This is a genomic window from Methylotenera sp., assembly GCF_029945705.1.
Classification (GTDB): Bacteria; Pseudomonadota; Gammaproteobacteria; order Burkholderiales; family Methylophilaceae; genus Methylotenera.
The window spans coordinates 57,672-115,342 of sequence record NZ_JAQSDC010000040.1 but is presented as its reverse complement, the minus strand read 5'-3'; the positions used below and the strand labels follow the sequence as shown (position 1 = coordinate 115,342).

At 42.5% G+C, this 57,671-nt stretch carries 54 protein-coding genes and 1 other RNA gene (1 of these 55 only partly in view); 30 read left to right on the top strand and 25 right to left on the bottom strand.

Translation table 11 applies throughout. The features are described 5' to 3' along the window. Positions 1-139: 139 nt before the first annotated feature. A complete protein-coding gene (locus PSU78_RS08870; protein ID WP_300387153.1) occupies positions 140-1,402 on the bottom strand; it encodes an OmpP1/FadL family transporter in 1,263 nt (420 codons plus the stop codon). A gap of 235 nt (positions 1,403-1,637) precedes the next feature. Between PSU78_RS08870 and PSU78_RS08865 the strand changes: the two genes are divergently transcribed. Further along, positions 1,638-2,537, top strand: coding sequence for a crotonase/enoyl-CoA hydratase family protein (locus tag PSU78_RS08865; protein WP_300387151.1), 900 nt, complete (start codon positions 1,638-1,640; stop codon positions 2,535-2,537). On the opposite strand, the gene PSU78_RS08860 is transcribed toward PSU78_RS08865, so the two are convergent. From PSU78_RS08860 to pip, 6 genes are all read right to left on the bottom strand, one after another. Further along, positions 2,538-4,742: an ATP-binding protein gene (locus PSU78_RS08860; protein ID WP_300387149.1), complete on the bottom strand. Its 2,205-nt coding sequence runs from the start codon at positions 4,740-4,742 to the stop codon at positions 2,538-2,540. A gap of 4 nt (positions 4,743-4,746) precedes the next feature. Then, positions 4,747-5,193 carry a response regulator gene (locus PSU78_RS08855; RefSeq protein WP_300387147.1) on the bottom strand — a complete coding sequence of 149 codons (447 nt, stop codon included), beginning with the start codon at positions 5,191-5,193 and terminating at the stop codon, positions 4,747-4,749. 12 nt (positions 5,194-5,205) lie between these two features. Further along, positions 5,206-6,282, bottom strand: coding sequence for an HD domain-containing phosphohydrolase (locus PSU78_RS08850; protein WP_300387145.1), 1,077 nt, complete (start codon positions 6,280-6,282; stop codon positions 5,206-5,208). Positions 6,283-6,577: 295 nt separating this feature from the next. Beyond that, positions 6,578-8,110, bottom strand: a complete 1,533-nt coding sequence (locus PSU78_RS08845; protein ID WP_300387143.1) for a tetratricopeptide repeat protein — start codon at positions 8,108-8,110, stop codon at positions 6,578-6,580. Between the two features lie 54 nt (positions 8,111-8,164). After that, complete coding sequence (locus PSU78_RS08840; RefSeq protein WP_300387164.1) at positions 8,165-9,472, bottom strand: YhjD/YihY/BrkB family envelope integrity protein; 1,308 nt, start codon at positions 9,470-9,472, stop codon at positions 8,165-8,167. 19 nt (positions 9,473-9,491) lie between these two features. After that, positions 9,492-10,454 (bottom strand): prolyl aminopeptidase, encoded by a 963-nt coding sequence (gene pip, locus PSU78_RS08835; protein WP_300387141.1) that lies wholly within the window; start codon positions 10,452-10,454, stop codon positions 9,492-9,494. 287 nt (positions 10,455-10,741) lie between these two features. Here pip and PSU78_RS08830 point away from each other — a divergent pair, with 287 nt between their 5' ends. The 6 genes from PSU78_RS08830 to PSU78_RS08805 all read left to right on the top strand — a co-directional run bounded on the left by PSU78_RS08830 (position 10,742) and on the right by PSU78_RS08805 (position 17,534). Next, positions 10,742-12,619: a PQQ-binding-like beta-propeller repeat protein gene (locus PSU78_RS08830; protein ID WP_300387139.1), complete on the top strand. Its 1,878-nt coding sequence runs from the start codon at positions 10,742-10,744 to the stop codon at positions 12,617-12,619. 294 nt (positions 12,620-12,913) lie between these two features. Continuing rightward, the gene (locus PSU78_RS08825) at positions 12,914-13,837 is read left to right on the top strand and encodes a quinoprotein dehydrogenase-associated putative ABC transporter substrate-binding protein (protein ID WP_300387137.1); all 924 of its coding nucleotides are present in this window, start codon (positions 12,914-12,916) and stop codon (positions 13,835-13,837) included. Positions 13,838-13,971: 134 nt separating this feature from the next. After that, positions 13,972-14,532, top strand: a complete 561-nt coding sequence (locus PSU78_RS08820) for a c-type cytochrome (protein WP_300387135.1) — start codon at positions 13,972-13,974, stop codon at positions 14,530-14,532. Between the two features lie 253 nt (positions 14,533-14,785). Then, entirely contained in the window at positions 14,786-15,352 is a 567-nt protein-coding gene (locus PSU78_RS08815) for a c-type cytochrome (protein ID WP_300387133.1), read from the top strand. 219 nt (positions 15,353-15,571) lie between these two features. Then, entirely contained in the window at positions 15,572-16,108 is a 537-nt protein-coding gene (locus PSU78_RS08810; RefSeq protein ID WP_300387131.1) for a c-type cytochrome, read from the top strand. A gap of 91 nt (positions 16,109-16,199) precedes the next feature. Continuing rightward, positions 16,200-17,534 carry an NAD(P)/FAD-dependent oxidoreductase gene (locus PSU78_RS08805; protein ID WP_300387129.1) on the top strand — a complete coding sequence of 445 codons (1,335 nt, stop codon included), beginning with the start codon at positions 16,200-16,202 and terminating at the stop codon, positions 17,532-17,534. Between the two features lie 73 nt (positions 17,535-17,607). Here PSU78_RS08805 and lplT read toward each other — a convergent pair whose 3' ends face one another. The 8 genes from lplT to moaA all read right to left on the bottom strand — a co-directional run bounded on the left by lplT (position 17,608) and on the right by moaA (position 26,351). Beyond that, the gene (lplT, locus tag PSU78_RS08800) at positions 17,608-18,780 is read right to left on the bottom strand and encodes a lysophospholipid transporter LplT (protein WP_300387127.1); all 1,173 of its coding nucleotides are present in this window, start codon (positions 18,778-18,780) and stop codon (positions 17,608-17,610) included. Between the two features lie 119 nt (positions 18,781-18,899). After that, positions 18,900-20,297, bottom strand: coding sequence for a PhoH family protein (locus PSU78_RS08795; protein WP_300387125.1), 1,398 nt, complete (start codon positions 20,295-20,297; stop codon positions 18,900-18,902). 61 nt (positions 20,298-20,358) lie between these two features. After that, positions 20,359-20,814, bottom strand: a complete 456-nt coding sequence (locus tag PSU78_RS08790; RefSeq protein WP_300387163.1) for a peroxiredoxin — start codon at positions 20,812-20,814, stop codon at positions 20,359-20,361. Positions 20,815-20,966: 152 nt separating this feature from the next. Next, positions 20,967-22,430, bottom strand: coding sequence for an ATP-binding protein (locus PSU78_RS08785; protein ID WP_300387123.1), 1,464 nt, complete (start codon positions 22,428-22,430; stop codon positions 20,967-20,969). A 32-nt stretch (positions 22,431-22,462) separates the two neighbouring features. Then, entirely contained in the window at positions 22,463-23,245 is a 783-nt protein-coding gene (locus tag PSU78_RS08780; RefSeq protein WP_300387121.1) for an energy transducer TonB, read from the bottom strand. A 101-nt stretch (positions 23,246-23,346) separates the two neighbouring features. Next, positions 23,347-24,642 (bottom strand): gephyrin-like molybdotransferase Glp, encoded by a 1,296-nt coding sequence (gene glp, locus PSU78_RS08775; RefSeq protein WP_300387119.1) that lies wholly within the window; start codon positions 24,640-24,642, stop codon positions 23,347-23,349. A gap of 23 nt (positions 24,643-24,665) precedes the next feature. After that, a complete protein-coding gene (gene mobA, locus PSU78_RS08770; RefSeq protein WP_300387117.1) occupies positions 24,666-25,265 on the bottom strand; it encodes a molybdenum cofactor guanylyltransferase MobA in 600 nt (199 codons plus the stop codon). Positions 25,266-25,301: 36 nt separating this feature from the next. Further along, positions 25,302-26,351 (bottom strand): GTP 3',8-cyclase MoaA, encoded by a 1,050-nt coding sequence (gene moaA, locus PSU78_RS08765; protein ID WP_300387115.1) that lies wholly within the window; start codon positions 26,349-26,351, stop codon positions 25,302-25,304. A gap of 85 nt (positions 26,352-26,436) precedes the next feature. Here moaA and PSU78_RS08760 point away from each other — a divergent pair, with 85 nt between their 5' ends. The 5 genes from PSU78_RS08760 to PSU78_RS08740 are packed head-to-tail and all read left to right on the top strand — an operon-like array spanning position 26,437 to position 32,442. After that, entirely contained in the window at positions 26,437-26,916 is a 480-nt protein-coding gene (locus PSU78_RS08760) for a formate dehydrogenase subunit gamma (protein ID WP_300387113.1), read from the top strand. Then, positions 26,917-28,473, top strand: a complete 1,557-nt coding sequence (locus PSU78_RS08755; RefSeq protein ID WP_300387111.1) for an NADH-quinone oxidoreductase subunit NuoF — start codon at positions 26,917-26,919, stop codon at positions 28,471-28,473. A 14-nt stretch (positions 28,474-28,487) separates the two neighbouring features. Beyond that, positions 28,488-31,394: a formate dehydrogenase subunit alpha gene (gene fdhF, locus PSU78_RS08750; protein ID WP_300387109.1), complete on the top strand. Its 2,907-nt coding sequence runs from the start codon at positions 28,488-28,490 to the stop codon at positions 31,392-31,394. Then, on the top strand, positions 31,384-32,205 hold the full coding sequence (gene fdhD / locus PSU78_RS08745; RefSeq protein ID WP_300387108.1) for a formate dehydrogenase accessory sulfurtransferase FdhD: 822 nt from the start codon (positions 31,384-31,386) through the stop codon (positions 32,203-32,205). The genes fdhF and fdhD overlap by 11 nt, the downstream gene beginning before the upstream one ends. An 18-nt stretch (positions 32,206-32,223) precedes the next feature. Beyond that, the gene (locus PSU78_RS08740) at positions 32,224-32,442 is read left to right on the top strand and encodes a formate dehydrogenase subunit delta (RefSeq protein WP_300387106.1); all 219 of its coding nucleotides are present in this window, start codon (positions 32,224-32,226) and stop codon (positions 32,440-32,442) included. 24 nt (positions 32,443-32,466) lie between these two features. On the opposite strand, the gene PSU78_RS08735 is transcribed toward PSU78_RS08740, so the two are convergent. The 5 genes from PSU78_RS08735 to PSU78_RS08715 form a co-directional block, all read right to left on the bottom strand. Continuing rightward, a complete protein-coding gene (locus PSU78_RS08735) occupies positions 32,467-34,083 on the bottom strand; it encodes an ArnT family glycosyltransferase (protein WP_367186336.1) in 1,617 nt (538 codons plus the stop codon). A gap of 219 nt (positions 34,084-34,302) precedes the next feature. Then, a complete protein-coding gene (locus PSU78_RS08730; protein WP_300387102.1) occupies positions 34,303-34,545 on the bottom strand; it encodes a type B 50S ribosomal protein L31 in 243 nt (80 codons plus the stop codon). A 191-nt stretch (positions 34,546-34,736) separates the two neighbouring features. Continuing rightward, on the bottom strand, positions 34,737-35,996 hold the full coding sequence (rho, locus tag PSU78_RS08725; protein WP_013149112.1) for a transcription termination factor Rho: 1,260 nt from the start codon (positions 35,994-35,996) through the stop codon (positions 34,737-34,739). Between the two features lie 138 nt (positions 35,997-36,134). Beyond that, the gene (gene trxA, locus PSU78_RS08720; RefSeq protein WP_013149111.1) at positions 36,135-36,461 is read right to left on the bottom strand and encodes a thioredoxin TrxA; all 327 of its coding nucleotides are present in this window, start codon (positions 36,459-36,461) and stop codon (positions 36,135-36,137) included. A gap of 163 nt (positions 36,462-36,624) precedes the next feature. Next, a complete protein-coding gene (locus PSU78_RS08715; RefSeq protein WP_300387098.1) occupies positions 36,625-38,199 on the bottom strand; it encodes a hypothetical protein in 1,575 nt (524 codons plus the stop codon). A gap of 167 nt (positions 38,200-38,366) precedes the next feature. Here PSU78_RS08715 and PSU78_RS08710 point away from each other — a divergent pair, with 167 nt between their 5' ends. Then, on the top strand, positions 38,367-38,846 hold the full coding sequence (locus PSU78_RS08710) for a TlpA disulfide reductase family protein (protein ID WP_300387096.1): 480 nt from the start codon (positions 38,367-38,369) through the stop codon (positions 38,844-38,846). 21 nt (positions 38,847-38,867) lie between these two features. On the opposite strand, the gene PSU78_RS08705 is transcribed toward PSU78_RS08710, so the two are convergent. The 3 genes from PSU78_RS08705 to PSU78_RS08695 all read right to left on the bottom strand — a co-directional run bounded on the left by PSU78_RS08705 (position 38,868) and on the right by PSU78_RS08695 (position 40,403). Continuing rightward, entirely contained in the window at positions 38,868-39,185 is a 318-nt protein-coding gene (locus PSU78_RS08705; RefSeq protein ID WP_300387094.1) for a DUF3579 domain-containing protein, read from the bottom strand. A 131-nt stretch (positions 39,186-39,316) separates the two neighbouring features. Next, positions 39,317-39,904, bottom strand: a complete 588-nt coding sequence (locus PSU78_RS08700; RefSeq protein ID WP_300387092.1) for a BON domain-containing protein — start codon at positions 39,902-39,904, stop codon at positions 39,317-39,319. A gap of 145 nt (positions 39,905-40,049) precedes the next feature. Further along, positions 40,050-40,403, bottom strand: a complete 354-nt coding sequence (locus PSU78_RS08695) for a YraN family protein (protein WP_300387090.1) — start codon at positions 40,401-40,403, stop codon at positions 40,050-40,052. Between the two features lie 81 nt (positions 40,404-40,484). Between PSU78_RS08695 and rsmI the strand changes: the two genes are divergently transcribed. The 3 genes from rsmI to PSU78_RS08680 all read left to right on the top strand — a co-directional run bounded on the left by rsmI (position 40,485) and on the right by PSU78_RS08680 (position 42,990). Beyond that, positions 40,485-41,342, top strand: a complete 858-nt coding sequence (gene rsmI, locus PSU78_RS08690) for a 16S rRNA (cytidine(1402)-2'-O)-methyltransferase (RefSeq protein ID WP_300387088.1) — start codon at positions 40,485-40,487, stop codon at positions 41,340-41,342. 27 nt (positions 41,343-41,369) lie between these two features. Further along, positions 41,370-42,428, top strand: a complete 1,059-nt coding sequence (pyrC, locus tag PSU78_RS08685) for a dihydroorotase (RefSeq protein ID WP_300387086.1) — start codon at positions 41,370-41,372, stop codon at positions 42,426-42,428. Positions 42,429-42,561: 133 nt separating this feature from the next. Continuing rightward, the gene (locus PSU78_RS08680) at positions 42,562-42,990 is read left to right on the top strand and encodes a lysozyme inhibitor LprI family protein (protein ID WP_300387084.1); all 429 of its coding nucleotides are present in this window, start codon (positions 42,562-42,564) and stop codon (positions 42,988-42,990) included. 33 nt (positions 42,991-43,023) lie between these two features. Here PSU78_RS08680 and PSU78_RS08675 read toward each other — a convergent pair whose 3' ends face one another. Beyond that, positions 43,024-43,197 (bottom strand): hypothetical protein, encoded by a 174-nt coding sequence (locus PSU78_RS08675; RefSeq protein ID WP_300387082.1) that lies wholly within the window; start codon positions 43,195-43,197, stop codon positions 43,024-43,026. Here PSU78_RS08675 and PSU78_RS08670 point away from each other — a divergent pair. Beyond that, complete coding sequence (locus PSU78_RS08670; protein ID WP_300387081.1) at positions 43,196-43,348, top strand: hypothetical protein; 153 nt, start codon at positions 43,196-43,198, stop codon at positions 43,346-43,348. The two genes, PSU78_RS08675 and PSU78_RS08670, sit on opposite strands and share 2 nt — an antisense overlap. A 97-nt stretch (positions 43,349-43,445) precedes the next feature. On the opposite strand, the gene ung is transcribed toward PSU78_RS08670, so the two are convergent. Continuing rightward, positions 43,446-44,141, bottom strand: a complete 696-nt coding sequence (ung, locus tag PSU78_RS08665) for a uracil-DNA glycosylase (RefSeq protein ID WP_300387079.1) — start codon at positions 44,139-44,141, stop codon at positions 43,446-43,448. An 89-nt stretch (positions 44,142-44,230) separates the two neighbouring features. Here ung and rnpB point away from each other — a divergent pair. The 13 genes from rnpB to murB all read left to right on the top strand — a co-directional run. Next, an RNA gene (rnpB, locus tag PSU78_RS08660) (RNase P RNA component class A) lies at positions 44,231-44,585 on the top strand. A gap of 369 nt (positions 44,586-44,954) precedes the next feature. After that, positions 44,955-45,401, top strand: a complete 447-nt coding sequence (gene mraZ, locus PSU78_RS08655; RefSeq protein WP_300387077.1) for a division/cell wall cluster transcriptional repressor MraZ — start codon at positions 44,955-44,957, stop codon at positions 45,399-45,401. A 110-nt stretch (positions 45,402-45,511) separates the two neighbouring features. Next, positions 45,512-46,462 (top strand): 16S rRNA (cytosine(1402)-N(4))-methyltransferase RsmH, encoded by a 951-nt coding sequence (gene rsmH / locus PSU78_RS08650; RefSeq protein ID WP_300387161.1) that lies wholly within the window; start codon positions 45,512-45,514, stop codon positions 46,460-46,462. Next, complete coding sequence (gene ftsL, locus PSU78_RS08645; RefSeq protein ID WP_300387075.1) at positions 46,459-46,815, top strand: cell division protein FtsL; 357 nt, start codon at positions 46,459-46,461, stop codon at positions 46,813-46,815. The genes rsmH and ftsL overlap by 4 nt, the downstream gene beginning before the upstream one ends. Next, positions 46,815-48,575 (top strand): penicillin-binding protein 2, encoded by a 1,761-nt coding sequence (locus tag PSU78_RS08640; RefSeq protein ID WP_300387073.1) that lies wholly within the window; start codon positions 46,815-46,817, stop codon positions 48,573-48,575. Before ftsL ends, PSU78_RS08640 begins: the two co-directional genes overlap by 1 nt. Further along, positions 48,572-50,062: a UDP-N-acetylmuramoyl-L-alanyl-D-glutamate--2,6-diaminopimelate ligase gene (locus PSU78_RS08635; protein ID WP_300387071.1), complete on the top strand. Its 1,491-nt coding sequence runs from the start codon at positions 48,572-48,574 to the stop codon at positions 50,060-50,062. Before PSU78_RS08640 ends, PSU78_RS08635 begins: the two co-directional genes overlap by 4 nt. Continuing rightward, complete coding sequence (gene murF / locus PSU78_RS08630; RefSeq protein ID WP_300387069.1) at positions 50,059-51,435, top strand: UDP-N-acetylmuramoyl-tripeptide--D-alanyl-D-alanine ligase; 1,377 nt, start codon at positions 50,059-50,061, stop codon at positions 51,433-51,435. Before PSU78_RS08635 ends, murF begins: the two co-directional genes overlap by 4 nt. Then, on the top strand, positions 51,436-52,539 hold the full coding sequence (gene mraY / locus PSU78_RS08625) for a phospho-N-acetylmuramoyl-pentapeptide-transferase (protein ID WP_300387067.1): 1,104 nt from the start codon (positions 51,436-51,438) through the stop codon (positions 52,537-52,539). A 26-nt stretch (positions 52,540-52,565) separates the two neighbouring features. Then, positions 52,566-53,948, top strand: coding sequence for a UDP-N-acetylmuramoyl-L-alanine--D-glutamate ligase (gene murD, locus PSU78_RS08620; RefSeq protein ID WP_300387065.1), 1,383 nt, complete (start codon positions 52,566-52,568; stop codon positions 53,946-53,948). After that, on the top strand, positions 53,945-55,108 hold the full coding sequence (ftsW, locus tag PSU78_RS08615; RefSeq protein WP_300387063.1) for a putative lipid II flippase FtsW: 1,164 nt from the start codon (positions 53,945-53,947) through the stop codon (positions 55,106-55,108). The genes murD and ftsW overlap by 4 nt, the downstream gene beginning before the upstream one ends. After that, entirely contained in the window at positions 55,105-56,172 is a 1,068-nt protein-coding gene (murG, locus tag PSU78_RS08610; RefSeq protein ID WP_300387061.1) for an undecaprenyldiphospho-muramoylpentapeptide beta-N-acetylglucosaminyltransferase, read from the top strand. The genes ftsW and murG overlap by 4 nt, the downstream gene beginning before the upstream one ends. A gap of 9 nt (positions 56,173-56,181) precedes the next feature. Beyond that, entirely contained in the window at positions 56,182-57,600 is a 1,419-nt protein-coding gene (gene murC / locus PSU78_RS08605; RefSeq protein ID WP_300387059.1) for a UDP-N-acetylmuramate--L-alanine ligase, read from the top strand. Positions 57,601-57,605: 5 nt separating this feature from the next. Beyond that, positions 57,606-57,671, top strand: the beginning of a protein-coding gene (gene murB / locus PSU78_RS08600) for a UDP-N-acetylmuramate dehydrogenase (protein ID WP_300387057.1). It continues 825 nt past the right edge of the window; 66 of the gene's 891 nt are visible here — the first part of the coding sequence; it begins with the start codon at positions 57,606-57,608; its stop codon lies beyond the right edge, outside the window.

The following is a 57,671-nucleotide window of genomic DNA, read 5'->3' as shown; positions in this document are numbered from 1 at the left end:
TGCTGAACAATAATCTGTAATGTTTAGTATAACCATTAAACTATAAAAAAGTATTTTGGTTAATAGATATTGATGTTAAGAAAACTTAATCTATAAATAATAAGTCTACGTGTGCGAACTCATTATTGACTTATTGCAATTAAAAATTGTATGTGTATTGGAAGCTCAAAATATCGACACTACCGTCATAGCTTCCAATTAAGTCACCTTTTCTTCCTAAAGCAGGTGTATTTTGTTTGTCAGAAATTGAGGCATCATTAATAAACAAATGGGCGTAGCCAACATCAAGTTTGGAGCTTGGCGTCACTTGCCAGCCAGCGCCTAGTGAGAGCCATTTTCTATCGTTACCCGGAATTCTAGCTGTGCGATATTGGTCATTAACAGCTTCTTGGTCATAGGCTAAGCCAGCACGCAATTTAATAGTGTCACTGTAATGATAGTTTGCGCCGATTGAGTAGCGTAAGGTGTTATCCCAATTCTCAGTTGTAGGTATACCAAGAGTTGTGCCATTACTTCTAATGACAGCTAGTTCTTGAAATTGGCTCCAACGAGTCCACGTTAAATCACCCATTAAATCCCATTTGTCATTTAGTCTACTAAATGCGCTAACAGAAAGTGACTCTGGAAGTGTAATGTTCGCAGTAACGTCACCATTAGGTGTTTGGACGTTAGAGATTGAAAACTGAACATCTCCATCCAAGTGCTCTTCTACTTTTGATCGATATGCAATACTCAATCGAGTATCTTGAGTTGCTTGGTAAATTGCACCAAGGTTAAAACCGAACCCCCAATCATCCCCTTTAACTTTAGATGTTCTTTCAGACGTAACTAAGTTTACTGCGCTTGTCAGTTCAGCTTGAGCCCACATAGCAGAAACTCCTGCGCCGATTGATAATTGATCGTTAAGCTTAAATGCAATTGCAGGATTAATATTGACCGTTTTAAGTTCAGACTTGATCGCTTGAAAACGCCCGATCCAGTCTTTATCGTATTCAGTTTTAAGGCCAAATGGAGCATTTACACCTAAGCCAAGTTTCACAGTGTCGGTTAAATCCATTTTATAGTAAAAATTAGGCACTACAGATAAGTCGCCTGCATCTCCGCCAGATCCTCCTAAAGGTCTGCTAGGAAAGGGACCTGCGCCAGCACCAGCACCAGCACCATTATTATTAAATTCAGCACTAGGTTTGATTAGGTGAATGGCGCCAACTAATTGAGTTCCTTCTATATAGGTCATGCCTGCTGGATTGAAGAATATCGTGCTGGCATCTTCTGCTATGGCACCACCGCCCGCAAAGGCATTTCCCATGCCGCTGGCACTTTGTTCAATTAGTGCGAAGCCAGCGGCTTGCGATGCGATTGGCGCAGAGAGGATCACAAAGGATAGTAATATTTTTTTCATAATTATATTTTTGTAATGACTGGATTAATAATAATCAAAAAAATAACACAACAAGATACTTTTTGATACAAATTTGTTACAAGGAAGCTAATCAGATCTTGTTGCAATTACCCAACAAATCTAAGCCAAATTTTTTTATTAAATAAAATCATTTACTTGAGACGGTAATTTTTTAAGCCTATAGTTGTGTCAGTAGTTTTTTAATTCACATCAATGATAATTTAAGGGGCTTAATATGAATACTATTGTAGATTTTCAACAATTTAATAATGCTACATTAGAACAAGTAAGAACGAGTTATGAAGAAGAATTTGGTGTAATGACTTACTACATGAACCCTGCTCCTAGGCCCTGTTTTAATAAAATCTGCATGACAGAGTTGCATCAAAGCCAGTCAAGCTTAGAAAAAATGCAGGGTCAATTTATTGATAATGGTGAAGTTAAAAAAGCAAACTATTTAGTGTTAGCCTCTGACGTGCCTGGCGTTTTTAACTTAGGCGGTGATTTATTTGTATTTGGAGATTTAATTAGAGCAAAAGCTCGCGATCATTTATTAAGTTATGCGAGATTATGTATTAGTAATGTTTGGACCTTTTATAACATGCAGGCACCTGTGACAACCATTTCATTAGTGCAAGGTCAGGCGATGGGAGGTGGCTTCGAAGCTGCGTTAGCTGCACATGTTCTGGTGGCAGAAAAGAGTGCGGTGATGGGATTGCCTGAAGTTTTGTTTAATCTATTCCCAGGTATGGGGGCCTTGAGTTTTCTGTCACGTAAAATTGGTATGCCTGCGGCAGAAAAAATGGTGCGTTCTGGAAAAATATATACTGGCGAAGAGCTTTATCTTATGGGCGTAGTGGATGTGCTTGCAGAGGATGGTCAAGGTAAGTATGCGTTAGATACTTGGATTAAAAAGAATCATCGCTCTTTAAATTCTTTCCAAGCGATTAACAAAGCTAAACAGCGGGTAAATCCGCTTACGTTTGAAGAGTTAAATGACATTGTTGAAATATGGGTAGATGCCGCTTTACGTTTAGATGAGCGTAACCTAAAAGTAATGGAGCGTTTGGTACGTGCACAGAATTCAAAAACTAGCGCAGAGGTAACGCCAATATTTGAAAAACAGTCTGCTTAATTATTTATTTAAGGCTACTTCAGGATTCCTAAGGTAGCCTTCTATGGCAACCGACAGCAGCGAGAAATCATTATTCAGCAATTCCAGCATTTCATTCACTTGTGAGATATGAGTTAACGAACTTAATTTCCCAAACTTCTCTACAGTGGCAGCTAGTTGAATTGCCCCAACACTTAAACTGTTGCCTTTAAGCGCGTGACACAAGTCCTGTAATGCGCCAAATTGCTTGTTCTTTGCTGCAGTTTCGATTTTAACAATCTGCTTGGTTGAATCAGATAAATAGTTGCGTAGAAGTCTATGCATGAACAAGTCGTCACCCGCACCTATTTTTTCTAATTCTCTTAAGGTATCTAAGTCTAACGACGTGCTGTTAGTTTCGAATCTAGAGTTAAGATCAATGTTGCCATTGAGCGCATTTTTCATCCATTGCGTTGTGGTATTAGGCGGTAAGTTAAAAATACGCTCGATAGTGTTAAACAAAGTAGCAGCATCAATAGGCTTAGTTAAAAATGCATCAAAGCTAGCCTCGGTAGCCATTTCTCTGGCAGATAGTGTAGCGTCAGCAGTAAATAGTATAAAACGCGTATCTTGGTCATCAGGTTGGGTGAATCGATAAAGCTTCAATGCATCTGCACCATTCATGCCAGACATATTTAAATCTGTAATCACAAGATCAAATTTATTTTGCTCTAAAGCATCCAACATTTCGTCGGCATTGCTGACTAGATTAACGTGGTGTCCAGGCAGCGTTAGTAAGCGCGTGATGATTTTTTGGTTAGTGCTTTCATCCTCACATACTAAAATTTTAAGCAATTTTGAAGGGGTATTGATTTGAACTTTGTCTACAGACCCAATCGCTTCAACAGTAGATTTCCCTAAGTTTGATTCTGTTGAACTCGTTTTGTCTAGGGATACGCTTTGATGTTGTGTTTTCTCTAGTGAGAGCACAAACCAAAAGTGACTACCAACACCTTCTGTACTTTGAAAGCAAAGTGCGCCGCCCATCTCTTCAACCATATGTTTTGCTATGGTAAGCCCTAATCCGCTACCGCCAAACTTACGCGTTGTTGATGCATCGGCCTGAGTGAAGCTTTCAAATACTTTATTTTGCTTGTCTGCAGGGATTCCAATTCCCGTATCAGCAATTTCAAAACGTACCGTTGATTTAGCTAAATCATCTTGCAAGAGGGTAGCGGAAATTGTCACGCTACCCTCTTGCGTAAACTTAATTGCATTGCCAAGTAAATTGGCTAACACTTGCCGTAATACAAAGGCATCACCATTAAGGGTTGTCAGTGAATCAGAGACGCTAGCACCTAATTGGATACCTTTTGCCTTCGCGTGGGCGCTAAAAATTTCTAATGTTTCATATATAGCCTCTTTAGGTGAAAAGGCAATATTTTCAACTGTAAATTTACGCTCTTCAATTTTAGTAAAGTCTAGAACATTGTTGAGTAATGAAAGCAATAGCTTGGATGAGCCTTCTAGTGTTTTCAGTAAATCTTGCTGATCAGCGTTCATTGGCGTTGTTTTAAGTAATGTGCTGATTCCAATAATGCCGTTGAGTGGTGTGCGAATTTCGTGACTCATGTTGGCAACAAATTGGGTTTTGGCTAGATTAGCTTCCGCCGCTCTTAAGCTCTCAGTTTCAGCTTTTTGTCTTGCCTCATGCATCCGTTCAATCAGCTTGGCTACATATAAAGGTAGTGCGATTAACATTAACAGAAAGCCGTATACAATCGGCTGGTGAAGCCCCCAAAAAGGGTTCACTTGAGTAGCAATTAGAAAACCTAAAATACTAATGACCTGAGCATGATAGAGGTAGTTTTTACCAAATCTAAAGCCATTTCCAAAAGTCACCCACAGATAAACGCCGATCAACACTACACCAATATCTCCAGAAAGCGCCAAGAATGATGATGTGCCGATGACATCTAACCAAGCGCCAAATAGCCTTCTAATTCCAGACGGCTTTTTACTCGTACTGACGGCAAGCAGCAGCAGCAGCGCGGCTACTTCAAAAACAATTAAGCAATAAAACCCTTCCATTTCACCTTGGCTAATAGATTTGCTAATAAAAAACGAAATGAGTAGATATAACGTAAATGTAGTGCCTATTGCTAATCTGGTAATTGCTTGTTCAAGCTCTAAAGGGTCGCAATGTACAGTAGAGTTTTTGTGCCAATTTTTAAAAGGTGTCAGCATGTTTTTACTTTGACTCCAACAGAGCACTGTTATAGTGATCTCTGCTTTCCTCTAGTAAGTTTTTAGCAATACGAGCTAACTCTTGTGTTTGTGCTGGCTTGGTCAAACAAGCCGAAACACCTGCGGCAATGAGCTCTTGATGTGTGGTTTGATCTTTAATGGCGGTGACAACAATAATGGAGTGGCATAGCTCATTACAAGCATTTTTAATAGCTTGTACAAACTGCATGCCATCCATTTGATGCATACGAAAGTCGGTAATAATCAAATCCACTTGTTTATTTTGCATCCATTCCAAGGCCTCAACTGGGTCGGTCATTTTTACAATTTTGAGATCCATTTTTAGAGATTTCAAAATTGCTGCATGAATATCCAATACAATTGACTGGTCATCAATGAGTAAAGCTGTTTGCCTAAATTTTCTGGCGCTTCTGATGCTGCTAACACTCATTTATTTCAGTAGTTATAGCGGTTCTGAAGAAGTTGAATTCTCAGAATAAATTTTTTCAAAAACAGATCTTGCTTTAATCATGGCATTTACCAATTCTGGATCAAAGTGTTTTCCACTTTCATCACATATATATTGATAAGCTTGCTCAAAACTCCATGCTTTCTTATATGGGCGAGTACTGGTCAAGGCGTCGAAGACATCTGCAATCGCTACAATTCGGGCAGAAAGTGGAATGTCCTCGCCTTTAAGGCCATTTGGATAGCCTGAGCCATCATAGCGTTCATGGTGCGACAGGGCAATTTCGCCGCCTTTTTGCAGGTATTTAGACGGACTATCTTCCAAAATTTTAAATCCAACATGAGGGTGTTTGCGCATGACTTGTAGTTCATCGTCGTCGAAAGGGCCTTTTTTTAGCAAGATAAGGTCTGGTGTTCCAATTTTACCAATATCATGCAAAGGTGCAGCAAGCTCAATAATTTCAGCTTCATCTTCATCTAGACCAATCGCATCTGCTAGTGCTCTGCTGTATAAAGACATGCGCTGTAAATGCAAAGCGGTATCATAATCTTTGTGTTCACCGGCACGCGCGAGTCGCATCAATGTTTCTTTTTCACGTGCTTTAATGTCTGCTGTCGCTTCAGTGACCAAGCTTTCAAGCAGGATACTTTTGTTCTGTAGCGTAATGTGCTGAATATGCATCGTCAGCAAATTTTTACTGCGCGCTACACATTCGTGCATATCAACAGGTTTATTGATAAAGTCTGTTACTCCAGCATCTAGGGCGGTGTAGCGAGTTTCGGCGTCTTTTTTAATCGTGATCATCATCACTGGCACTGCTGCATATTCCGGAAGCTTCTTAAGTAAACGCACAAACTCGATACCATTCATTTCAGGCATTAAGTAATCTACAAATACTAGATCTGCAACATGCTCTTGCGCCCATTCTAACGCTTGTTCAGGACTACTTTTTTCAGCGACTGTGATCTTAGGGTTGATACTTTTTACTACCTGCGCAAGTATCGCTCGGCTGGTCGATTGGTCATCAACAATGAGTACTGAGGAGTCGTCAAATGATTGTATGTTTATCACTAATAGTTATCCTGAAACTAGCTGAATATTGCTTTTGCCTACTCAAGAAAAGCAATAATCAAGCCACTCTTATGAGAATGGGCTAAGTTGTAAAATTAAGTAAAGTTAAAACTAAAATACTTCAAATAAATCAAAAGAGTAAGTGCTGCTATGGCCTATTCTGGTATTTAATTACTTTGAAGCTTTGTGCGATTCTACGATTATATCGTAGACGTCAAGTGTTCAATGTAAGACAGAAAAGTAGCTTATATTGACACATTTCGTGTATTTAATTTTGACATATTATTATCAACAATTAATAACTAGATTTAATAAAAATATTACCTTCTGGTTTTAAATCAAAAGCAATGCAGATGCGTTCTTCATTAGAGGTGAACGGAATCGTGCGGTGAAATAATGAGGATGGGAATAATACAATATCGCCCACGTTAGGGCTAGCAATGCCTACTGGGAAATTATTGTGTTTTTGCGGGTAATTATCACCATGCAAGCCATATTCAAAACAGCCTTCAGTAGGATCTCTTTTTTCTTTTGGTAAAACAAGGTATACCGCACCACTTATCCAGCCAACTTCATGAATGTGTCTTTCTAAATAGCCACCGCTTCGCAATCTTACATACCAAGAACTGGTAAATTCCAACTCTTTTGGGAAAGATTGAATCAGCTCACAATCTGCGCCTGAGAATTTATTTTTATAATTGAGAAATTCTTGCTTAACAATCTCACCTAGTTTTCTAAAGGAAGCTTCAGGTCGCTTGAATAAATTACCTGCAGATTGTTTGCCGTTGATAATCATGCCTTGGGCACGCACCTCTATTGCGGTGTTATTGATGTCGTTTAGTAGGTCTTTTAATAGCTGACTATCAGGCTCTGCCAACTCCGCAATACTGTGCTGGTAAACAAAATCAAAACCATTTTTGCAGAAATTATATTGATCTTCTAGGCCAAAATTGACCGCATGATGTGTAGAGAGGGTTTGTAGGAAAGGTGCGTTGTGTTTTTCATGGGTATGAATAATCTGATCTAGCTTGGTTTTAAATGCATCAAAATGTTCGGCTTTGTAAGTACAGTAAAGCGCACGCTCTTGCCAGTCATCAAGTTTTGATCGCTCCAAATAATCAACAGCTTCATCAAACCGTCCTGCAAGATATAAAAACTCGCCCATATTGTAGTTTGCGCCAGCATGGTTTTGGTTGAGTGCTAAGGTATCAAAGTAACACTTAATCGCATCCTCCATATTGCCTTGGTCACGGTAACACTCACCTAGGTAATTGTGTGCATCAGCATAGTTGGGAAACATTTTAATGGCTTGCTTAAAATGATGGATTGCTTCATCTAGCTTGCCTTCATCTCTAAGTGCAGTACCAAGGTTAAAGTGACCTCTTGGGTCTTCGTGAATAGTAAGTGCTTCACGGTAGCTAGCTACGGCCTCTTCAAGCCTTCCCTGTTTTTGTAGCACTGTACCTAAGTTGCCATGTGCCTCAAAAAAGCCAGCTTGCAATGCGATGGCGTTGCGATAGCTGGCTTCAGCTTCTTTAAATCTATTGAGGTTAGTTAAGGTAATGCCTAAGTTGAAATGCAAATCTGGCGTATTAGGCTGTATGGTCAGCGCTTTTGAGTAGTTCTCAGCGGCTTCATTAAATTTGGATAAGCCGTCTTGAGAAATCCCTAATATTTGGTAGAGAATAAAAGTATTAGCGTAGCGAGTGACTAATTTTTTAGCGGCGGCTTCTGCTTCAGCAAGTTTGCCAGCATTGAATAAGCTCAATACAGGTTGCATTTCAAGCTGACTGGGTTGCGGGGCGAATGATGAAGCTGGTTTTGCCATGATATGAGTAATACCGCTAGTTTGATAATTTAGGCTATTTTAGAGCAAAATTAATTAACTTACATCTGTGTTACTTTGTATTTGTAATCTAGTCGCCATTTGACGTAAGAATTTCATGGCTACTTTAGGTTCGTCTAAAAGTAGCGTTTCAATATTATCTGGGTAAATGAGAATCACGTCGGCTTGTTTCGAACTTACCGCTGCGTCTACAATCGCTGGCGTATTGGTGAGCATCGCCATTTCACCAAAGTATTCCCCAGCTTCTATTGTGCGTAGGAGCCTGCCATTTTTCAGCAACTGCACCTGACCGCTCACCAAGTAGTGCAGATTGCGAGTTAAATCGCCTTGCTTAAAAATGAACTCACCTTGCTGATAGCTTCTGCCATAACGCTGCATTAGCTTTTCTAAGTAATTCGTTTGAGATTTAGATTGCGGCTCTTGTGGATTGTCTGAGAACAATCCTTTTAATATCAGCACGTCTTTTTTGCGTAATGTAGCAATGAGCTCTGTGCCAAGTAAAAATACTGAAAAATTAAAATACAACCAAGTAATTGAGATGAATAGATTTTTCATGCTGCCGAATACCGAGCCGTAAGATTCATTGAGCGATAAGTAAAAGGTGAATGCTGGACGCATCAATAACCACAGCACGGCTGTGAATAGGGCGCCAATCAAAATATGTTTCAGGTTTAATCGAACGGGAAAAAATACAAAATAAAAAGCAGCTATCAGCAGCGTGGTTAGTGCTAGTGAGGTAAGTGCAGCAATAATGTCGTATTGAAAGAACTGGTGATTTGCGCCCAAAAAGGTAATCACTTTTTCTAACATAAGACCCGCAAAGGTAAACAGAAAGAATAATACCAACATGCCGATGACCGCGATGACATCTTTCAGCTTGCGACGAATATAGGATGGTGCTTCAATTAATGTAGCGATGGTGTAAAAGCTGGTTCGCATTGCGCTTGCTAGCGGTGTCACTGTCCAAAGCAGCACAAATAGCCCTGCAGCACCCCAAACGGCCTTTTGTTGCGCTGTGTTGTAAACCTCTACCATGATCGCGCTGCTAAATTTTGGTACTAAGTTGCCTGTAATGATGGCAAGTTTGACCACTGCGTAATCTGAGGTAAATACTAAGTGGCTAAGCAGAAAGAACAAAAGTAACACCAATGGAATCAACGCGAACATCGCATAAAATGATAACGAAGCCGATAAACCTAATACGTTATGCCGCCGAAAAGCACCAAGCATTTCATGCAATACAAACAGCGGCGTGCTGTAACGCTGCTTTTCATATGCTTCAAGCGGCTTGTTGATGGCGCTTTGTAGGCTTGATTGCTGCTTGGTGTTGGTTTCTTCTTTCATCATTTATTGAGTATGCAACCTATCTATTGAATGATTTGAATTTTTCAGTCGCTGCAACCAAAGCCGAGGTAACGCCAGTTTCCATTGCTGAATGTCCCGCATCTTCAACCATGTGAAAACTAGCATGCGGCATCGCTTGGCTAAGCTCCCAAGCGGTAATCGGAGGGCATACCATATCGTAGCGACCCTGAACAATGTCTGTTGGAATATGCCCCAGCTTGGCTTTTGCTTCAGCTAATAAGTCGCGCTGACCAACAAAACAGTTATTCTGTATGTAATGTATTTGTACTCTAGCGCGTGCAAGCTCAACTTCTCCGTTCACCTCACTGCTTGGCGAAGCTGGTCTAGGCAGTAAACTCATAATGCTACTTTCAAATGTATTCCAGCGAATGGCGGCTGGAATGCTACTCTTCGTATCATCGGAGAAAACAAGCTGCTCGTATGCTTCTATAGGGTTATGCCTTTTATTGGCGGGTAAGTATGCGCATAAAGATTCCCACGGCTCTGGAAAGAACGCCTGTACTTGTCCTAAAAACCAATTAAGCTCGGAAGGGCGACTTAAGAAAATGCCGCGCAGTATTAAGCCCGCTACTCTATCTGTATGCTGTAAGGCATAAGCCAAAGCTAAGGTGCTGCCCCATGAGCCGCCAAATACCAACCACTTATCAATGTTTAGTGCTGCACGAATTGTATCAATATCGTTGACTAAATCATCTGTAGTATTTTGCTCAATCTCACCTTGTGGTTTGCTTCTACCGCAACCGCGCTGGTCAATTAAGATAATGCGATAGTGTGCGGGGTCAAAAAAGCGACGTTGCGTAGGGCTGCATCCACTACCAGGACCACCATGTAAAAAAACGACAGGACTTCCTTTGGGATTTCCACAAACTTCATAATAGATTTCATGAAGATTTCCTGCTTTTAAAGTGAATTTCTCAAAATTATTGACTTCAGGATACAAATTGTAAGTTTTATTTTGCATAACAAAAAATATGCTTTCTAATTGATTTTAAATGACTTTTAAGAAATATTAACACTATCCAGCCTAACGCTAAACACTTATTTTAAAAAATGTAGAACTAATTGTAAGTAAATTGTAACTAATGTATTGCAATTCGTGTGTGACTAGAATATAGTGCTGTACGCACATGAGAATGTGATGAGAAATAGTATCAATTAGTTGCTAGAAAATTTGAGATAACATCAAAAACTTCAACAAGTAAAAGAGATTATTTATAAACCCTTAGTAGTTCAACTTTGGAGATTAATATGCAAATCAACAAGATCAAATTAGCATTAGGTTTGGTTGCAGGTCTTTCAGCGGCAATGCCAATGATCGCTTCAGCAGCAGCAGACCAAGAAGCAGCAATTAAAAATAGTAATAACTGGGCAGCACCGCGCGGTGACTACACAAACCAAGCACACAGTGCATTGGCACAAGTGAACAAAGGTAACGTAAAAAACCTTAAAGCAGCATGGACATTCGCTACTGGTGTAAACCGTGGTCACGAAGGTTCACCAGTTGTTGTTGGTAACATGATGTATGTACATACAGCATTCCCAAACAACGTATACGCTCTTGACTTAAACGACAATCAAAAAATCGTATGGTCATATTTCCCAAAACAAGATCCATCAGTACAAGCTGTACTATGTTGCGATAACGTTTCACGTGGTTTAGGCTACGGCGACGGTAAAATCTATCTACAACAAAATGATGGTAACTTGGTTGCTTTAGACGCTAAAACTGGCGCTAAAGTATGGTCTACATTAGTTAACGATCCAAAAGTTGGTGCTACAAACACTAACGCTCCACACGTGATCAAAGACAAAGTGTTGACTGGTTGTTCAGGTGCTGAATTTGGTGTTCGTTGCTTTATCGCTGCTTACAACTTAAAAGACGGTTCATTGGCATGGAAAGCATACTCAACAGGTCCAGATTCTGAAGTGTTGATCGGTGCAGATTTCAATAAAGAAAATCCACAATACAGTGCATTGTCAGTTTACCAAGATGTAAACGGTGGTAACAAACAAGGCGGTTCTTTCGCAGCATTGCCAAATGACCAAATCAAAATTGGTGAAAAAGATCTTGGTACACGTACATGGTTAAAACCACAAGCAGTTAAAGATGGTTGGCAACATGGTGGTGGCTCTGTATGGGGCTGGTGGCCGTATGATGCACGTACAAACTTGGTTTACTACGGAACAGGTAACCCATCAGTTTGGAACCCAGATGTACGTCCAGGCGATAACAAATGGTCTATGACTATATTTGCACGTGATTTAGATACAGGCGTTGCAAAATGGGGCATGCAAATGACTCCACATGATGAGTGGGATTATGATGGTATTAACGAAGTAATCTTGTTCGACAAAGGTGGTAAAACATACGCTTGGCACCATGACCGTAACGGTTTTGCTTACACTTGGAATGCTGCAAACGGTACATTGATTGCTGCTGAAAAAGTACACCCATTCGTAAACTGGGCTTCTAGCGTTGATTTGAAAACAGGCGTGCCTAAAAAACTTGCTACAGCTTCAACTCACCAAGATTACAATGCTAAAGGCGTTTGCCCAGCTGCATTGGGTACTAAAGATCAACAACCAGCGGCTTACTCACCAAAAACTGGTTTAATTTACACTCCATTGAACCACGTATGTATGACATACGAGCCAGTTGAGTCTAAATATGTTGCTGGTCAACCATGGGTTGGTGCTACATTGACTATGTTTGCTGGTCCTGACGGTGTTATGGGTGGCTTCGGCGCTTATGATCCAATGACTAACAAAAAAGTTTGGTACAACAAAGAGAAATTCTCTGCTTGGGGTGGTGCTTTAACTACTGCTTCAAACTTGGTATTCTACGGAACTCTTGATCGTTGGTTCAAGGCTGTTGATGCTCAATCAGGTAAAGAACTTTGGAAATTCCAAGTGGGTTCTGGCGTGATTGGTAATGCATTCACATACGGCTTAAAAGGTAAACAATACGTTGGTACACTATCAGGTATCGGTGGCTGGGCTGGCGTTGCGATGAACCTTGGTATGACTAACCCAACAGATGCTTTAGGCGCTGCTGGTGGTTATGCTGAATTAACAAAATACAACGCGGCTCCTGGCGGCGGTGCATTAACAGTATTCAGCCTATAATTTAATCGTAAGATTAAATTGTAACTAAATACAAGTTAGTTCAAATGTAATACTAAAAACACCCCGACTTGTCGGGGTGTTTTTTTATGTTTAATACAAATAATCTGAATCAATATCGGGGTATTTTATTGATATAAAACTGCTTATAAAGCAGCAAATTAGTTACAATAATGAGTTGTTTGAAATGCGACTTCTGTAAGGGCTAAAAGATAAGAACTTTTTTATCAGCCAAGTACTCTATAGCAATAAGGCGGTTATTAATAAACTGCATATTTGAAAATTAAGGAATAAATAATGTTGAAGCATGTTAAGAAGCAATTAGGCTTGACGTTACTGTTAGCCATTACAGCAAACATCAGTTATGCAGCAGATCCTGATATCCCAACTCTTAGTGCTGATGAAGGTCGTATCGGCGAGGTTCGACGTGTTGTAGATGAGTCAGAGTTTAAAGTATGTGCGGATCCAGAAAATTTGCCATATTCAGATATTAAAAAACAAGGATTTGAAGATAAAATCGCTGAGTTGTTAGCCAATGATCTAGGCAAGAAACTTACTTATACCTATGCATATAGTCGCCAAGGCTTCTTCAGAAATACCTTAGGTGCTAACCGCTGCGATGTGGTTATTGGTACCGTTTCAGATGACGACATGATGAGAACATCTAAACCATACTACCGTACAGGTAATGTCTATGTGTGGCGTAAAGATAGCAATTACAATATTACAGATTGGTCATCACCAGATCTACATAAGGGTTTTATTGGGGTAGTTGACCACAGCCCTGCAACAATCCCTATGGATGCACATGGATTGATAAGTAACGCTCGTCCATATCGTATGCAGCGTGATTTAAATTTACCCGCTAGTTTTATGATTGATGATTTGGCTAAAGGTGATATTGATATTGCGATTGCTTGGGGCCCAATAGGTGGTTATTATGCAAAACAATCAAAAGTCCCTATGGTGGTTGTGCCTGTTCCTGAATATGAAACACAAAATGCTAAAGGTAAAGAATACTGGAATATTTCAGTCGGCGTACGTAAAAAAGATAAAGATCGTATGGCAATGATTCAAGGTGCTTTAGATAGGAACCAAGATAAAATTATGAAAATTTTAGATGAATATTCAATTCCGCATGTGCCAGTAGTAGAAGGCGATAGCTTGATGAATTCATATAAAAAGTATGGTGCCAACGTTAAGAAAGAAGAAGGCAATTAATTAAGATTTGAAGTAAGGTTAGCAATTGCTTGGTTGAGTTATATCAACCAAGCATTTTTTATATGTTAGATGTACAAATGTAACAATGTGCTTATGCGCACTAGTAGCGATTTTTATTCAATCAGGGAGATAGCATGTTAGGTTTTAAATCAATTAAAGCTGCTTTATTAATTTCAATGCTTGGTTTTGTTGGCTTAACAGCTACGACGCAGGCTAGTGCAGCTTGTAATTTAGTTTCAACAAAAGATGGAACATCGCTTGCTGTAAAAGCTTTAGATACAGACACACCAGAAGCCAAATCATTTTTAGAAACGTGCATTAATCCTTATACAAAAGCTTATGCAGAAAATCATGATTTGATTAAAGCGGGCGGTAAAAAGTTATTTGGATATAACGGTTGCTCAGGTTGCCACGGCGGTAAACTAGAAGGCGTCATGGCTCCAGCCTTAAATAAACAAGGTGGACAAGGTGCCTATGACACTAAATGGGTTTATGCTAAAAACTCTACTGATAAGGGCATGTTTGAAACAATCGCCGCAGGTACACCAGGAATTTCAGGTGGTTTAATGCCAGTTTGGCATGTACAACAGCCAGATAAAGTGGGTGATGGTTTGTCAACAGATGAAATTTTAAAAATCATTGCTTACATCCGTACCGAATACAAAGGCGATGGTGAAAAAGATTGGATGAAGTAACTTTTAACTAAGTTACTATTAAGTAAGTTACTTCATGAGTCGGAAGATTGACTAAGCTGTAATTAATTCAGCAGCTAATGTATAATCGCAACCGCTGTTTTATGTAACTAAGCAATGGCAACAATAATTACTAACGTAGTATTTGAAATTGAAGTGTCAACCAATTAAATAATAAGTACGTTAGATGAAAACACGTTCAGTAATGCGTTTGCAAAAATGATCGTAGCAAAATTCATTACAATAAGGAGATGATATGTTAGGTTTTAAATCAGTTAAAGCTGCGTTATTAATTTCAATGCTTGGTTTTGTGGGTTTAACTGCAACAACACAAGCAAGCGCTGCTTGTAATTTAGTTTCAACAAAAGATAGTTCACCGCTAGCAGTAAAAGCACTTGATACTGATACTCCAGAAGCTAAAGAGTTTTTGGCAACTTGCAAAAATCCGTATACAGCTAAATATGCAGCTGACCCAGCTGCGGCACTTGCAAAAGACGGTGGTAGACATGTGATGACTTACAATGGCTGTACAGGTTGTCATGGTGGTAATTTAGGCGGTTTGATGGCACCTTCTCTTGTTAAAAATGGTGGTACAGGCGCTTTTGATACAAAATGGGTGTATGCGAAAGATTCAACTGACAAAGGCATGTTTGAGACTATTTCTGCTGGTACACCAGGAGTTTCTGGTGGTTTAATGCCTGTTTGGCATGCACAGCAGCCAGAACATGTAGGCGATGGCTTATCAACAGATGACATCTTAAAAGCAGTTGCTTATATTCGTACTGTCTATAAAGGCGATGGCGAAAAAGATTGGTTGAAATAACTCAATAAAATTAGTGGGTTAGCAATCTCACTGATATTAAAACGTAGTGCTGTAATAACTTAAACGGCTGCTGTATAATTACAGTAGCCGTTTTTTATGCTTCAGACTAGACTAGTCATAGGTGATAAAGCCATGGTGGAGATGATTGTTTAAAGTTAAAACTTGTTAGTATTAGGGCTTAGAAGTCAGAGCTCATAATTTAGAATCGGGAGATTAGAAATGGGTAAAAGTAAGTTTAGTTTAGTATTGATTTTAATGTTAATGGCATTAAGTGCTTGTGACAAAAAAGCCTCGACTGGCGCTGGTGCAACTGCTCCAGCTGATGCAGGTGGCCCTGCGATTAGTTTTGTTGATACACAAGAGGGTAAACCTTTAGTAATTGATGCAAAGTTGTTTGATACTCCAGCAGCAAAAGAATTTTTAGCGACAGGTAAGAACCCATACATCGGTAATGCAGATGCCATTGCCAAAGGTAAAAAAGTTTTTGGTCTTTATTCATGTACACAGTGCCATGGTCCAGAAGCAAAAGGTCAAGTTGGTCCTGGTTTAGTAGGCCCTACTTTCCGTTATCCTAAAGATGCAACGAACAAAGGTATGTTTGAAACAATCTGGCATGGTACAAATGGCGGTATGGGTGCAAAAGGTCTTGGTTTAATGGATCCTACTGATCCTAAAAATGGTATTACGCCTGATGAACTGCTGAAAGTTCAAGCTTGGATTCGTAGCATGGGTACTGGTTTGACAGGTAACGAGTAATTATCTGAATGGTTTTATAACGCGCTTGCTGTTGTTCAGCAGGCGCGTTTTTATTTTAAGCTTTTGATATTAAGTATTGATTGGGATGGCTATGGATAATAAAAATCAAAATAGTTTGCATCATGTTGTGATTGTTGGTGGTGGTGCTGGTGGTCTAGAGTTGGCAACTAAACTTGGCGACTCTCTAGGCCGCAAAGGTAAGGCTATGATTACGCTTATCGATAAAACAAAAACCCATGTATGGAAACCGCTACTGCATGAAATTGCAGCGGGCAGTATGGATCCTGATAAGCATGAATTAAATTATCTTGCACAGGCGCATTGGCATCATTTCAAGTTCCGTTTAGGCAGCATGGATAACCTTGATAGAGCGAAGCGTGAGATATCTATTTCACCTTATTTTGATGAGGATGGTCAGGAAGTTATCCCGCGTCGTACCGTGCAGTACGATACATTGATTATTGCAGTTGGTAGCACAACGAATGACTTTGGTGTTAAAGGCGCGAGTGAGTATTCCATTGCTTTAGATACTCAAGACCAAGCTGAAAAGTTTCATAGGCGCTTACACAATGCGCTTGTGCGTGCACAAACTCAGCTTGCACCAGTGCATGCTGGTCAGTTAGAAGTAGTGATAGTCGGGGCGGGAGCTACAGGCGTTGAGCTATCAGCCGAGTTACATAATACGACACGTGAACTAGCTGCTTATGGACTAGATAAAATTAATCCAGATCGTGATATTCAAATTTCATTAATTGAAGCTAATACTCGTGTGCTGCCTGCGCTTCCATCTAAGCTTTCTAACTCTGTTGAGCTAGAGCTTAGCAAGCTACGTGTGCATCTATACACAGGGGAGCGTGTAACAGAGGTGACAGACAAAGGGGTGCATACCCATAGCGGCCGCTTTATTCCGTCAGTATTAGTCGTATGGGCGGCAGGTATTAAAGCTCCAGACTTTTTGCGTGAAATTGATGGCTTAGAGACTAACCGTATCAACCAGCTTGTAGTGAACCGAACATTGCAAACCACGTTAGATGAGAATATTTTTGCTTTTGGTGATTGCGCAGCTTGCCCATGGACTGGTAATGCGGGTGAGAGCGTGCCACCACGTGCGCAAGCGGCACATCAGCAAGCTTCAGTGTTGATTAAATCAGTCAAGTGTCGTGTGGTGGGTAAATCTGAGCTGCCAGAGTTTACTTACCGAGATTATGGATCTTTGGTCAATTTAGGTAACTACACTACGGTTGGAAACTTAATGGGCTCACTTTCTGGTAGCAGTTTATTTATTGAAGGCTTATTCGCTAGGTTAATGTATCAGTCACTTTATAAAATGCATTTGATGGCTTTGCATGGTTTTTGGAGTACTGCATTGCAAACGTTAGCCCGCACTATAACCAGGCGATCTGAATCGCAAGTGAAGCTTCATTAAGTATTTTAATCAATAAAAAAGGTCGCCATGGCGACCTTTTTTATTGATTAAATATTTGTTCGGAATGACAACCTTAGCATTTTGTCTTGGTATGTTTTAAGTACAGCTTATAAATAACTGCCATACTAATACTCACAAACGCGCCAAAGATGATGATAATAATGTTAATTGGTAAGTTCTCATGCACCATCAACGTGTAGATGCCTAGCAATACAAGAATACCAATATTTTCATTGAAATTTTGCACCGCAATGGAATGTCCTGCGCCAAGTAAAGTATGCCCTCTATGCTGCAGTAACGAGTTTAGCGGTACCAAGAAATAACCCGCTAGAACACCAATACAGAACAACACAACGGCCGCGACTTCGGGTGACTCAACCAGTATCATACCCATGACCAAAATGCCCATGAGTATGCCTGCTGGTAAAACTTTGACTGCGTTTTCTAATTTAACAAACATGGATGCACCAACTGAGCCGATGGCAATGCCAACGGCTAATATGGCAATCAGTTTTGTTGCTGATTGTTCATCTAGGCCTAGTTTTAAGCCTGCCCAGCGTAGTACCACAAATTGTAATGTTGCACCTGCACCCCAAAATAAAGTAGTCACAGCCAATGATACTTGGCCTTGTGGGTCTCGCCATAGCGTAGTAAAGGCGTGCCAAAAATCCTTTAGAAGAGAAATTAAATCACGTTTAGGCATTTTGTGATCGATAGGTACTTTTGGAATGTAATAGTTGAAGCCTGCCGCCAATAGATAAATTAAGGTAATAATAGCAATACCGAAATATGGATCGTGCGCTGAAATGCTTGAACCAAATACTGGCCCTAAAATAATTGCCGTGACAGTAGTCCCTTCCATCCAAGCATTGGCTTTAATCAGCTGATGGTGAGGCAGCATTTCTGTCAAAATTCCATATTTTGCAGGCGAGTAAGCCGCTGCACCAATGCCGACAATAGCGTATACATATAAGGGTGGCAAGCCTAATAAGGCTAACGAACAGCCTATAAACTTTATACCGTTACTTAAAAACATGACCTTACCCTTGGGTAGGGCATCAGCGAAGGGCCCTACAAATGGCGCCAAAACGATGTATGCGATGACAAAGAATTCACGTAATAAAGGTTCGTGCCATTCAGGCGCATTGAGTTTCGAAAGTAAAGCGATGGAAGCGAACAGTAAAGCGTTATCAGCAACGGCAGATAAGAACTGAGCAATTAATAGGGTATAAAAACCTTTGGTCATGTTATTCCATTTCTAAATCAACCCTGACTTTTCGACTTCGCCTTGATGAACTTTACCTTGTGGTATTACAGTATAGTTAGTGGCGAGTCTACGAGTCATGGTGGAGTTATTAATAGAACTTATAAAGCTTCAGTTGCGAAGTCGGCTAAACGAGAGCGTTCACCACGTTGTAGCGTAATGTGCCCGTTGTGGCGCCAACCCTTAAATCGATCCACCACGTAGGTGAGACCTGAGCTACCCTCAGTTAAATATGGCGTATCGATTTGTGCGATGTTGCCTAAACAAACCACTTTAGTGCCTGGACCTGCACGTGTAATCAGCGTTTTCATTTGTTTAGGTGTTAAGTTCTGAGCTTCATCGATGATTAAGAACTTATTTAAGAATGTACGCCCGCGCATGAAGTTGAGTGATTTCACCTTGATGCGGCTACGAATTAAATCTTGCGTTGCGGCACGTCCCCATTCACCAGCATCTTCATCGCTTTTATTTAGCACTTCTAAATTATCATCCAGCGCGCCCATCCAAGGGCCCATTTTTTCTTCTTCAGTACCCGGTAAAAAGCCAATATCTTCACCGACAGAAACCGTCACACGCGTCATAATGATTTCAGAGTAGATCTTTTTATCAAGTACCTGTGTGAGTGCAGATGCTAATGTGAGCAATGTTTTACCTGTACCCGCTTGGCCTAATAGGCTGACAAAATCTACTTCTGGATCCATCAATAAATTGAGCGCGAAATTCTGTTCGCGATTGCGTGCATTAATGCCCCAAACATTGTGTTTAGGCTGCATGTGATCTTTAACAACCTCTAATACTGCGATGTTACTATCAACACTGCGCACTAAGGCGTGGAATGGTTTTTCATACTCGTAATAAACAAATTCATTTACTAGAAATGACTTACATAAAGGCCCGCTAATGCGGTAGAACATGCGGCCAGCTTCTTGCCACGACTCCATTGCTTTACTGTGATTTTCCCAGAAGTCAGCAGGTAACTCCTTCATGCCACTGTATAAAAGATCACTATCTTCAAGTACTTTGTCATTAAAGTAATCTTCCGCAGGCATACCCATTGCACGGGCTTTAATGCGGATGTTGATGTCTTTACTGACTAGAATTACTTGGCGGCTTGGTTGACTTTTTTGCAAATCCAGCACGACGGCTAGAATCTGGTTGTCTGCTTTTAGACCTGCAAGCCCTGGTAGTTCTGTGGTTACTTGTAGTGTTTGTACAAATAAACGTCCTGTTAGATGGCGATTACCATTTACATTCAGCGGGCAACCTAGTTCAAGATTAGTTAAGTCTGTACCTACAATTTCTTCTAAGTTACGGCTTGCCTGACGAGCGTTACGGGCAACTTCAGTAAGCCCCTTTTTGTTGTTATCAAGTTCTTCTAATGTCACCATCGGGAGAAAAATGTCATGCTCTTCAAAGCGAAACAAGCTAGAAGGATCGTGTATTAATACGTTGGTATCAAGTACAAAAAGCTTGGTAGCATTTAGCGATTTTTTTGCCATTACATTCTTTCTAATTGTGAGTGATAAATGAATTTGTAAGATTTAATTAAGTCAGTTGATGCTAAATAGTTTTAATGAAGTTAAGCACCTCTGCGGCATGACCCTCTACCTTAACGCCGCACCACTCTTTGATAAGCTTACCATTTTTGTCGATAACAAAAGTGCTGCGTTCTATACCGCGTAGCTGTTTGCCGTACATATTCTTCATTTTCATGACGCCAAATAGAGAGCAAGCAAGCTCTTCGGTATCCGCTAGTAGCTCAAATGGAAAGCTAAATTTTGCTTTAAAATTTTCATGCGACTTTAAGCTGTCTCTAGAGATGCCAAAAATCTCAGTATTCAGATTCTGAAAGTCGGGATAAGCATCCCTGAATTGCATACCTTGAGTAGTACAGCCTGGTGTCGAATCTTTGGGGTAAAAGTAGATGATGAGATTTTTACCAAGAAATTGAGATAACTGAAAAGTCACACCGCTTGTTGCGGGCAACTGAAAGTCTGGAACTGCTTTGTCGAGTATTAGTGTATCGGTCATATTGTCTACCTCCATTGTTGATAAAAAGCCTGAAATAGGCAATAGGATATGCAAAGAATTATCAATATTTAGCCGTAAATTGAAAATTAAATATTGATGGGTATTAGATTTTTACGAATGAGATTTGAATAAGGGTTTTAATTGATAGATAAGTTCAACGTTTTAGGCAGCAGAATAGTGATGGCCGTACCACCTTCATGACGTGCTTCAAACTTTAACTCTCCTGCTAATACGTCACATACTTTAAAAGCAAACGGAATGCCTATACCCGTGCCAAATCTTTTGGTAGTTGGCGCGCTTATAGCGCTAGGATCTGGCGTAAATGGCATGCCGCAGCCTTGATCTAGTAGTGATAAGGTATATTTTTTTGGTGCTACTTTTAGCGTAATTTCTATGCTGCTATTTTTACTAGAAGCATCAATCGCATTTAATATTAAGTTGTAAATGACTTGCTCTAGTAAATGCTGGTCTGTGTAGATGGCACTCGTTTTTGGCCAGTTTGGCAGGATGAACTGAATCGACTTCTCTCTTATTTTTTGTTGCAGAGGCGCCAGTGCGCCATTCACGATTTCTTGTAAACTAGTATTTTCTGGCTGTGGTTTTAGCGGCAATAAATAAGCCAATAATGCGCCTGTCCAGCGTTCCAATCTATCTACAGTATCAATAATGCCGCGTAACGATAAGCGCGTTTCGGTATCGTGTTCTGGGTCATCCATCACCTGCGCCGTAGCACGTATGCTAGCTAAAGGGTTGCGAATGTTATGTGCCAGCATCGGCACCAATAGGCCTTGTGCTGCTTGTTTTTCAGTGCGTACTAATGTTTCTTGGCTAATGGCTAACTTGTCGGCCATCTCATTAATGGCATTTGATACTGCGGCTAACTCTACGATACCTACTTCTGGAGCCTTATGTGTAAGATTGCCTGCACTAATCTCAGAGGTGGCTTTTAATACATTGTTGAGTGGTTTTACGATGGCACGCTTAAGAAATATGCGTGAGAATAAGAGTAGCAATACCGCTAACACTAAAGGAATAATCAATAAAATCACCGATGTGCGTTTGCTTGCTTTAAGCTGACTATCAAGCTCAATTTGTTTTTGATTGAGTAGTCTTTCAGTGCGCGCGAGTATTTCCTCATAGCGTTTAAATAAGCCAGTTTCAATTTCGGTATTTAAAGCGTGTTTTACAGAGTCGCTGTTGGTTGCTCGGTATTGGTCAAATAGTCTGGGGGTTTCAACAACGAATTTTTTATAATTCTCATGCAAGTCATTAATGGCCGCTTTTTCAGCTTCGCTTACGGTGATTTTTTTTAATTGTGCAAAATGTGCTTCAACAGTAATGGTGAAGTTGTCGTACTCGGCACGTGCGCCTGAGTCATCTAAAAAGTAAGCGTCAAATAACTCTTTCATTTGACGATACAAATCTCCACGAGTTTGTTGTACCTCAGTGACAAGCGAGCTTATTCGGCTAGCCTCTTGACTGGATTTTTCCCACAAGTGAATGCCAATGGCACCCGCTGTTGCAGCCAATATAATGAGTAAAATAAAGGCTACTTCATGAATCAGCAATAAATCTTTTAGAGATTTGTTTTTTTTAATCATGCTGGCAAGTTATTTGTGATGAGGCTTGAAAACTACTGTTCTTCAAGTTTAAATGGAATAGGCACTTTGATGCTGAAGTTACTACCGCGTAACGCTTCTGGTGGCGCTGGGAAGGGGGCGGCTTTTTCAACCATTTCTAAGGCTTGTTTATCTAAGCTCTCAAAACCGCTTGATTGAATGATTTTTTTTGATTTAAGTTTTCCGTTGCCATCAAGTTGCAACTCGACGATAGCCTCACCTTGCCAACCACGCATTTGTGCAATACGAGGGTATTGTTTATGTTTGCCAATCGCACCCCAAAGTGTATTGCCATATCTGCCGCGAGCATCATCAACGTCTTCTTGACTGGGTGCTGTAGTTTTCGGTGGCTCTGGTGTTGCTATAGGTGCAGGCGGCATAGGAGATGGCGCTGCATCCACCTTAGGAGCCACTGCAATGACTTCTGTTTGATGAGTCACTGCTGGCGGTGGCGGGGCAGCGGGCGTAGGTTCATTTTTCACTACGGTTGGCGTTGGTAAAGGTTTGGTGATGGGTTTAAGCTCAGGCTTGGGTTCTATTTTTGGTTTAATCGGCTCAGGCTCTGCTTTGACAGGCTCGGGTATAACTACAGGCAATGGTTCAGGTTTTTTACTCAATTCAACGGTTAATAAAACTGGTTTTTTAACAGCATCAAATTTAACATTGGGAATAATAAATGCGAGCAAAATATGCAGCAAGATCGAGCACACAATCGCCCATATAAGCGTGTTGCTATTAGCCTTGATTACACCAGATTGACTGTGATTGGAATGATTGACGGCGATGTTCAAAGACAAAAATATTCCAAATAGTTAGTAAAGTGATGACAAAAAATCGCTAAAGGATTTTAAGTTAATTGAAAATTATACAACAAGCTGGTCACGAATTTAAAAAGCAATTAAACCAGTCCGTCCAACACTTGCACTTGTACTATAGCGCCTGCGTCTAGGTTGCCAACTGATTCATCAAGAACAATAAAACAGTTTGCTAATGACATGGAGCTTAAAATTGCCGAGCCTTGTGCGCCCGTTGGTTTAACTTTCCATAGTCCATCAATATCAGCGAATAATATGCCGCGTTGAAATTCCGTGCGCCCTGTTTGTTTTTTAATATTTTCAGTACATACAACATTAAATGTGGGTAATGGTGCAGGGTTGGTTTGCCCCATTAACACTAGCATGGCTTCACGTACAAATTGATAAAACGTGACCATCACGGCAACTGGATTGCCAGGTAAGCCGAAATAATGTGCATCGTGGTTTGTTTGAAGGCCTGCTTGGATTTTGCCGTAAGCTAAAGGGCGTCCAGGCTTCATCGCGACTTTCCAAAACATGACTTGACCGTGTTTAGCTAGTAGCTGCTTCATATAATCAGCCTCACCCACAGAAACGCCGCCGCTAGTAATGACGACATCAGCTTGACTTGCCGCGCTCAGCAAAGTCTTTTCAAGCAACTCTAGGTCATCAGCAATTGCGCCCATATCGATGATTTCAACGCCAAGGCGGTTTAGCATACCATAAAGTGTGTAGCGGTTACTGTCGTATACTTGACCCTCTTGCAAGGGCTTACCAATACTGGCTAATTCATCGCCTGTGGAGAAAAAAGCCACTTTCAGCTGGCGATATACACTCACTTCGCCAATCCCAAGTGAAGCGATTAAACCTAAATCAGCTGCACGCATCATGTGACCTGCAGCTAACACTATTTTGCCTAGTTGCAAATCTTCACCTGCGTAACGCACGTTCGCTTTTGGTTTTGGCGCTTCTGTAAAGCGAATCAAGTTGCCTTCAACTTTTACCCGCTCCTGCATAATGACTGTGTCTGCGCCTTTGGGCATCATGCCGCCCGTCATAATGCGTACGCATTCCCCAGATTGAATGCCATCGACAAATGCTTTGCCTGCAAAGGCTGAACCCATTACTTTCAATTCGGTAGACTGACTAATGTCTGCAGAATTAAACGCATAGCCGTCCATGGCTGAGTTATCATAATTGGGTACGTTGGCTGGTGACAGTATATCTGCAGCCAGTACGCGACCTAAACTTTCGCGAAGCGGTAAAACTTCAGTCGCGATGACAGGGCTTAAAAACTGTTTGATGAATTGCCGCGCTTTAGCCACAGGCATGGAGTTTGGATCGTAGTCATCCATACAGCTAGGGTTGGAAATGATTTCAGATAGTGAAGTGTCTACCATTTTTTAAAGCTCATTTTTAAAGTTCATTTTGAATAATTAATTTCACTCAATTTTAGTTCTAATGCCGCTAAATCTTCAAGCGTATTTAGGTTCGTAAAGGCTTCGTTGCAATCACTAAAATCAACTTCAATGTATTGTTGGATTTTTTGCCAAGCGCTCACGCGGCGCTCACCTTGCTGTAGATAAGCAGTAAGAGAGGGCAGCGTAGTTTTTTTGCACAAACAAAATACAGGATGAGTGCTGCCGTCACTAGTCGCTACGGCAATCTCTGCCTTGTGTTCAACTAGCGCTGCCATTAGGCGTTGTGCTAAATCAATTGGCAATAATGGCGAGTCGCAAGGTACGGTAAGTACATAGTCATGCTTGGCGTTTTGCAGGCCCAAACTAAATCCAGCTAACGGCCCTAGAAAATCCTCCACTTCATCTTGCAATACGGAGTATCCAAAAGCTTGGTAGGAAGGAAGCTCTCGATTGGCATTGATGAGTATTTCATCAACTTGCGGTGTTAGGCGTTCAATGACGTGTTGAATGAGAGGCTTGTTTTGTAAAAGTACCAAGCCTTTGTCTACACCATTCATACGAGTAGCGCGGCCGCCTGAAAGGATAATGGCTGAAATGGGCATGTGTACTTAATTAGGAGATGCGTTATTGAAGTAAAGCTAGCCGCCTGTGTGCGACATAAACCTTATCACCGCAGGTTCTGCTCGACGTAAATCAAAGTCATGACCTTTAGGTTTGATTGTCATGCTGGCTAGAATGGCGTCGATAATCGCTTGGTCATTATTTGGGTTTGCACGTAAAAGCGGCATTAAATCAACTTTATCTTCTTGACCTAAACATAAGTAAAGTTCGCCTTTGCAGGTAATACGTACGCGGTTGCAGCTTTCGCAAAAGTTATGGCTGTGTGGTGAAATAAAGCCAATCTTGGTGTTGGACTTACCATTATTATCGGCCACTCGCCAATAACGTGCTGGGCCGCCAGTCGTTTCTGTGCTGGCGATAAGTGGATACTCACTTTGGAGTATTTTAAGAGTTTCTTCATTGCTGCAAAATGTTGATTCTCTTGTGTGGTCTACTTCGCCTAAAGGCATTTCTTCAATGAATGAAATATCGATTGCTTCATCGATAGCAAATTTTACCAATGACAGTGCTTCATCATCATTCATACCGCGCATGAGTACGGTGTTTAATTTGATATTTTCAAAGCCTGCTTGTTTGGCTGCTTGTATACCGCGCAATACTTTATCCAGCTCGCCAGTGCGCGTAATTTTCTTAAAGCGCTCTGCATTGAGGCTATCCACACTAATGTTAATGCGTTTCACGCCTGCGTTTTTTAAATCTTGGGCTTGCTTCTCTAGCTGGCTTCCGTTGGTAGTGAGTACTAACTCATTGAGCCCTTCAAGTTTGCCAACCTCTTCAAAAAGCCATAAGGCATTTTTACGTACTAATGGTTCACCGCCTGTAATACGTACTTTGCTCACGCCTAACTCAACAAATATTTTAACGAGCCGCGCGCACTCTTCAAGACTTAATACTTCATCGCGCGGTAAAAATGTCATGTCTTCTGACATGCAATAGACACAACGAAAATCGCAGCGATCAGTAATAGATAGGCGAATGTAATCTACTGTGCGACCAAATTGGTCTATCAGCTTTTTTTGCGGATGTTGAGTAAGTATTTTTGATGAATTAAGCACTTTTTTAGCCATTGCTTGTCGAATTGGTAACGATTTAACAAGTGTATTATACTAATGCGTATATGAATATAATGTTAGATGTTTTGGAGAGAATAAGTTGCAAGATTTACAATCAAAACAAGATTTAGATGCCAAATTAGGCGCATTGATTAGTGAGCATCAGCACATGCCGGGTGCGCTCATGCCGCTATTGCACGCCATTCAGGATAATATTGGATATGTGCCAGAATCTTCTTATTCTCAGATTGGTCGGGCGCTGAGTTTATCTGTGGCTGAGGTTCATGGGGTGGTGACTTTTTATCATCATTTTCGTACGCACAAACCAGGTCGGCATGTGATGCAAATTTGTCGTGCTGAATCTTGCCAATCTATGGGTTCTGAAGCATTGGAGGCACATGCTAAAAAGTGCTTGAATGTGGATTATCACCAAACGACTTCTGATGATGCGATTACGCTCGAGGCCGTGTACTGCTTAGGTAATTGTGCGCTTTCACCTGCTGTGATGATGGATGAAGAGGTGTATGGTCGTGTTTCTGCTGAAGATTTAGATGCATTGATTGCAGAGGCAAAGGCTTAAATGATGACAACTCCTAATATCAGTACTAAAGTATATATTCCTCGCGATTCTAGCGCGCTTTCAATGGGCGCTGAAAAGGTGGCTGCTGCGATTGCTCAGGAAGCAAAAAAACGCGGTTTAGAAATAACTATTATCCGTAATGGCTCTCGTGGCCTTTATTGGCTAGAAACAATGGTTGAGGTGGCAACTGAGCAAGGTCGTGTTGCTTATGGCCCCGTTAAAGCCAAAGACGTCCCTTCACTATTTGACGCAGATTTCTTACAGGCTAAGACTCACCCTTTGAGCTTAGGTTTAACCGAAGAGATTGATTGGTTAAAAAAACAACAGCGTCTAACATTTGCGCGCGTTGGCATTACCGACCCAGTTTCTTTAGATGATTATATTGCGCACGATGGTTATAAAGGGCTCAAGAAAGCGCTTACGCTATCAGGGGCTGAAATTGTTAAAGCCGTCACAGACTCAGGCCTGCGTGGTCGCGGTGGCGCGGCTTTCCCAACTGGCATTAAATGGAATACCGTATTAGGTTGTAAGTCTGACCAAAAATACATTGTATGTAATGCGGATGAAGGCGATTCAGGTACATTTTCAGATCGTATGATTATGGAAGATGACCCGTTTGTGCTGATTGAAGGCATGACGATTGCGGGTGTAGCAGTAGGCGCAACCCAAGGCTATATTTATTTGCGTAGTGAGTACCCACATGCCCTGAAAGCTTTGAATGAGGCGATTGTTAAGGCCGAGGCAGCTGGATATTTAGGCGAAAATATTTGTGGTTCAACGCATACTTTTAACTTAGAAGTTCGTCGCGCAGCTGGTGCTTATGTATGTGGTGAAGAAACTTCATTACTCGAGAGCTTGGAAGGTAAGCGAGGCTTAGTGCGATTTAAACCGCCACTACCAGCAATCGAAGGTTTGTTCGGTAAACCTACTGTTGTTAATAATGTCATTTCACTTGCGACTGTGCCCATTATTTTAGATAAAGGTGCACAATATTACGCGGATTATGGCATGGGTCGTTCACGCGGTACTTTGCCTATTCAGTTGGCTGGTAATTTAAAGCATGGCGGGTTGGTTGAGCTTGCATTTGGTATTACCTTGCGTGAGCTGTTATATGATTACGGTGGTGGTTCAGCTACAGGTAAGCCGATTCGCGCAGTGCAAGTCGGTGGGCCCTTAGGTGCATTTTTGCCAGAAAGTCAATTCGATACCCCCTTAGATTACGAAGCATTCAATAATATTTGGGCAGTTTTAGGCCACGGCGGTATCGTCGCTTTTGATGATACGGTCGATATGGCGAAAATGGCACGTTATGCATTTGAATTCTGCGCGATTGAGTCATGCGGAAAATGTACACCATGCCGCATAGGTTCAACCCGTGGCGTTGAGGTCATTGATAAAATTATCGCAGGCACGGACACTGTAAAGAATATTAAGTTGGTGCGCGATTTAAGTGACACTATGTTGAATGGTTCTCTATGTGCATTGGGTGGCATGACGCCATATCCAGTATTGAGCGCAATGAATCATTTCCCTGAAGATTTCGGAATAGCTAAGTAGGTCGGAGTATTAAAATGGACGACATTAAATATAGCAACACACATCATCAACATGAACATAGCCGCACCAATTACGATGATCAATTAGATTATGGCACGCCTGCGAGTAATTCAGACGTTCAAGTAACGTTAATGATTGATGACAGAGAAATCACCGTTCCAGAAGGCACGTCAATTATGCGTGCGTCGATTATGGCGGGCGTTAACGTGCCTAAACTATGTGCAACAGATAGCTTGGAGCCTTTTGGTTCATGTCGTTTGTGTGTGGTAGAGATTGAAGGACGTCGCGGCTATCCTGCTTCATGCACTACGCCTGTGGCTGAAGGTTTAAAAGTACATACGCAAACGCCTAAGCTTGCTGATATTCGCCGCGGTACAATGGAACTCTATATTTCAGACCATCCGTTGGATTGCTTAACTTGCGCAACTAATGGTGATTGTGAGTTGCAAGATATGGCTGGCGCAGTTGGGCTACGTGAAGTGCGTTATGGTTATGAGGGTGAAAACCATCTAAAAGCCGAAAAAGATGAAAGCAATCCTTATTTCACTTTTGATCCAAGTAAATGTATCGTCTGTTCACGCTGTGTACGTGCTTGTGAAGAAACACAAGGTACGTTTGCGTTAACTATCTCAGGTCGTGGCTTTGAGTCAAAAGTAGCCGCAGGCGTGACTGATTTTATGAATTCAGAATGTGTGTCTTGTGGTGCTTGTGTGCAAGCTTGCCCAACGGCAACATTGATTGAAAAAACGGTGATTGATCATGGTGTGCCTGAACATAGCGTAACAACAACCTGTGCTTATTGTGGTGTTGGTTGTTCATTTGATGCCGAAATGAAAGGCGAAGAAGTTATTCGCATGGTGCCTAATAAAAATGGTGGTGCAAACCACGGACATTCATGCGTAAAAGGTCGTTTTGCTTGGGGTTATGCGACGCATAAAGACCGCATTACCACACCAATGATACGTAAGAGTATTCACGATGAATGGCAACAAGTGAGCTGGGATGAAGCATTTAGTTATGCCGCTAGTGAAATTACTCGTATTCAAGCCAAATATGGCAAAGCTTCTGTGGGCGGGATTACATCGTCACGCTGTACCAATGAAGAGGTTTATGTCGTACAGAAATTAGTACGTGCCGTATTTGGCGTAAACAACGTTGATACTTGCGCACGCGTTTGCCACAGCCCAACAGGCTATGGTTTAAAACAAACAATAGGTGAATCAGCGGGTACGCAAACCTTTGACTCTGTGATGCAGTCAGATGTGATTTTTGTGATTGGTGCTAATCCTACCGACGGTCACCCAGTATTTGCTTCACAAATGAAACGTCGTTTGCGCGAAGGTGCAAAACTGATTATTGCCGATCCGCGTGCGATTGATTTGGTGAACTCTCCTCACGTTAAAGCAGATTATCATCTCAAATTGCAACCAGGTACTAACGTAGCGTTAATTTCCGCTATTGCCCACGTGATTGTGACTGAAGGTTTGGTTAATGAAGAATTTGTTAAAGAACGTTGCGAGTGGGATTCATTTGTAGAGTGGCGCGATTTTGTTGCACTTCCACAAAACTCACCTGAAGTGTTAGGTTTGGCAATGGGCGTGCCAGCTGAGGAATTACGCGCAGCGGCAAGGCTATATGCCACAGGCGGCAATGCAGCTATATATTATGGTTTGGGCGTTACCGAGCACAGCCAAGGTTCTACAATGGTGATGGGTATTGCAAACTTAGCCATGGCGACCGCTAACATTGGCCGTGAAGGTGTGGGCGTTAATCCATTACGTGGTCAAAATAACGTGCAAGGTTCTTGCGATATGGGCTCTATGCCGCATGAGTATCCAGGTTATCGCCATGTGTCAGATGTTGCGACACAGGCTTTATTTGAAAGTGCTTGGGGTCGTCCATTAAGTAATGATCCTGGTTTACGTATCCCTAACATGCTAGACAATGCGATAGAAGGCAGCTTTAAAGCGATTTACTGTGTGGGTGAAGATATTGTGCAGTCTGACCCTAATACTCAACACGTAACACATGCGTTAGAGAATATGGAATGTGTCATCGTGCAAGATTTGTTCTTGAATGAAACCGCGATGTTCGCGCACGTATTCTTCCCAGGGGCATCGTTCTTAGAAAAGAGCGGTACGTTTACCAATGCAGAACGTCGTATCTCACCAGTGCGCCGCGTGATGACACCAAAGAATGGTATGGAAGATTGGGAAGTAACGGCTAAGTTCTCTAATGCACTTGGCTACCCAATGGAGTATAAACATGCCTCTGAAATTATGGACGAAGTGGCTAGCTTAACGCCTACATTTAAGGGTGTAAGCTTCCAAAAACTAGACGAATTAGGCAGCATTCAATGGCCATGTAACGACGAGATGCCAACTGGTACGCCAACCATGCATATCGACGAATTTGTACGAGGAAAAGGTAAATTCTTCGTGACGCAATATGTGGCGACCACTGAAAAAGTAACGCCTAAGTTCCCACTGATTTTAACGACGGGTCGTATTCTTTCCCAATACAACGTAGGCGCACAAACACGTCGTACTAAAAACGTGGCTTGGCATAGTGAAGACATTGTGGAAATTCACCCGCATGATGCAGCAGAACGTGGCGTTAACGAAGGTGATTGGGTGGGTATAGCGAGTCGTGCAGGGGAAACTGTATTACGTGTAAAAATTACCGAGCGCGTGCAACCTGGTGTGATTTACACCACGTTCCATCATCCAGAATCTGGTGCAAACGTGATTACGACAGAAAACTCAGATTGGGCAACGAACTGTCCTGAGTTCAAGGTAACAGCTGTACAAGTAACACGCGTGAATCAGCTTTCTGACTGGCAGCAACATTACAAAACCTTTAGTGAAGCACAATTAGCGTTTGCAGATAGAGATCTAGAAGCTGCGAAAATTGAGCTTTAGCCATAAGTTGCTTACAGATGTGCCATTAAGCACGTTAGGTGTTTCACAATGGAAAAACGGTAAAGTAGTAAAAACGCAAGATTGCTTGGCAGAAGAAACACCAGTAGCACTAATTTACAATGGCGTTTCGCATGCGGTGATGTTGGCAACTGCGCAGGATTTAGAGGATTTTGCACTGGGTTTTTCGCTTAGCGAAGGTATCGTGCAGAGCGCTAGCGAGTTGTATGGTATTGAAGTGCGGGTACAAAGTAACGGTATAGAATTACACTGTGAAATTGCTAGTGAACGTTTTATGCAGCTTAAAGAGCGACGTCGTACCTTGGCAGGTAAAACTGGCTGTGGATTGTGCGGAGCTGAAAATTTAGCACAAGCCATGCGTTATCCAGCGCTATTAAGAACACAGCGCACGTTTAGTAGCAAAGCCATAGTAACTGGCTTGCAAGCAATACAGTCACAGCAAAAGTTGCAACAGCAAACGGGTGCAACCCATGCTAGTGCTTATGTGCAGTCTGATGGCACGGTGAGCTTGGTGCGCGAAGATGTTGGAAGGCATAACGCCTTAGATAAACTGGTTGGCGCGTTAGCAAAACACGAGCTTGATAGAGCTGGTTTTATTATCACTACCAGTCGTGCAAGCTTTGAAATGGTGCAAAAAACCGCCAGCGCTGGCGTGAGTATGTTAGTCGCGGTTTCTGCACCTACAGGTTTAGCAGTGCGAGTGGCTGAGCAATGCGGTTTAACCCTCGTTGGTTTTGCAAGAGAAAGTCGTTATGTTATTTACAGCCATGCCGATAATATTTTGAATGAGTAAGATTAGAGAAAAGTAAAAATGGATATTCAACGCTTAATTTCAATGGCTAATCAAATTGGTGATTTTTACGAATCATATCCAAACCAAAGCCACGCTCAAAAAGACATTGCAGAGCATATCAATAAGTTTTGGGCATTGTCCATGCGAAAACAAATTGCTGAGTATGTTAATCAACAAAGCGGTACTGGAATACACACTCAAGTGCAGAATGCAATCAAAGCACATTTAATGCTTTGAACAATTTGAGTAGCTGCTGTTACGCTACTTTATGCGCTGAAATAATCTAAACCCTTCTTTTCTATCAGCTGCGCGTTTGCCTACCCAAACTTGTTTCCACTCCTGCCCAGGTTGCATTCTCCCTATGCCTTTTACGTCTTGTAATAAGTAAAAATCACAAGTTAATTGCTGTGTGGTTTCAAATGGCTGCAATTGAATATCAGTGTAGTAATTAAGCAATAGGCTCTGTGGCTGCGCTACATCTAGACTGTTCATGCAATTATAGGTGCTAGGTAATATTTTATTCATACTTAAAAATACCGCTTGGTAGCTTTTAGCGGAGTCTATTAGCGGTAGCCAAAGCGTCATTAGTAAACCCCAACCAAAAGTCATGCCTACCGCCCAATTAGTCACTGTGGATTTATTAGTTTGTTTAGCACGCATACAAACTAGCATCCATATGAGAGTAATGGCTAGGGCGATAAGGAATGATAGCCAGTTAAAGTGAGTTTCATACGCACCAGATAAGAACTGCATACGCTCTTTAATTTTGACTGGATGGCCCGTTAGCATAGCTAGCCAACCTAGCCAAATTAGCACACCAATTAAACCAAATAACATCACGCCAAACCAATTTAAAGCCGCCGCTGCGCCTCGTTTTAGATGTTCCACGCTGCCTGCACCCAAGGCTACGAGAGGTAAAAGTAAAGGTAGCGCATTGATGTCTTTAGAATTGGCACCTAAACCTAAGAAAAATAAACTACAAATGAAAAAACTAGTCATTAATTGAAACTTAGGTTTGCTGAGTAACTGTTGGCGATAACGCCATAAGCCTAATAGCGCAAATGGTAAGGCAGGCCAAGCATACCAAATTAAGATGCGCAAAAAATACAGATGGTTGAGTTGATTAAAATTATTGAGGTTAAAGTTCCACCAACTCATTAGCATAGTTGGATAGTAATATTGCAGTAACAAAATCCAAGTTAAGACCATGGGCGTCGCGATGAGAATAGCTAGACTCAAGAATTTTACAAAACTTTTTGTGCGCCAAATTTTGAATATTAAAGGCAATGTAAGCGAGGTGCTTACCAAAATAAGCACAGGCATCACACCAAAACTTAAAAATCCAATACTAAGCGCAACTCCCAAAAGGCCACTTGCACGCCAAGGGCGGCGTTTAGATAGTGCTAATGCATAAAAGCCAGTTGCCAAGCATGTCAGGTTTGCGATCTCGGCACTCAAGCTATGTGCGCTGATGATCAAACCTATAGTACCTATCATAATAAATGTGGAGTGGCGCCCGACCCCGCGTGTCCATAACTCGCGGCCAGTCATCCCCACCATTAACAATAATATGGCAAGCCAAATGGTATTAAATAACCTAGCGCCGTCATGAATACTAAGTAGTGGAGCTAATAATTTAGCGCTGGCGGCTGCGCTTAAGTAGTAAAGAGGCGGGGTTGAAGGGAAAGACTCACCGCTGACCAAGGGTGAAAGTAAGCTGCCGCCATCTAAAATATTTTTGACAATATTGATGCTGGTGGACTCCAGCGGTTTCCAAGGTGCATGGCCAACTAAACCTAACACAATCCAAATCGCGCATAGTAAAAGTAATAGCTGTGTTTTTGCCCCATCACCAATGCGCGCACGGGGTGTAGACATATTACCTTGCCAGTCGTGATCCAGTTGAAAGCGCATAATGTTGAGTCGCTAAATTTGCTTTTATTAGTTTTAAGTGTATATTTTAACCGATTGCGGCGTACAGCAAGAAATTCTGTTGAATTAAATGAAGGCACGTTATCAATATCGTGCTTTGAGCTGCGAAAATAAAAAAGGCAGCCTGAGCTGCCTTGATATTTGCAATATAGATTGCAAAATTGATTACATACCGTATTTTTTACGGAATTTATCAACACGACCAGCTGTATCTAAAATCATTTGTTTACCTGTGTAGAACGGGTGTGATTTTGATGATACTTCGATTTTAACCAATGGATATTCTTTACCATCTGTCCATTTGATTGTGTCGCGCGCTACGATAGTAGAACGTGTCATAAAACTAAAGTCTGCACCGATGTCTTGAAAAACAACGTCGCGGTATTCTGGATGGATTCCATCTTTCATAATATAGCCTCAATATGTGTTGCCGAAAGATACGGCACTATTTAGTAATTCGTTAGTAAGTGCAAGTTGCTGTAAAAATACAGTTTTGCTGTAACCGCGCATTATATTTGCATTCTGGCTCGTGCGCAAGGTTATGCGTTAATTAAGCCAATAAATCTTAGTAAGCTTTAGTATTAACGACTAAAGCTCTTTTAGCCGCGGCGCATGCTGTCAAAAAAGTCAGCATTGTTTTTCGTGGCTTTGATTTTGTCTAGCAAGAACTCCATTGCCTCTAGGTCATCCATAGGGTAGAGGAGTTTACGAAGTACCCAAATTTTCTGTAGAACATCTTTTTCGATAAGAAGCTCTTCACGACGCGTACCAGATTTATTAACGTTGATTGCAGGGTATTGGCGTTTTTCAGCCATCTTGCGGTCAAGATGGATTTCCATATTACCCGTACCCTTAAACTCTTCATAGATAACATCATCCATACGAGAACCTGTATCAACAAGGGCTGTGGCGATAATGGTTAATGAGCCACCTTCTTCAACATTACGCGCAGCACCAAAAAAGCGTTTTGGGCGTTGCAGTGCATTGGCATCTACACCACCAGTGAGTACCTTGCCTGAGGATGGAATTACTGTGTTGTAAGCGCGGGCTAAACGAGTGATGGAGTCTAATAAAATCACAACATCTTTTTTATGCTCAACTAAACGCTTAGCTTTTTCAAGCACCATTTCAGCGACTTGCACGTGACGTGTTGCGGGCTCATCAAAAGTTGAAGCAACGACTTCACCACGTACTGAACGTGTCATTTCTGTCACTTCTTCAGGACGCTCGTCAATTAACAGTACAATTAAAATTACATCTGGGTGATTGGCGGTAATGGCATGCGCGATATTTTGCATCATGACAGTTTTACCACTTTTAGGACTAGCAACTAGCAAACCGCGCTGACCGCGACCAATAGGTGCAATCATATCGATGACACGGCTAGTGATATTCTCAACACCTTTAATATCACGCTCTAATGTGAGCGGAATTGTTGGAAATAGCGGCGTTAAGTTTTCAAATAGAATTTTATGCTTTGTGTTCTCAGGTGCTTCACCATTCACTACATCCACTTTAACAAGTGCGAAGTAGCGTTCACCATCTTTAGGGATGCGAATTTCACCTTGTATGCTGTCACCAGTATGCAGATTAAATCTGCGAATTTGTGAAGGTGATACATAAATGTCGTCAGGGCCAGCCAAGTATGACGTGTCAGGTGAGCGCAAAAAACCGAAACCATCTTGTAGGACTTCAAGCGTACCATCGCCAAAAATACTTTCACCTTTTTTTGCTTTATGTTTCAAAATGGCGAAAATCAAATCTTGCTTGCGCATTCGGCTAGCATTATCAATTTCATCGGCGATAGCCATTTCTACTAGCTCTGTAACGGGTAAGTGCTTAAGGTCGGATAAGTGCATGGAGGCTCACTAAAACAAGAATTGTGTGGGGCAGGATTGAGAACTACAGATTTAAATTAAAGGATAGTTCAAAAAATGCTTGATTTGTAATGAGTTTAGAAATCAAGCATTTGTGATGACAGGTACAGCGTAAATGGTTTAGATGTTGCTGTCAATAAATGCAGTTAATTGGGACTTTGATAATGCGCCTACTTTTGTAGCTTCTACATTACCATTTTTAAATAACATTAATGTTGGAATGCCGCGAATACCGTATTTTGGTGGTGTTAATTGATTGTCATCAATATTAAGTTTGCCCACTTTAAGGCGACCAGCGTATTCTTTAGAAATTTCATCTAATATTGGCGCAATCATTTTGCAAGGACCACACCATTCTGCCCAGTAGTCTACTAAAACAGGAAGTTGAGACTGTAAAACGTCTTGTTCAAAACTTGCGTCGTTAAGGTGTGTGATATGCTCGCTCATGGAAAACCTCTAATTGGTTAATGCTTTTAAAAAATTAATTACGTATCGTAACGAAAAAAACACTTTTAGTGAAGTGCAAAATGCGAAACATCTCGTTTAAAGTAAGTTTCTGTAATGTTAACTGGTGTTCAGGTAATGACCACTTTGATTGAAGATAGTTTTACTAATTAATGACACTATATTGTATACGTTCAAAATGATGTGAGCGCTCCACGATTTTAGTGAGCATAATCACATGTGTGCTGTTGTTGTAAGTGATGGATAATTGGCGCGCAGGTTGATATGTGCCAACTCGCGCAATAATTGTCGCAAGTTGTTTTACTGCAACGAGTTCAGGCAGTAATAACACCATTTCTTCACGGCCAGTTTTATCGACTTGAGCGATTGCGCTTTGCGCTCGTGGCGCAATCAGTTGCACGCCAATATCTAGTCTATCTCTGCTGCCGCAAGCTGCCCAACGTACCAATCCTATAGACCAGTGTTGTTCATTTTTTGTTTTAAAACCTAATAGCCCACCAATGCGTATATTTTTTTCAGCTGTAGCATGGCGTCTAACTGACATGCCAATCGCGCTAATGTTAATAATATGCCAGAGTGAAGGTGCTGGTGTATTTTCGCTATTCTGGAAATTGCTAATGTTAGCGTTCACTTTGTGATCTGAATTTGCGCTAGAGAAATAATGTATGGTGGGAATGCCAGTCACAATCTCAATTTCACCATCTGACTTGGTTCGATTAAAAATACGCTTCTGCGTTACACCCCAGTGTTTGATAAGGTATGTTAACAGGTCGATATATTCATCACGATTTGCATTTGCAGGAACGCCGCCATCTTTAGGCAGTTGATTATTTTGCAAAGAATTTAAATCTTGATGTATGCCAATTACTAAATCTAAGGTCTGTAGCAAAATATCGCTATCAGGGTTCGGCGCGATTTTCTGTTTGCTGTATGGAACTGGAGGCTTATTTGAAGATAGGTTGACAATAAAGCAACTGGTTGTGATTTCTAAAGGTGCAACGATGGATATTTTTGCGTTTTCAACATGAAATGCTAAATATTCTGCCGCTAAACGCATATTCTTTTGTGTTAAGTGCTGAGGGTCAGCAAGTGACATCAATAATGCGTGTTTGTAGGTATTTTCTATGTTATTAGCTATTGTGGCGGTTGATCCAACGACAGTTTTTTCTTCATCTACTTTAACGTTTTGTACGCCAAGTTTAACAGCGCAAAAATAGAGTTGATGTAAATCGCTCCAAATATGCTCTGGCGGAGTGGAGTAGGTTTGATAGTAAGTCAGCGCGTGCTCTGCAACTGCGTGCATGGCGCGTTGTATGGCGTTTGCCGAACTTTTATCGGTGCCCAGTTTAATCAGCTGATTTTGCAAATCGACAAGCACCAGTTTGTATCCGTAACCTAACTCTAACCATAATGACTCTGCCGCCGCTGCTGCTAATTTGGCTTTGTCGTGCAGAGGTAATGCCGCATTGGTGTAGTCCTCAGAAAGTGCTAGCACGGTATTGATTAACAATGTGCGGAAGGCATCTAAGGCTTGCACTCTGTTGGTCGGAGAGATTTTTTGGCGGTTTAAGATTTCTAATTCACTATGCAAGTGCGAGGCAATGTCTAGCGGATTTTTGGCAATATGATCTAGCAGCGACTGGCTGATTTTCTGTGGCCGAGTCTCAGCAATGATAATTGGATTATCTTTAAGTGCAGGAATATGAAGGTTTAACGCCATTTTTTACTTTTTATAGGCCTGAGGCAGTTTTATGATTGTATGATAATGTTTACATTTACACTAGCAAAATGACACGCATCTGGGTAACGCTAAATTAGCGACTGAATGGGTGGTTTATTTGATTTCAACGCTAGCTTTTTAGCTTAAGTTTTTTAGAAAATGACTCAATGCGCCAACTTTTACTAAGTCTTACATTTTTGTTGTTGATCACGACTAATTCATTGGTAGTTGCTGCGGAAAAAGCACCAGCTACTTTTTTACTAAAGGATACCACTGGTGTTACCCATAAGTTGACAGCTTACAAAGGTAAATGGGTGCTGGTGAATTACTGGGCGACTTGGTGTCCGCCATGTTTAGAAGAGGTGCCAGATTTAGTCAATCTTTACGATCACCGCAGAAAAAAAGATTTGATGATACTAGGTGTTGTTTTTGATTACAAAAGCACTAAAGAGGTGGCGGATTACGTGGATGATATGTTGATGTCGTATCCGATAGTTCTAGGTGATGATGAAGTTGCTGCTCAAATTGGAACGGCTGATGTATTGCCCACCACGTTTATTTATAACCCACAAGGTGAGTTGGTTAAAATTAAACGTGGCTTAATTACTAAGCAATATATTGAAAAAATAATTGGCGTTGGCAAGTGAACTGCAATTGCCTGTTAAGCGCTAGTGCGGCACTGCGATGCTGTTGCCTTCAGCGTCTAACACGTTAAGCTGATTTTCATCAGCAAAGTGCATTAGTTGCGCATAGCCTGCAGGGTTCACGGTTTTTAACTTCAAATCCACCGCTAGGCAACGTACACCGTTTACCACTTTTGGTTTTAAGTACGGTGAGTATTTTAGTTTGCGGTCTTCGCCAAACGTAGCATAGGTGCTGCACATACGATCCACCCAATCGCTAGGGCGAAAAGGTTTTCCTGCGCGCGTGTTACCTTCGATGATAATTTCGCCGCTTACTTGTGTCATTGTGGGTTGTGTTGTCATTTTTGATTTACCAATTCTTTTAGCTTATTTCAGAGCTGTTCTGTGTTATTTATGCCGCGTATTATAGCATTTTCAGCATAGAAGGGCGGCCTTAAGCGAGTGATATGCTCAAGGCACGCAGAGGCTTCTTTTTATGGCATGTATTCGAATACTTTAACCACTTTAGTCACGCCGTCAGTATTGCGGGCAATCTCTACCGCGTCTGCGGCTTCTTTATTTGTGACGATACCTAATAAGTAAACTACGCCATTTTCGGTGACTACTTTTACATAGTTCGCGGGAAATTTATTTTCTGTTACAAATTGTGCTTTGACTTTTGAGGTGATATAGCTGTCATTGCTACGTGAGCCTATGGTAGATTTTGGCCCAACAGTAATTTCATTAGTAATAGAGCGTACGTTAGTGATTTCTTTAGCCAAGTTTTCAGCTTTAGATTTAGATTCAGCCACTGGTACTTCGCCTGTTAGCAGTACATTGCGGTTGTAACTGGTCACATTCACATGCGCGTCTTCGCCTAAATTGGTTTCCATTTTCTTAATGGCTTTAAGTTCGATATTTTGATCTTCCACATAAAAGCCAGAAGTGCGTCTATCTGCAGCCATTGCGCCAGTCGCTGCAGCTCCACCAACGATAACAGGTACGCAAGCGGTGATTTGGGAAATGAGTGCTGCTGATAGGATGAGTTTTAGTACCGTTTGTTTGTTCATGTTTGACTTCATAGATTGCTCCTTGACGTGATATTAGATAGCAGCTTTAGATAACCACTTTAGTTAACCCCTAGGTTAGTTTTTAACTTATATTTTTAAGCTTTAATATTTTTTACATCAGCTGTTTAATGCAGCATTTTCGCGAATGATACGCTTATTATGCGTCAAATGCATTACGAACCCACTCTATGTGACTGACGTCGGCCTTATTCATTAAGATGGCGTCGAATCGGCATTGGCAGTCGCCATGTTGCTGTAAATAATGTTGTGCGGTCAGAATGAGTTTTTGTTGCTTTTGTTGAGTAATACTGGCGCCAGCGCTGCCAAACTGGCTGTTTGATCTTAGCCTAACTTCAATAAATACGAGAGTTTTGGCGTCTTTCATAATCAAATCAATTTCACCGTATTTGCAATGATAGTTTTGCGTCACTAATTTAAGGCCGTGATTCGCCAAAAAAGTTGCAGCTAACCTTTCAGCTTCAAGTCCGGCGTTGTTTTTGCTTAATTTCATAGACTTAATTTCATGGACGAGATATTAGCTAAAGCTGTAAACTTCTAGTATGAACGATTTTAAATTAAATGGCTGGTCTGCATGAGTGCGGTTACATCAATAGGTACATTATATGTGGTCGCAACGCCCATCGGCAATTTGGGCGACATGACCATTCGCGGCTTGGAAACACTTAAAACAGTAGATGCGATTGCTGCTGAGGATACGCGCCACACATCAGGCTTGCTCTCACATTTTGGCATTAGCAAAAAATTGATTGCCGTCCATGAGCATAATGAACATCAATCCGCAGAAAAGCTACTGACGCAACTTCAAGCAGGTGAAAATATTGCCTTAGTCACAGACGCTGGCACGCCTGGTATTAGCGATCCTGGCGCAGTGGTGGTGGATTTAGTGCGTAAGGCGGGCGTTAAAGTTGTGCCGATTCCAGGTGTGAGTGCAGTTATTGCGGCATTATCAGCTTCTGGCATTACGCAAAATGGCTTTCACTTTCACGGCTTTCTTCCCGCTAGCGGTGCGGCGCGCCGTAAGGTTTTGGAAAGCTTAAAATCACAAACCGTGACTTTAGTATTCTACGAAGCGCCACACCGCATTATTGAATGTGTGGAAGATCTAGCCAATGTACTTGGCAGTGAGCGCCGTTTGACCTTTGCCCGAGAACTCACTAAAACTTTTGAAACATTTTATACTTGTGCGGCGGCTAACGCCAGTGCTTGGTTGCAGGCCGATACCAATCAACAGCGTGGCGAATTTGTATTGTTAGTAGAAGCGGCTGCGGTAAAAGAAGCCGAAGAGATTCCAGAAGAAACGGTCAGAATATTAAAGTTGCTACTAGCCGATTTACCGCTTAAACAGGCAGTAAAATTAGCCACTGAAATCACGCATGAAAAGAAAAATGTATTGTACGAATTTGCATTAAAGTTAAAAGAAAATACTTAAATAAATTAATTGATTAAGCACTTAAATATGACTATTCCAAACTCCCTTACCACGACTTCAATTAAAATCACGCGCCCAGACGACTGGCACTTACATTTACGTGATGGCGCAGCCTTGAAAGCCGTGTTGCCAGACACGGCTCGACAATTTGCCCGCGCCATTGTAATGCCTAATCTACGTCTACCAGTGACCACTACTGAATTAGCTGCCGCTTATCGTCAGCGTATTGTAGATGCACTACCCGCAGGCGCGGAGTTTGAGCCACTGATGACTTTGTATTTAACTGACAACACCACGGCGGAGGAAATAGTCAAAGCAAAAGCCAGTGGCATTATCCACGGTGTGAAGCTTTACCCAGCAGGTGCAACCACCAATAGCGATTCAGGCGTAACTAGTTTAGAGAAATGTGCCAGCGCATTGGAAGCGATGGAAATGCTCGGTATGCCGCTGTTAACGCATGCGGAAGTCACAGATGCTGATGTGGATGTATTTGATAGAGAGCGCGTATTCATTGAGCGCCATATGATTCCGCTATTAAAAAAATATCCAGCTTTAAGAATAGTGTTTGAGCATATCACCACTAAAGATGCGGCAGACTTTGTGATGAGTTCGCCAAACAATGTCGCCGCGACGATTACTGCACATCACTTATTAATGAACCGTAATGACATGTTTAAAGGCGGCATACAGCCGCATCACTATTGTTTGCCCATATTGAAGCGCGAAGAGCATCGTGTAGCTTTGGTAAAGGCTGCAACTTCTGGCAACCCTAAATTCTTTCTAGGCACAGATAGCGCACCGCATGCTAAGCACACTAAAGAAGCGGCTTGCGGATGTGCAGGTATGTATACCGCACATACTGCGATAGAGCTTTACGCCGAGGCATTTGAGGCGGCAGGTGCTTTTGATAAGTTGGAAGGTTTTGCAAGTTTTTATGGCGCAGATTTTTATGGTTTGCCGCGGAATAAAGCGCAGATTGCTTTGGTGAAAGAAAGTTGGAAAGTGCCTGAAAGTTTGCCATTTGATGGGGCTGATGTGTTGGTGCCGTTGAGGGCGGGGCAGAAGATTAACTGGAGGTTGATGTAATACCTGTAGGCGTATCTTGTTTAATTTTTTGTTTACTGTGAGTGGTTGTGTAGTGTAATGATTCATACATGCTGCAGTTGTTATTGGTGTCTTTTCTAGTTAAGTTCTTAATTAAGATTGCAAAGGGTAGATTGTGAGGATTTTTATTTTAGTTTGTGGGTTATTTTTGAGTTTTAATGTAGCTGCAAAATGTGACCAAGCTGAAGCGGATAAGGGAATGTCATTATCAATGCAGCAATGTGCAAGCGACATGTTTGAAAAGTCTGATGCAAAGCTAAATAAGATTTATAAGGGGATTATTCAGGATTTAAAAAAGCAAGCAACTGAATCTAGCGAAAAAGAGTATGCAGAAGCTATGATTGTGGACTTAAAAGCGTCACAGCGAGATTGGGTTAAATTTAGAGATAGTGAATGTAATAGAGCTACAGGCGCACATTTGCCAAATGCTGGGCGCGAGACTCAAATACTTTACTCTTTATGTCCTGCAAAAATGACCGAAGAGCGTATTAAGGTTCTTCAAGCGAAATGTAATGAAGGCGATGTTCTTTGTGTTGGGTATTAGCGTGAGGATGCAGTAACTGAAATGCATTGCGTTTTATTCTAAGTGGCCGCTTTCGCGCGACATACGAGTTTCTTTCTTTTGCTTAGCCAAAAGATAGTAACCAAAGAAAAGGCTACCCCCTGCCGCTTGATTCCTATTCTGCTTAGCTTCATGGGCGGCAATCGGTAACTCGCTGCGCTCAAACAGCCGCTTGCCGAAAGCTCCCATGAAACTCAGCAGAACAGGCGCGGTAGCAGGGGACTTAAAGTCAAAAGCAGCGTTGAGTTTTCATGGTTGGTGGTTTATTTCAAATTCTCTCATTCGTCATTCCCGCGTAGGCGGGAATCCAGTTTTGATGGTGGTCATGAATGATGGTTGATTGATAGATTGCAATAATCCGCGCCGCCTAGATTCCCGCCTGCGCGGGAATGACGGGTAGCGTGCTTAATAATTAAGTGGCAAGTTTTAACTGTAGTTTAAAGCTGCCATTCAATCGGGGTTTGTCCATGCTTGCTTAAGTATTCATTAATCTTAGAAAATTGATGGTTGCCAAAAAATCCGCGGTGCGCAGATAAAGGCGAGGGGTGCGTTGACTTAAGTACCAAATGTTTTTTCGGGTCTATTATTTCCCCTTTTTTCTGCGCATAGCTGCCCCATAGCACAAATACTAATCCTTCATGGTGTGCATTTAAAGCGGCAATTGCGGCGTCGGTAAAGGTTTCCCAGCCACGTTTTTGATGTGAGCCCGCATTTGCCATTTCAACGGTTAGTGTCGCGTTTAAGAGCAATACACCTTGATTCGCCCATGGTGTTAGGTCACCTTTGTTGCTCATTTTTACGCCTATGTCTGCTTCAATTTCTTTAAAAATATTCTTCAGTGAAGGTGGTAAAGCCGCGCCTGCAGGCACTGAAAAGCTTAAGCCGTGTGCTTGAGGTTGTTCTTTATCTTGGCCATGGTAGGGGTCTTGACCAATAATGACTACTCGCACTTTATCAAAAGGCGTGTGATTAAATGCATTAAAAATCAATTGGCTAGGTGGAAATGTGATTTTCCCATTTGCTTTTTCTTGTTTTAAAAAAGCGCGCAAAGCTTGCATATAAGGTTTATCGAATTCCTCACCAATCACTGCTTGCCATGAAGCATCAAGTTGTCCGACTTTTTCTAGTGGCATGATTAACTATAGTAGTTATTTGATTGATGCATTATAACTGCTCTAGATTGTTTAAGGATTGCATCCTGAGGCATGTTAAAATGCATATTGAAGCTGGCTAGACAGTCGCCGCTCACGTAGGTGAGGGGAGGAAAGTCCGGGCTGCATAGAGCGGGATGACGGCTAACGGCCGTACGTTGAAAGCTTGGGTAACTGAGTATAAGGCGCGGAATAGGGCCACAGAGACGAGCGTATTTAGTTACGGTGAAACGCGGTAACCTCCATTCGCAGCAAGACCAAATAGGCTAGCACTTTACTCTGAGGTTAATCCTTGGTGTAATAAGGCGTGGTTCGCGCTGCTAGCGGGTAGGTTGCTTGAGCGTGCAAGTAATTGTACGCCTAGATGAATGACTGTCGTGCGTTGCAAGACGCAAACAGAACCCGGCTTATCGGCCAGCTTCAATCCTTTATTGCGTTATTTTCTCGGCTAATCCCGCATGTAATTTGCTTGCCAATTACAATTCAATCGCTTTCATCATTGTTCTTATAATCTACATTCACTTAATTTCGTATGTGCTTAATTTATAACGATATTATTTTTAGCATGAAAATGCGCTAAGTCATTGAGATATAAAGAAAAAATAGTAAGAAAGGGCTTGCATTGCCCTATTTTTTTATCTATAGTTCATCTTAGTGGGGAAAAGTGGGGTTTTGTGGAGATTTCTACTTAAACCTATTTCTAACTGAGGCTAAGGGCAGTTGGAAGTCCCTCACTTTTTTCATTATATTTTTTGCCATATTTTATGGCGACCATTTTAGGTTAATTATTTAAACATGTTTCGCGGCGCGACATCATTAAGTTTGGATGCTAAAGGCAGATTAGCAGTACCAACTAAGCACAGAGAGGCTTTGCAGCTTCAATGTGCTGGTGATTTGGTGTTGACCGCGCATCCGCATCGCTGCTTGTTATTGTATCCGCAGCCAGCTTGGGAGCCGATTCAAGCCAAGATGATGGCGTTGTCATCATTCGATAAGCAATCAAGTGCTTTACAGCGTTTGTTGGTTGGGTATGCGGAAGATGTGGCAATGGATAGCGCTGGACGTATGTTGGTGTCACCTGTATTGCGTGATTTTGCAGGCTTGGATAAAGAAGTGATGTTGGTAGGCCAAGGCAGTCACTTTGAATTGTGGAATATGGAAGCTTGGCGCGCGCAACTGGCGCAAGTGATGCAAGACGACAACTTCTCTATGCCATCAGAACTCGAGGGCTTCTCGCTGTGATTAAGGGCGTGAACAGCGCGCCCACCACAGCCTCACCGTCTTTAAAAGAAACGTCACCAAAAAAAGCGTCTGCAAAAGGCGCTTTAAATTTAGAAAAGCAGCAAACAGAAGTGTCCGAATTAACCGCCAATCCAAACTCCCATATTACTGTACTGCTAGAAGAAGCTGTGCAGGCGCTTGATATTAAAGCGGATGGCGTTTATGTGGACGGCACATTTGGTCGCGGCGGACATTCCAGAAAAATATTAGAACAGCTTGGCGAAAAAGGCCGTTTGATTGCGTTTGATCGTGATTTGAAGGCGATTGAATCAAGTAAGGAAATTACAGATCCACGTTTTAGCATGGTACATAGCCATTTTGCGGCTATGCAGGCCGAGCTGAACGAAATGGGTATTTCAAAAGTAGACGGTATTTTGCTGGATTTAGGTATTTCATCACCGCAAATCGATGATGCAAGCCGAGGTTTTAGTTTTAGGTACGATGCGCCGCTGGATATGCGCATGGATCAAAGTAGTGGGCAAACAGCGGCAGATTTTCTAGCCAATACAACGGAGCAGTATTTAGGGGAGGTTATAAAAAATTATGGTGAAGAACGGTTTGCTAAGCAGATTGCAAGGGCGATTATTACGGAGCGCAATGACGGGCGCGCCATCACCACTACAGGGCAACTTGCCAAGGTCGTGGCAGGGGCAGTCACGCGGTTTGAGCCTGGGCAGAACCCCGCAACGCGTACATTTCAAGCTTTACGGATTTTCGTCAATCAAGAGCTTGAGGAGTTATCGTTAACGATGCCGCAATGTTTGGCACTGTTAGCGCCACAGGGTCGATTAGCGGTGATTAGTTTCCATTCGCTAGAAGACCGTATTGTGAAGCAGTTTATTCGCGATCAAGCGAATCGCGATGACTTGCCTGCTAACTTTCCAGTACGTGCAGCAGATTTACCACAGCCAAAAATGCAGGGTGTGGGCAAAACAATTAAGCCAAGTGTTAAAGAAGTTAAAGCAAATCCGCGCTCACGAAGCGCGGTGCTGCGTGTGGCTGAAAGAACTCACGTAGCATGACGCGTTTAAATCTCATTTTATTTTTTGCGTTGATGTTCTCGGCTTTAGGGCTAGTGAATTCACAGCACAAAGCGCGTAATCTTTATATAGAATTAGAGCGCGCAAACCAAGCTGCAAAACAAACTGAGCAAGAATATGGTCAGTTGCAGCTTGAGCAAAGTACTTGGGCGATGCACTCGCGCATTGAGCAAATTGCATCGCAGCAAATGCAAATGCAAGTGCCAGATGCTAAGCGTGTGCAAGTGATTTCAACGGCAGATATGCAAGCAGCTGTAATGCAGTCAACTGAAGTGCAGTCATCAGTAGTGCAGCCAGCAACGCAATCAACCCAGCCAAACGGGGTGACGCCTTAATGGCTTTTCGCTCCATCAATCGATCATCCATCGCTGCGCCTATTGTGGTGAAGTTGCCTGCATGGCGCCGCCGCGTATTGCTGATTGCGGTATTGTCGGGTTTTGTGGCTTTGCTGGGACGAGGCGTTTATTTACAAAGCATCCACAAGAAATTCTTACAAGAAAAAGGTGATGCACGTTATAGCCGTAACCTTGTGTTAACTTCTCAGCGCGGAAAAATAACGGATAGACATGGCGAACTATTGGCTATCAGTACGCCAGTGGAATCCGTGTGGGCAAGCCCTCCAGATGTGGTGATTGATGCTGCTCAAACCAAACAAGTTGCAGCGTTGTTGAATTTAAAGCTTGATGAAGTTAAGAAAAAGTTAGCCAATGATGAGCGTGAGTTTGTTTATTTAAAACGCCGTATTTCCCCTGAGTTAGCGGCAAAGGTAATGAAGCTTGGCATTCCTGGAATAGAGCTGCAGCGTGAATACAAGCGTTATTACCCAGCGGGTGATGTCACTGCGCACATGGTTGGCTTCACTGGGCCAGATGATAAAGGCACGGGCGATAGAGGGCTTGAGGGCTATGAGCTGGCGATGAATGGTCCGCTTTCTGGCGTGGATGGTAGTCGCCGCGTCATTAAGGATAGGTCTGGTCATATTATCGAAGACTTGCAAGCTGTAAAAGTACCGCAAGATGGTCGTGATATTTCGTTGGCGTTAGATCTTAGAATTCAATATATTGCCCATCGCGAATTAGTTAAAGCTGTTGAGGCTAATAAGGCAGCAGCCGGTGCGGCGATTGTGTTAGATGCCAAAACAGGTGAAGTGTTGGCGATGACGAATGTGCCGACCTATAACCCAAACAATCCTGTGAATATCAAGGGTAAAACTCGCAATCGGGCGATTGTTGATACGTTTGAGCCAGGCTCTACATTGAAGCCAGTCACTGCGGCGGCGGCACTTGAATCTGGTCAATATACGCCAGATACTAAAATTCAAACTGCGCCTGGTACATTAAGTATAGGTCCAGCTACAATTCATGATGCGCATGTAGAGGGAATTTTAACTGTTGCTCAGGTGATACAAAAATCTTCAAACGTAGGCGCTTCTAAAATTGCCCTCACTTTAGATAAGCAGTTTATGTGGAATGTATACAACGAGCTTGGCTTGGGGCATGTGGAAGGTGTAGGTTTCCCTGGTGAAGCCACTGGTAGATTGCGCCCTTATAAAACATGGCGTCCTATTGAAATGGCAACCATGTCTTTTGGGCATGGTATCAGTTTGACTTTGTTGCAGTTAGCTAGGTTGTATACCGTATTTGCTAATGAAGGCGAGTTGCGTCCTATATCGTTACTTAAGATTAATGAAGCGCCAATTGGTCAGCAAGTATTTTCAGCGGCTACAGCAAATAGCGTCAAAGACATGTTGGAGTTAGTTGTGCAACCTGGTGGTACAGCAGTTAAGGCGCAAGTGTTGGGCTACCGAGTTGGTGGTAAAACAGGTACGGCGCACAAAGTGGGTGCCCATGGTTACGAAGAGAAAAAATACGTAGCCTCATTTGTTGGGTTGGCACCTGCATCTAATCCACGTTTTATTATAGCGGTGATGATTGATGAGCCAAGTAACGGCTCATATTATGGCGGTACGGTAGCCGCACCAGTATTTAGCAACATTATGGCAGACACTTTGCGCTTGTTCGCTGTGCCGCAAGATGCGCCAGATAATAATGTGGTGCTTGAAAGTAATGCTGAAGATGCTAAGGAGGGGATGTGAGTATTCTCTCTTCATTAAATCAATCATTCACTTCTATCACTGCCGATAGCAGAAAAGTGCAAACAGGTTCACTGTTCTTGGCATATCCAGGGGCGCATAACGATGGTCGCCAACACATTGCTCAAGCCATACAAGCTGGTGCTGCGGCTGTGGTTTGGGAGCAAGAAGGTTTTGCTTGGAATGATGGTTGGAATAGTGCTGAGAATAGTAATAGTCAAGTGGCTAACCTCGCTGTGCAAGATTTAAAACAGCAAGCAGGCATTATTGCGGCAGAGTTTTATCAAAATCCATCAAGCCAATTAACTATGATTGGTGTGACTGGTACGAATGGTAAAACTTCGGTGAGCCAATGGATTGCGCAATGTTTGTCATTGTTAGGCAAGAAAACAGCGGTGTTGGGTACGATAGGTAATGGTTTTTTAGACGCTCAAACTGAGGCCGCTAATACCACGCCAGATGCCATATTGTTGCAAGCGATGTTGGCTGATTATGTTGAGCAGCAGGCAGATGCGGTTGCGATGGAGGTTTCATCGCACGGTTTAGATCAAGGTCGCGTGAATGGCGTGAAGTTTGATGTCGCTGTGCTTACCAATTTAAGCCGTGACCATTTGGATTATCACCAAACCATGGAGGCTTATGCCGCCGCCAAGCAGAAACTATTTGCTTGGGAAGGTTTAAGCACGGCGGTAGTCAATGCAGATGATGTGTTTGGACAATCGTTAGCAAGTACGTTGAAAGCGCAAGCAAAGTCATATTTGACATACGGCTTAACGAGTGCAGATGTGCAAGGCAGTGAGTTGAAGTTGCATGATGCAGGTTTAACTATGCAGGTAGATACGCCACAAGGCAATGCGCTTCTTAGCGCGCCAGTGCTTGGTCGGTTTAACGCCTATAACGTGTTGGCGGTGCTAGCAACATTATTGGCACTTAAAATAAGTTTGTCAGATGCGTTAGAGGCTATTGCAAAAATCAAGCCTGTTCTCGGGCGTATGCAGCAATTCGGTGGTGGCGAGTTGCCTTTAGTGGTGATTGATTATGCGCACACGCCAGATGCCTTAGAAAAAGTATTAAGCACATTAAAAGAGCAGATCGACTTAGCAGAAAAACCTGCCAAATTAATCTGCGTATTTGGCTGTGGTGGCGACCGTGATGCAGGTAAGCGTCAGCTAATGGGTAAGATTGCCAGCAAACTAGCAGATCAAGTATATGTGACTTCAGATAATCCACGTAGTGAAAATCCAGCAACCATTATTGCTGCCGTCGTCAGTGAGATGAAGGCTGGCTATGTGATTGATAGTGACCGTGCTAATGCAATACACGCTGCGATTTTTGGTGCAAATGCAGCGGATATTGTTTTGGTGGCTGGTAAGGGTCATGAAAACTATCAGGAAATTTTAGGGGTGAAGCAGCCGTTTGATGATGCGCTGATTGCTCAAGCGGCACTTAAACAGTATCAAGCAAAATCCAGAAACGGAGCTGCAATATGATGTTGCTATCCGAAGCTGCAAAAGCCATAAAAGCTACCTTGTTAGGCACAGACTTGGCATTCACAAGTGTGGGTACAGATAGCCGCAACGTCACCAAAGGTCAGCTATTTGTGGCCTTGAAGGGAGATAACTTTGATGGGCATAGCTTTGCTGCGCAAGCCATTGCTCAGGGCGCAGCTGCTGTATTGATTTCAGATAAAAACCTTAATGTTCAGCCTGCCATATTGGTTGAAGACACTTGCCAATCGTTGGGCGAGTTAGCGGCATATTGGCGTAGCAAATTTGACATTCCACTTGCAGCGGTAACGGGTAGTAACGGAAAAACTACCGTTAAAGAAATGTTGGCTTCAATTTTAAGGGCTGAATGCAAGCAGTCTGATGAAGTGTTAGCCACCGTGGGTAACTTAAATAACCACATCGGTTTGCCACTTACTTTGCTTAAGTTGAATGCTCAACATCGTTATGCCGTGGCTGAGATGGGTATGAATCACACAGGTGAAATCAGCTATTTATCTAACATTGGTGAGCCAACAGTTGCGCTAATTAATAACGCAGGCAATGCGCATATAGGCGAACTTGGTTCATTTGAAGCGATTGCGCAAGCTAAGGGTGAAATATTTGAAGGCTTGGCTGCAGATGGTACCGCGGTGATTAACGCGGATGATGTCTTTGCACCGCTATGGCTGGGCTTAGTTGGTCAACGCAAAATCATGACATTTGGGCTTAAAAATAAAGCGGATGTCACTGCTCAATATCAACTGCAAGCCAGTGCGAGTGATATTGAAATCACAACACCACTAGGTGATGTGAAAGTAAGCCTACCAACCCCAGGTTTACACAACGTAATGAATGCTCTCGCGGCAACTACAGTGGCATTGGCAATGGGTGCGACACTTCAAGCGATTGCAACAGGGCTAGAAAATTACGCGGGTGTCAAAGGCCGCTTACAGCAAAAGTCAGGGCTAAACGGCGCTTTAGTCATTGACGATACCTATAACGCAAACCCGATGTCGATGAAGGTGGCGGTTGATGTGTTGTTGGCAATACCAGGTGAAAAAATATTGGTACTTGGTGATATGGGTGAGCTTGGAGATAACGCGGCAGAAATGCATGCAGAGGTTGGTAGCTATGCTAGAACAAGTGGTCTGAATGCCTTATATCTATTGGGTGAAATGAGTGTGGAAACCGCAAAAGCTTTTGGTGAAGGTGCAAGACATTATTCAACACCTCAAGCATTAACTGCTGATTTGGTTAAGCAGATGAAACAGGGCGTGAATGTGTTGGTGAAAGGCTCACGCTTTATGGCGATGGAGCGTGTGGTGGATGAAATTATAATAAAAAGTTCAACTGTAAAAAGTGGAGAGGGACACTAAATGTTACTTACATTAGCACAATGGCTGTCACACGATATTCGTGGATTCCATGTATTCAATTACATCACTTTGCGTGCTGTATTAGCCACACTAACTGCTTTAGCGATTTCATTTATCGTTGGTCCAAGCATGATACGCAAACTGACTGAGTATAAAGTCGGTCAAGCGGTACGTGATGACGGTCCACAAACGCATTTGATTAAAACTGGAACCCCAACCATGGGCGGAGCCTTGATACTGGTTGCAATTGCAATCTCTACCATTCTCTGGGCAGATTTAAGTAATCGTTTTGTATGGGTTGTGTTAGCGACAACACTAGGTTTTGGCGCTGTGGGTTGGGTAGATGATTACCGTAAAGTGGTTTACAAAAATCCAAAAGGCTTATCTGCAAAAGCGAAGTTCTTTTGGCAAAGCTTGATTGGCATCGCTGTAGCGGTATTTTTGTACAAAACCTCTACCACGTCTGTGGAAACTACACTTATCGTTCCATTCTTTAAGCACCTAGTACTGCCTTTAAGCGCAGTAGGTTTTATCGTGCTGACCTATTTAGTGGTGGTGGGTAGCAGCAATGCTGTGAATTTAACTGATGGTTTAGACGGCTTGGCAATTCTGCCAACCGTTATGGTGGCGGGAGCATTGGGCATTTTTGCTTACGTAGCTGGGCATTTGTACTTTTCAAAATACCTAGGTGTGCCGTATGTTGCGGGCGCAGGTGAGTTAATGGTGTTTTGTGCCGCCATGGCTGGTGCTGGTCTTGGTTTCTTGTGGTTTAACGCTTATCCAGCCGAGGTGTTTATGGGCGACGTGGGCGCACTGGCATTAGGTGCAGCGTTGGGTATTGTTGCAGTCATTGTTCGTCAAGAAGTCATTTTATTCATTATGGGTGGCGTGTTTGTGGTGGAAACCTTCTCGGTAGCGGTGCAAGTGATGTATTTCAAGTACACCAAAAGGAGATATGGCGTCGGACGTCGCATTTTCTTAATGGCACCATTGCATCACCACTACGAAGAAAAAGGTTGGAAAGAAACACAAGTCGTCGTGCGCTTTTGGATTATCAGCATGATGTTGGTGTTGATTGGTTTAGCTAGTTTGAAATTGAGATAAATAGGCAGCTTATTAAATACATCAATATGAAAATCGCCCTAAAAGACAAAAAAGTATTAGTGCTAGGCCTTGGTGAAACGGGTCTATCTTCCTTGCGCTGGCTTGCCACGCAGGGCGCACTTTTGTCTGTGGCCGATACGCGTGAAAATCCTCCGGGTTTGGATGTTTTAAAAGCAGAGTTGCCACAAGTGACTATTTACATTGGCGCATTTAAAGCAGTTAGTTTTGCTAATGTTGACTTAATTGTTGCCAGCCCTGGTGTGCCTTTAAGCGAGCCTGAAATTCAAGCGGCTATTCAGCGCGGCGTAAGTGTTGTGGGCGATGTTGAATTGTTTGCGCAATATCGGCCAGCTAGCGCGAAAGTGATTGCCATTACTGGCGCGAATGGCAAAACAACGGTCACGACTTTAGTCGGTGAAATCTGTAAAGCAGCGGGTTTGAAAACCATTGTAGCGGGCAATATTGGATTGCCAGTGCTAGATGCGCTCATGATGGAAATACCTGATGTTTACGTACTTGAGCTTTCTAGCTTTCAGTTGGAAACGACAAGTAACCTGCAGATTGATGCTGCCACTATGCTGAATTTATCTGAAGACCACATGGATAGATACGCAAGCTTTCAAGATTACGCCATTGCGAAAGCGCGAATTTTCTACAATGCTAAGCTGCAAGTGCTTAATCGCGATGACGCGTGGAGCATGATGATGGCGCGTCCAAAATTAACTCAGGTGACATTTGGCTTGGACGATGGCAATGATAATAACAGCGAGGAAAATTCATACGGCTTAAAGCAGGTGGATGGCGATACATGGCTTTGCGAAGGCGATAAAGAACTTATCAACTTGCAAGATTTGAAAATAGTTGGCTTACATAATGCAGCGAATGCTTTGGCGGTGGTTGCTCTGTGCCGCGGCATAGGCGTTGATTATGCCCACATCATTCAAACCCTTTATAATTTTAAGGGTTTGCCACATCGCGTTGAGTGGGTTGCCAATATTGATAACGTAGATTATTACGATGATTCAAAAGGTACTAACGTCGGTGCCACTTGCGCGGCACTTAATGGCTTAGCGCAAAAAGTAGTGTTAATCGCTGGTGGCGATGGTAAAGGCCAAGACTTTACGCCGCTTGCAGCTGCAGTAGCCGAGAACGCAAGCGCTGTAGTGTTGATTGGTCGCGATGCACCGTTAATTGAGGCTGTATTGATTCCAACGAATATCCCGCTTTATCAAGCCATTGATTTGCCTGAGGCGGTCAACATTGCCAAAAAGTTAGCCAAAGCAGATGAAGCCGTGTTGCTGTCACCTGCCTGCGCAAGTTTTGATATGTTTAAAAATTACGTACATCGTGCAGAGGTGTTTGTGGCAGCGGTGACTGCATTAAAAACCAGCCTGAAGGAGCTAGCATGATTACTGCCATGCTCAATCGCGATCGTATTAACTCCCCAAGTTACGACCAAGGTTTACTTTGGGTAGTCCTATGCTTGCTAGGTATCGGTTTAGTGATGGTGTACTCAGCTTCCATTGCCATTGCTGAGGCCGACAAAGGCGTAGGTTATAACAGTAGTTACTACTTAGTGCATCAGGCCATATTTATGGTGGTGGCGCTAAGCGCAGCATTTGTGGCATTTAACATACCTATCGTTTGGTGGCAAAAAATGGCGCCCTATCTGTTTTTGATTGGTTTGGCATTGCTGATATTGGTACTGATTCCAGGCATAGGCTTAAAAGCGGGTGGAAGTCGGCGCTGGTTGCGTTTATTTGTGATTAACCCACAACCCTCTGAGTTTATGAAACTGTTTGCAGCCATGTACGTTGCCGACTATACCGTGCGCAAAGCTGCGGTGATGGATAGTTTTAGACACGGCTTCTTCCCAATGTTAATGGTGATGCTGGTAGTAGGTGGATTGCTATTACGCGAGCCAGACTTCGGTGCATTTGCGGTAATCGCTGCCATCTCGATTTCCATTTTATGGTTAGGCGGTATCAACGGACGTATTTTTGCGGGCTTGCTGGTATTGCTAGTAGTCGGATTTGTCTTCTTGATTTGGAGCTCGCCGTATCGCCTAGAACGCGTCATTGGCTTTATGGATCCATGGGCTGATCCATATGGAAAAGGCTACCAACTTTCACATGCGCTGATTGCATTTGGGCGTGGAGAATGGTTTGGCGTAGGTTTAGGCGCTAGCGTAGAAAAATTGCTCTACTTGCCAGAAGCGCATACCGACTTTTTATTAGCAGTGATTGCTGAAGAATTGGGTTTTGTTGGCGTGTTAGGCGTGATTGCCTTGTTCTCATGGATAGTCATTCGCTCGTTTGGTATCGCCAAGGAATCTATCGCCAATGAGCGTTATTTTGCAGCGCTGTTATCGCAAGGTATAGGTGTTTGGATGGGCGTGCAAGGCATCATTAATATGGGTGTGAATATGGGACTGTTGCCAACAAAAGGGCTGACCTTGCCGCTACTTTCATTTGGCGGCAGCGGCATATTAGCTAACTGTATCGCGATGGCCATCATGCTCAGAATTGATTTTGAGAACCGTCGCTTGCAAAAAGGTCTGCCAGCATGAGTACGCCAGTGAAAACATTAATGGTGATGGCTGGTGGCACGGGTGGTCATGTTTACCCTGCAATGGCTGTGGCTGATTATTTGAAAAATCTAGGCTGGAATATTGTGTGGCTCTGCACCGAAGGCGGTATGGAAAATCGCCTGACTGAAAATAAAGGCTATGAAAAAGCCATGATTACTATGCGTGGCGTGCGCGGCAACGGCGTAATGGGTTGGGTGTTGCTGCCAGTTAAATTGGCAAAAGCATTTACACAAAGTATTTCAGCGATTCGTCAACATCAGCCAAATGTAGTGTTGGGTATGGGCGGCTTTGCCGCATTCCCAGGTGGTTTGATGGCTAAATTATTAGGCAAGCCATTGGTGATACATGAGCAGAATTCAATTGCTGGCTTAACCAATAAAGTATTAGCGGTGTTTGCAACGCGTGTGTTGGCTGCATTTCCAAATGCATTCGGTAACAAAGCTCAGCTAGTAGGTAACCCAGTGCGCGCAGATATTACTCAAGTTGCAGCACCTGAAAATAGACTTAATACAGGCGCTTTACGCATGTTGGTTGTAGGCGGTAGCTTGGGGGCTCAAGCTTTGAATGAAGTGATACCTAAAGCGCTTGCTGAAATTGCACTTGAAAATCGTCCGCAAGTCGTGCATCAAGCGGGCGAAAAGCATATTGCGACGCTACAAGCCAACTATCAAGCCGCTGGTGTAAGTGCCGATGCGAAAGCCTTTATCAATAACATGGCTGATATGTACGCATGGGCTGATGTAGTGATTTGTCGTGCAGGAGCCCTGACTGTTGCAGAGCTTTCTGCTGTTGGCGTGGCGAGTGTATTAGTGCCATTTCCACATGCTGTGGATGACCACCAAACTTCTAACGCAAGATATTTATCAGATGCGGGTGCGGCGATTTTGCTACCGCAACCACAGTTTACAGTACCAAAAGTAGTGGCTTTGTTAAAGGATTTAAGCCGCGAAAAATGCTTGGATATGGCGATTAAAGCGCGAGCATTAGGCAAACCAGAAGCGACCGCAAGTGTAGCGAAAATTTGTATGGAGGTAGCGCTTTAGCGCAAAAACATGAAACATAAAGTTAAAAACATACATTTTGTCGGTATCGGCGGCTCTGGTATGAGCGGCATTGCTGAAGTGCTGATTAACCTAGACTTCAAAGTTTCAGGCTCTGATTTAGCCAGTAATGGCACGACTAAACGTTTAGAAAGTTTTGGCGCAATCGTGCATCAAGGACATGTGGCAGAAAATCTAGGTGATGCTGATGTTGTCGTGGTTTCAAGCGCTGTGAATGAAGAAAACCCAGAGGTCAAAGCGGCGCGTGCAAAAAATATTCCTGTAGTGCCACGTGCGTTGATGTTAGCTGAGTTAATGCGCTTTAGGCAAGGTATCGCAGTTGCAGGTACGCACGGCAAAACGACCACAACTAGCTTGATTGCCAGTATTTTGGCTGAAGCGGGTATGGATCCAACTTTTGTGATTGGCGGCAAATTAGAAGCAGCCAATGCTAACGCCAAATTAGGTACTGGTGAATACATTGTGGCAGAAGCAGATGAATCCGATGCTTCGTTCTTGCACCTCACACCCGTCATGGCGGTAGTGACCAATATCGACCAAGACCACATGGATACTTACGAGCACAGCTTTGATAAGTTAAAAAGCGCGTTTGTAGAATTTTTACAGCAATTACCGTTTTGGGGTATGGCAGTGGTTTGTATCGACGATGCCAATATTCGCGAGATTCTGCCTCGCGTGACTAAGCCCGTGATGACTTATGGCTTTAGTGAAGATGCGCGGGTTAGAGCTATCAACGTACGTGCAGATGACGGAAAAATGCATTTCACGGCGCAACGCATCAATGGCGTGGTAACAGAGTTTGATGTGACCTTGAATCTGCCAGGCAATCATTATGTACTCAATGCGCTTGCGGCGATTGCGATTGCCAGCGAGTTGAATGTACCTGACGCGGCAATTATTAAAGCATTAAAAGACTTTAAAGGTGTGGGCAGACGTTTTGAGCGCTACGGCGAAATTGCAGTTAAAGGCGGCGGTGCGTTTACCTTGATTGATGATTATGGGCATCATCCAGTCGAGATGCAAGCGGTCATAGCCGCTGCACGCGCGGCTTTTCCAAACCGCCGATTAGTGATGGCATTTCAGCCGCATCGTTATACGCGTACACGTGATTGTTTTGAAGATTTCGTGCGCGTGCTTTCAAGTACTGATGTGGCATTGCTCACAGAAGTTTACTCAGCAGGTGAAGCACCTATTGTGGCAGCAGACACGCGTTCGTTAATTCGCTCAATTCGCATTGCAGGCAAAGTTGAGCCGTTATTTGTAGAAACGACGGATGAGTTGCCAGAGGCAATTCTCAACATGGCGCAACCCAACGATGTAGTGATTGTGATGGGCGCTGGTTCGATAGGGCATGTGGCAGAAAAAACCAGAATCTTAGCCGCAAGTGTTTTGGAAGTGGGAGTGCAGTAAACGTGATGATGGCTACCACTCAACAACACACTGGAAAGTTGTTATTAAACGAGCCTATGGCTCGCTATACC

What these genes read in the sequence shown, in the direction of transcription:
- PSU78_RS08715 (WP_300387098.1), bottom strand. Translation starts at nt 38,199, where the DNA reads ATGGCGTTAAACCTTCATATTCCTGCACTTAAAGATAATCCAATTATC.
- murD (WP_300387065.1), top strand. Translation starts at nt 52,566, where the DNA reads ATGAAAATCGCCCTAAAAGACAAAAAAGTATTAGTGCTAGGCCTTGGT.
- PSU78_RS08820 (WP_300387135.1), top strand. Translation starts at nt 13,972, where the DNA reads ATGTTAGGTTTTAAATCAATTAAAGCTGCTTTATTAATTTCAATGCTT.
- murC (WP_300387059.1), top strand. Translation starts at nt 56,182, where the DNA reads ATGAAACATAAAGTTAAAAACATACATTTTGTCGGTATCGGCGGCTCT.
- PSU78_RS08695 (WP_300387090.1), bottom strand. Translation starts at nt 40,403, where the DNA reads ATGAAATTAAGCAAAAACAACGCCGGACTTGAAGCTGAAAGGTTAGCT.
- glp (WP_300387119.1), bottom strand. Translation starts at nt 24,642, where the DNA reads ATGGTAGACACTTCACTATCTGAAATCATTTCCAACCCTAGCTGTATG.
- ung (WP_300387079.1), bottom strand. Translation starts at nt 44,141, where the DNA reads ATGCCACTAGAAAAAGTCGGACAACTTGATGCTTCATGGCAAGCAGTG.
- lplT (WP_300387127.1), bottom strand. Translation starts at nt 18,780, where the DNA reads ATGACCAAAGGTTTTTATACCCTATTAATTGCTCAGTTCTTATCTGCC.
- PSU78_RS08805 (WP_300387129.1), top strand. Translation starts at nt 16,200, where the DNA reads ATGGATAATAAAAATCAAAATAGTTTGCATCATGTTGTGATTGTTGGT.
- PSU78_RS08865 (WP_300387151.1), top strand. Translation starts at nt 1,638, where the DNA reads ATGAATACTATTGTAGATTTTCAACAATTTAATAATGCTACATTAGAA.
- PSU78_RS08670 (WP_300387081.1), top strand. Translation starts at nt 43,196, where the DNA reads ATGAAACTCAGCAGAACAGGCGCGGTAGCAGGGGACTTAAAGTCAAAA.
- rsmI (WP_300387088.1), top strand. Translation starts at nt 40,485, where the DNA reads ATGAGTGCGGTTACATCAATAGGTACATTATATGTGGTCGCAACGCCC.
- PSU78_RS08705 (WP_300387094.1), bottom strand. Translation starts at nt 39,185, where the DNA reads ATGACAACACAACCCACAATGACACAAGTAAGCGGCGAAATTATCATC.
- mraZ (WP_300387077.1), top strand. Translation starts at nt 44,955, where the DNA reads ATGTTTCGCGGCGCGACATCATTAAGTTTGGATGCTAAAGGCAGATTA.
- PSU78_RS08815 (WP_300387133.1), top strand. Translation starts at nt 14,786, where the DNA reads ATGTTAGGTTTTAAATCAGTTAAAGCTGCGTTATTAATTTCAATGCTT.
- PSU78_RS08845 (WP_300387143.1), bottom strand. Translation starts at nt 8,110, where the DNA reads ATGGCAAAACCAGCTTCATCATTCGCCCCGCAACCCAGTCAGCTTGAA.
- murG (WP_300387061.1), top strand. Translation starts at nt 55,105, where the DNA reads ATGAGTACGCCAGTGAAAACATTAATGGTGATGGCTGGTGGCACGGGT.
- PSU78_RS08840 (WP_300387164.1), bottom strand. Translation starts at nt 9,472, where the DNA reads ATGAAAGAAGAAACCAACACCAAGCAGCAATCAAGCCTACAAAGCGCC.
- PSU78_RS08830 (WP_300387139.1), top strand. Translation starts at nt 10,742, where the DNA reads ATGCAAATCAACAAGATCAAATTAGCATTAGGTTTGGTTGCAGGTCTT.
- ftsW (WP_300387063.1), top strand. Translation starts at nt 53,945, where the DNA reads ATGATTACTGCCATGCTCAATCGCGATCGTATTAACTCCCCAAGTTAC.
- rho (WP_013149112.1), bottom strand. Translation starts at nt 35,996, where the DNA reads ATGCACTTATCCGACCTTAAGCACTTACCCGTTACAGAGCTAGTAGAA.
- pyrC (WP_300387086.1), top strand. Translation starts at nt 41,370, where the DNA reads ATGACTATTCCAAACTCCCTTACCACGACTTCAATTAAAATCACGCGC.
- PSU78_RS08860 (WP_300387149.1), bottom strand. Translation starts at nt 4,742, where the DNA reads ATGCTGACACCTTTTAAAAATTGGCACAAAAACTCTACTGTACATTGC.
- pip (WP_300387141.1), bottom strand. Translation starts at nt 10,454, where the DNA reads ATGCAAAATAAAACTTACAATTTGTATCCTGAAGTCAATAATTTTGAG.
- PSU78_RS08740 (WP_300387106.1), top strand. Translation starts at nt 32,224, where the DNA reads ATGGATATTCAACGCTTAATTTCAATGGCTAATCAAATTGGTGATTTT.
- PSU78_RS08730 (WP_300387102.1), bottom strand. Translation starts at nt 34,545, where the DNA reads ATGAAAGATGGAATCCATCCAGAATACCGCGACGTTGTTTTTCAAGAC.
- fdhF (WP_300387109.1), top strand. Translation starts at nt 28,488, where the DNA reads ATGGACGACATTAAATATAGCAACACACATCATCAACATGAACATAGC.
- PSU78_RS08700 (WP_300387092.1), bottom strand. Translation starts at nt 39,904, where the DNA reads ATGAAGTCAAACATGAACAAACAAACGGTACTAAAACTCATCCTATCA.
- ftsL (WP_300387075.1), top strand. Translation starts at nt 46,459, where the DNA reads ATGACGCGTTTAAATCTCATTTTATTTTTTGCGTTGATGTTCTCGGCT.
- moaA (WP_300387115.1), bottom strand. Translation starts at nt 26,351, where the DNA reads ATGGCTAAAAAAGTGCTTAATTCATCAAAAATACTTACTCAACATCCG.
- PSU78_RS08870 (WP_300387153.1), bottom strand. Translation starts at nt 1,402, where the DNA reads ATGAAAAAAATATTACTATCCTTTGTGATCCTCTCTGCGCCAATCGCA.
- PSU78_RS08675 (WP_300387082.1), bottom strand. Translation starts at nt 43,197, where the DNA reads ATGGGAGCTTTCGGCAAGCGGCTGTTTGAGCGCAGCGAGTTACCGATT.
- mraY (WP_300387067.1), top strand. Translation starts at nt 51,436, where the DNA reads ATGTTACTTACATTAGCACAATGGCTGTCACACGATATTCGTGGATTC.
- PSU78_RS08785 (WP_300387123.1), bottom strand. Translation starts at nt 22,430, where the DNA reads ATGATTAAAAAAAACAAATCTCTAAAAGATTTATTGCTGATTCATGAA.
- trxA (WP_013149111.1), bottom strand. Translation starts at nt 36,461, where the DNA reads ATGAGCGAGCATATCACACACCTTAACGACGCAAGTTTTGAACAAGAC.
- mobA (WP_300387117.1), bottom strand. Translation starts at nt 25,265, where the DNA reads ATGCCCATTTCAGCCATTATCCTTTCAGGCGGCCGCGCTACTCGTATG.
- PSU78_RS08755 (WP_300387111.1), top strand. Translation starts at nt 26,917, where the DNA reads ATGATGACAACTCCTAATATCAGTACTAAAGTATATATTCCTCGCGAT.
- PSU78_RS08825 (WP_300387137.1), top strand. Translation starts at nt 12,914, where the DNA reads ATGTTGAAGCATGTTAAGAAGCAATTAGGCTTGACGTTACTGTTAGCC.
- PSU78_RS08795 (WP_300387125.1), bottom strand. Translation starts at nt 20,297, where the DNA reads ATGGCAAAAAAATCGCTAAATGCTACCAAGCTTTTTGTACTTGATACC.
- PSU78_RS08640 (WP_300387073.1), top strand. Translation starts at nt 46,815, where the DNA reads ATGGCTTTTCGCTCCATCAATCGATCATCCATCGCTGCGCCTATTGTG.
- PSU78_RS08710 (WP_300387096.1), top strand. Translation starts at nt 38,367, where the DNA reads ATGCGCCAACTTTTACTAAGTCTTACATTTTTGTTGTTGATCACGACT.
- PSU78_RS08735 (WP_367186336.1), bottom strand. Translation starts at nt 34,083, where the DNA reads ATGTCTACACCCCGTGCGCGCATTGGTGATGGGGCAAAAACACAGCTA.
- PSU78_RS08810 (WP_300387131.1), top strand. Translation starts at nt 15,572, where the DNA reads ATGGGTAAAAGTAAGTTTAGTTTAGTATTGATTTTAATGTTAATGGCA.
- PSU78_RS08855 (WP_300387147.1), bottom strand. Translation starts at nt 5,193, where the DNA reads ATGAGTGTTAGCAGCATCAGAAGCGCCAGAAAATTTAGGCAAACAGCT.
- murF (WP_300387069.1), top strand. Translation starts at nt 50,059, where the DNA reads ATGATGTTGCTATCCGAAGCTGCAAAAGCCATAAAAGCTACCTTGTTA.